At 62.6% G+C, this 56,829-nt stretch carries 37 protein-coding genes and 3 pseudogenes; 28 read left to right on the top strand and 12 right to left on the bottom strand.

Going from position 1 to position 56,829, the window contains the following annotated elements; translation table 11 throughout:
* The 15 genes from VIZ63_RS02080 to VIZ63_RS02010 form a co-directional block, all read left to right on the top strand.
* On the top strand, positions 1 to 1,227 hold a 1,227-nt coding region (locus VIZ63_RS02080), incomplete at its 5' end, for an MFS family transporter (protein ID WP_331607827.1).
* 545 nt (positions 1,228 to 1,772) lie between these two features.
* A complete protein-coding gene (locus VIZ63_RS02075) occupies positions 1,773 to 3,587 on the top strand; it encodes a sensor histidine kinase (RefSeq protein ID WP_331607825.1) in 1,815 nt (604 codons plus the stop codon).
* Positions 3,584 to 4,963, top strand: a complete 1,380-nt coding sequence (locus tag VIZ63_RS02070) for a sigma-54 dependent transcriptional regulator (protein ID WP_331607824.1) — start codon at positions 3,584 to 3,586, stop codon at positions 4,961 to 4,963. The genes VIZ63_RS02075 and VIZ63_RS02070 overlap by 4 nt, the downstream gene beginning before the upstream one ends.
* A 259-nt stretch (positions 4,964 to 5,222) precedes the next feature.
* Positions 5,223 to 6,971: a DUF1588 domain-containing protein gene (locus VIZ63_RS02065; protein WP_331607823.1), complete on the top strand. Its 1,749-nt coding sequence runs from the start codon at positions 5,223 to 5,225 to the stop codon at positions 6,969 to 6,971.
* 20 nt (positions 6,972 to 6,991) lie between these two features.
* Entirely contained in the window at positions 6,992 to 8,326 is a 1,335-nt protein-coding gene (locus VIZ63_RS02060) for a DUF1552 domain-containing protein (RefSeq protein WP_331607822.1), read from the top strand.
* Between the two features lie 47 nt (positions 8,327 to 8,373).
* Positions 8,374 to 9,729 carry a hypothetical protein gene (locus VIZ63_RS02055; protein ID WP_331607821.1) on the top strand — a complete coding sequence of 452 codons (1,356 nt, stop codon included), beginning with the start codon at positions 8,374 to 8,376 and terminating at the stop codon, positions 9,727 to 9,729.
* A gap of 57 nt (positions 9,730 to 9,786) precedes the next feature.
* Positions 9,787 to 10,899, top strand: coding sequence for a hypothetical protein (locus VIZ63_RS02050; RefSeq protein ID WP_331607819.1), 1,113 nt, complete (start codon positions 9,787 to 9,789; stop codon positions 10,897 to 10,899).
* Between the two features lie 42 nt (positions 10,900 to 10,941).
* Complete coding sequence (locus VIZ63_RS02045) at positions 10,942 to 11,391, top strand: cytochrome c (RefSeq protein ID WP_331607818.1); 450 nt, start codon at positions 10,942 to 10,944, stop codon at positions 11,389 to 11,391.
* Between the two features lie 20 nt (positions 11,392 to 11,411).
* The gene (locus VIZ63_RS02040) at positions 11,412 to 11,840 is read left to right on the top strand and encodes a cytochrome c (RefSeq protein ID WP_331607817.1); all 429 of its coding nucleotides are present in this window, start codon (positions 11,412 to 11,414) and stop codon (positions 11,838 to 11,840) included.
* A gap of 416 nt (positions 11,841 to 12,256) precedes the next feature.
* The gene (locus VIZ63_RS02035; RefSeq protein WP_331607816.1) at positions 12,257 to 13,546 is read left to right on the top strand and encodes a cytochrome c; all 1,290 of its coding nucleotides are present in this window, start codon (positions 12,257 to 12,259) and stop codon (positions 13,544 to 13,546) included.
* 325 nt (positions 13,547 to 13,871) lie between these two features.
* Complete coding sequence (locus VIZ63_RS02030; protein ID WP_331607815.1) at positions 13,872 to 16,754, top strand: TonB-dependent receptor plug domain-containing protein; 2,883 nt, start codon at positions 13,872 to 13,874, stop codon at positions 16,752 to 16,754.
* A 197-nt stretch (positions 16,755 to 16,951) separates the two neighbouring features.
* Positions 16,952 to 19,867: a TonB-dependent receptor plug domain-containing protein gene (locus VIZ63_RS02025; RefSeq protein ID WP_331607814.1), complete on the top strand. Its 2,916-nt coding sequence runs from the start codon at positions 16,952 to 16,954 to the stop codon at positions 19,865 to 19,867.
* A 189-nt stretch (positions 19,868 to 20,056) separates the two neighbouring features.
* Positions 20,057 to 22,990 carry a TonB-dependent receptor plug domain-containing protein gene (locus VIZ63_RS02020; RefSeq protein WP_331607813.1) on the top strand — a complete coding sequence of 978 codons (2,934 nt, stop codon included), beginning with the start codon at positions 20,057 to 20,059 and terminating at the stop codon, positions 22,988 to 22,990.
* Between the two features lie 115 nt (positions 22,991 to 23,105).
* Positions 23,106 to 23,972 carry a creatininase family protein gene (locus tag VIZ63_RS02015; RefSeq protein WP_331607812.1) on the top strand — a complete coding sequence of 289 codons (867 nt, stop codon included), beginning with the start codon at positions 23,106 to 23,108 and terminating at the stop codon, positions 23,970 to 23,972.
* Positions 23,973 to 24,171: 199 nt separating this feature from the next.
* The gene (locus VIZ63_RS02010) at positions 24,172 to 25,272 is read left to right on the top strand and encodes a peptidyl-alpha-hydroxyglycine alpha-amidating lyase family protein (RefSeq protein ID WP_331607811.1); all 1,101 of its coding nucleotides are present in this window, start codon (positions 24,172 to 24,174) and stop codon (positions 25,270 to 25,272) included.
* Positions 25,273 to 25,430: 158 nt separating this feature from the next.
* Here the strand turns inward: VIZ63_RS02010 and VIZ63_RS02005 are convergent.
* The 7 genes and pseudogenes from VIZ63_RS02005 to VIZ63_RS01975 form a co-directional block, all read right to left on the bottom strand.
* Positions 25,431 to 25,913 (bottom strand): annotated as a pseudogene (locus tag VIZ63_RS02005) (AMP-binding enzyme); the annotation flags it as partial.
* Between the two features lie 40 nt (positions 25,914 to 25,953).
* Entirely contained in the window at positions 25,954 to 26,121 is a 168-nt protein-coding gene (locus tag VIZ63_RS02000; protein WP_331607809.1) for a hypothetical protein, read from the bottom strand.
* Positions 26,122 to 26,174: 53 nt separating this feature from the next.
* Positions 26,175 to 27,749: an efflux transporter outer membrane subunit gene (locus VIZ63_RS01995; RefSeq protein ID WP_331607808.1), complete on the bottom strand. Its 1,575-nt coding sequence runs from the start codon at positions 27,747 to 27,749 to the stop codon at positions 26,175 to 26,177.
* Entirely contained in the window at positions 27,746 to 30,922 is a 3,177-nt protein-coding gene (locus VIZ63_RS01990) for an efflux RND transporter permease subunit (protein ID WP_331607807.1), read from the bottom strand. Before VIZ63_RS01990 ends, VIZ63_RS01995 begins: the two co-directional genes overlap by 4 nt.
* 13 nt (positions 30,923 to 30,935) lie before the next feature.
* Entirely contained in the window at positions 30,936 to 32,102 is a 1,167-nt protein-coding gene (locus VIZ63_RS01985; RefSeq protein ID WP_331607806.1) for an efflux RND transporter periplasmic adaptor subunit, read from the bottom strand.
* Positions 32,103 to 32,488: 386 nt separating this feature from the next.
* Positions 32,489 to 33,307, bottom strand: a complete 819-nt coding sequence (locus VIZ63_RS01980) for a ZIP family metal transporter (RefSeq protein WP_331607805.1) — start codon at positions 33,305 to 33,307, stop codon at positions 32,489 to 32,491.
* Positions 33,308 to 33,423: 116 nt separating this feature from the next.
* A pseudogene (locus VIZ63_RS01975) lies at positions 33,424 to 33,665 on the bottom strand (copper-transporting ATPase); the annotation flags it as partial.
* A gap of 255 nt (positions 33,666 to 33,920) precedes the next feature.
* Between VIZ63_RS01975 and VIZ63_RS01970 the strand changes: the two are divergent.
* From VIZ63_RS01970 to VIZ63_RS01950, 5 genes are all read left to right on the top strand, one after another.
* Positions 33,921 to 34,697 carry a pentapeptide repeat-containing protein gene (locus VIZ63_RS01970; protein ID WP_331607804.1) on the top strand — a complete coding sequence of 259 codons (777 nt, stop codon included), beginning with the start codon at positions 33,921 to 33,923 and terminating at the stop codon, positions 34,695 to 34,697.
* 192 nt (positions 34,698 to 34,889) lie between these two features.
* The gene (locus tag VIZ63_RS01965; RefSeq protein WP_331607803.1) at positions 34,890 to 35,972 is read left to right on the top strand and encodes an HlyD family efflux transporter periplasmic adaptor subunit; all 1,083 of its coding nucleotides are present in this window, start codon (positions 34,890 to 34,892) and stop codon (positions 35,970 to 35,972) included.
* On the top strand, positions 35,969 to 37,120 hold the full coding sequence (gene devC / locus VIZ63_RS01960) for an ABC transporter permease DevC (RefSeq protein ID WP_331607802.1): 1,152 nt from the start codon (positions 35,969 to 35,971) through the stop codon (positions 37,118 to 37,120). The genes VIZ63_RS01965 and devC overlap by 4 nt, the downstream gene beginning before the upstream one ends.
* Positions 37,120 to 37,851, top strand: a complete 732-nt coding sequence (locus tag VIZ63_RS01955; RefSeq protein ID WP_331607801.1) for an ABC transporter ATP-binding protein — start codon at positions 37,120 to 37,122, stop codon at positions 37,849 to 37,851. The genes devC and VIZ63_RS01955 overlap by 1 nt, the downstream gene beginning before the upstream one ends.
* Positions 37,851 to 38,486, top strand: a complete 636-nt coding sequence (locus VIZ63_RS01950) for a sterol desaturase family protein (protein WP_331607800.1) — start codon at positions 37,851 to 37,853, stop codon at positions 38,484 to 38,486. The genes VIZ63_RS01955 and VIZ63_RS01950 overlap by 1 nt, the downstream gene beginning before the upstream one ends.
* Before the next feature lie 3 nt (positions 38,487 to 38,489).
* Here VIZ63_RS01950 and VIZ63_RS01945 read toward each other — a convergent pair whose 3' ends face one another.
* Positions 38,490 to 41,186: a tetratricopeptide repeat protein gene (locus tag VIZ63_RS01945; RefSeq protein ID WP_331607799.1), complete on the bottom strand. Its 2,697-nt coding sequence runs from the start codon at positions 41,184 to 41,186 to the stop codon at positions 38,490 to 38,492.
* A gap of 50 nt (positions 41,187 to 41,236) precedes the next feature.
* Here VIZ63_RS01945 and VIZ63_RS01940 point away from each other — a divergent pair, with 50 nt between their 5' ends.
* From VIZ63_RS01940 to VIZ63_RS01925, 4 genes are all read left to right on the top strand, one after another.
* On the top strand, positions 41,237 to 42,058 hold the full coding sequence (locus VIZ63_RS01940) for a hypothetical protein (protein ID WP_331607798.1): 822 nt from the start codon (positions 41,237 to 41,239) through the stop codon (positions 42,056 to 42,058).
* A 77-nt stretch (positions 42,059 to 42,135) separates the two neighbouring features.
* Positions 42,136 to 43,815: a PQQ-binding-like beta-propeller repeat protein gene (locus VIZ63_RS01935; protein ID WP_331607797.1), complete on the top strand. Its 1,680-nt coding sequence runs from the start codon at positions 42,136 to 42,138 to the stop codon at positions 43,813 to 43,815.
* A 75-nt stretch (positions 43,816 to 43,890) separates the two neighbouring features.
* On the top strand, positions 43,891 to 46,413 hold the full coding sequence (locus VIZ63_RS01930; RefSeq protein WP_331607796.1) for a TonB-dependent receptor: 2,523 nt from the start codon (positions 43,891 to 43,893) through the stop codon (positions 46,411 to 46,413).
* A 222-nt stretch (positions 46,414 to 46,635) separates the two neighbouring features.
* A complete protein-coding gene (locus tag VIZ63_RS01925; RefSeq protein WP_331607795.1) occupies positions 46,636 to 46,785 on the top strand; it encodes a hypothetical protein in 150 nt (49 codons plus the stop codon).
* A gap of 78 nt (positions 46,786 to 46,863) precedes the next feature.
* Here the strand turns inward: VIZ63_RS01925 and VIZ63_RS01920 are convergent, their stop codons facing one another.
* The 3 genes from VIZ63_RS01920 to VIZ63_RS01910 form a co-directional block, all read right to left on the bottom strand.
* Positions 46,864 to 49,191, bottom strand: coding sequence for a TonB-dependent receptor (locus VIZ63_RS01920; RefSeq protein ID WP_331607794.1), 2,328 nt, complete (start codon positions 49,189 to 49,191; stop codon positions 46,864 to 46,866).
* Positions 49,192 to 49,273: 82 nt separating this feature from the next.
* Positions 49,274 to 49,561 carry a PqqD family peptide modification chaperone gene (locus tag VIZ63_RS01915; RefSeq protein ID WP_331607793.1) on the bottom strand — a complete coding sequence of 96 codons (288 nt, stop codon included), beginning with the start codon at positions 49,559 to 49,561 and terminating at the stop codon, positions 49,274 to 49,276.
* A gap of 203 nt (positions 49,562 to 49,764) precedes the next feature.
* On the bottom strand, positions 49,765 to 51,759 hold the full coding sequence (locus VIZ63_RS01910) for a sigma-54-dependent Fis family transcriptional regulator (protein WP_331607792.1): 1,995 nt from the start codon (positions 51,757 to 51,759) through the stop codon (positions 49,765 to 49,767).
* 225 nt (positions 51,760 to 51,984) lie between these two features.
* Between VIZ63_RS01910 and VIZ63_RS01905 the strand changes: the two genes are divergently transcribed.
* Together VIZ63_RS01905 and VIZ63_RS01900 are read left to right on the top strand one after the other, a co-directional pair.
* On the top strand, positions 51,985 to 53,211 hold the full coding sequence (locus VIZ63_RS01905) for a porin (protein WP_331607791.1): 1,227 nt from the start codon (positions 51,985 to 51,987) through the stop codon (positions 53,209 to 53,211).
* Positions 53,212 to 53,214: 3 nt separating this feature from the next.
* Complete coding sequence (locus tag VIZ63_RS01900; RefSeq protein ID WP_331607790.1) at positions 53,215 to 54,276, top strand: beta-propeller fold lactonase family protein; 1,062 nt, start codon at positions 53,215 to 53,217, stop codon at positions 54,274 to 54,276.
* On the opposite strand, the gene VIZ63_RS01895 is transcribed toward VIZ63_RS01900, so the two are convergent.
* Positions 54,248 to 54,628 carry a hypothetical protein gene (locus tag VIZ63_RS01895; RefSeq protein WP_349261101.1) on the bottom strand — a complete coding sequence of 127 codons (381 nt, stop codon included), beginning with the start codon at positions 54,626 to 54,628 and terminating at the stop codon, positions 54,248 to 54,250. The two genes, VIZ63_RS01900 and VIZ63_RS01895, sit on opposite strands and share 29 nt — an antisense overlap.
* A gap of 64 nt (positions 54,629 to 54,692) precedes the next feature.
* On the opposite strand from VIZ63_RS01895, the gene VIZ63_RS01890 reads away from it, so the two are divergent.
* Both VIZ63_RS01890 and VIZ63_RS01885 read left to right on the top strand, forming a co-directional pair.
* Entirely contained in the window at positions 54,693 to 56,534 is a 1,842-nt protein-coding gene (locus tag VIZ63_RS01890) for a methanol/ethanol family PQQ-dependent dehydrogenase (RefSeq protein ID WP_331607788.1), read from the top strand.
* A 90-nt stretch (positions 56,535 to 56,624) separates the two neighbouring features.
* Positions 56,625 to 56,829: pseudogene (locus tag VIZ63_RS01885) on the top strand (methanol dehydrogenase); the annotation flags it as partial.

Raw genomic sequence — 56,829 nt, 5'->3', positions numbered from 1 at the left:
TCCTCCGGCAACCTGGTGGAGTGGTTCGACTTCTACGTGTACGCGTTCTGCGCGATTTACTTCGCGCCGTCGTTCTTTCCGCAGGCGGATCCCACGGCGCAGCTGCTTAGTTCCGCGGGTGTGTTCGCGGCCGGATTCCTGATGCGCCCGATCGGTGGCTGGCTGTTTGGCCGCATGGCCGATCGCGGCGGCCGCAAATTCGCGATGATGATCCAGGTGTCACTGATGTGCGCCGGATCGCTGATGATTGCGTGTCTGCCGACCTACGCGACGATTGGTGCCTGGGCGCCGGCGCTGCTACTGCTGGCGCGGCTGCTTCAGGGGCTGTCGGTCGGCGGTGAATACGGCACGGTCGCGACCTACATGAGTGAGGTCGCGCTCAAGGGGCAGCGCGGCTTCTTCTCGTCATTCCAGTACGTCACGCTGATCGGCGGCCAGCTGCTCGCCGTGCTCGTCGTCGTCGTGTTGCAGCAATTGCTCGATGAGGGCGAACTGAGGGCCTGGGGCTGGCGTATTCCGTTCGCGATCGGCGCCGTCGCCGCGGTGGTCGCACTCATGCTGCGTCGCAAGCTGCATGAAACCACGACCACAGAGACGCGCAACAGCAAGGGTGCCGGCAGCGTGACCGAGCTGTTTCGCAATCACAAGGCCGCGTTCTTCACCGTGCTCGGTTACACCGCAGGCGGTTCGTTGATTTTCTACACGTTCACGACTTACATGCAGAAGTACCTGGTCAACTCGGCCGGCATGTCCATCAAGACCGCGAGCAATGTGATGACCGGCTGCCTCTTCGTGTACATGTGCATGCAGCCAGTGTTCGGCGCGCTGTCGGACCGGATCGGGCGTCGCCGCAACATGCTGCTGTTCGGCGCGCTCGGCACACTCTGCACGCTGCCGATCCTGACCGCATTGCAAAGCGTCTCGAGCCCGGCGGTAGCGTTCGCGCTGATCATCCTGGCGCTGGCGATCGTCAGTTTCTACACCTCCATCAGCGGAATCGTAAAAGCCGAGATGTTCCCTACGGAGGTACGCGCCCTCGGCGTCGGGCTCGCATACGCGGTGGGCAATGCCCTGTTCGGCGGCTCGGCCGAGTACGTTGCGCTCGGACTGAAATCGCTTGGGCATGAGACGGCCTTTTTCTGGTATGTGACCGGCATGATGGCCATCGCATTCCTCGTCAGTCTGCGCCTGCCGCGTGAAGGCACTTACCTGCACCACGATCATTGAAATGACATTCGCATCATGACGATCGACCGCAAGTGGCTGGCAGACGGCGCAGGGTCGACTTGAAGCGTTCTGCCCGATTGCCGCCGCGTGGATGATTGTGTCAGGCTACACAGCAATAAATGCGGTGGTGAAACACCTCAACAAATGCGGTGGTGAAAGCTTGAACTCTTCACCACCCGGGTCCGTACAACTGGGGGCGGACTTTCTTGTGCAATCACGGGTCGATATTCGGTGGCGCTTGCGAGCCCATTGCGCTGTGATTCAGATCAATCGGCCGCGAGCACTGGTTCTGTTACTGCCTGACCGACTGTATCGCAACTTCGCTCGTGGTCTGCCTGTTCAGGCGCGACACCAAGAGGGCATCTGCCATGAACCGGCATGACTGACACCGACGCACCTGCGAATCACTCTGCACATTGCCAATAGGGACCGGCGCAAGCATCACATTGGACAAGCAACTAGCCGCGGAAATCCGCACGCCCTCGATGATGAAGTCCGCGGCCAAGACTGTGCAGTCCTTTTGCGTTAGCCGCGCAGCGGTGGGCATGGCCATCGCTGCGATGATCGCCGGATCCGGATGGCTTGCCTACGAGCTTGCGCTGCAGTCAGGCTTCGCCAGCTTGCAGCGTACGGCGAACGATCGGTTGTCGCTGCTGCAGCTCACGCTCGACTCCACGATCGAGCGATTCCGCTACTTGCCTACCGTGCTCGCCCAGGCGACGCCGATCCTGGGCATCTATGAGAAGCCCGATTCGCCACATGCGCGGCAGGCGGCGAACCAGTACCTGAAATCGTTGAACGATGCGGCCGGCTCATCCGACATCTATGTGCTCGATCACAGCGGTGTGGCGCTGGCGGCGAGCAACTATCTCGACAGCACCAATTTCATCGGCAAGAACTATGCGTTCCGGCCGTACTTCACTGAAGCGCTCAACAGCGTCGAAGGCCGGTATTACGCGGTCGGTGCGACCACGGGAAAGCCTGGCTATTTTCTCTGGCATTCGGCCAATGAGAGCGCCGGTACGGGAGCTGGCGTCGCCGTAGTGAAAGTGGATCTGTACCCGTTGCAGAGCGAATGGAAGAGCACCGGTGCGCTGGTGACCATGCTCGATCCCAACGGCGTGATCTTCCTGACGAGCCGTCCGGACTGGCAGTACCGTCCCATCTCGCCGCTGTCGGAATCCCAGTTGCGGGTGCTGCGCGATACGCGTCAGTACGGTCGCGACATCGACGACCTCAATCCGCTGTTCGACGGCGAGCGGACCGATCATGGCATGAAGGTCGTGCGCATCAGGGAGCCGAAGGAGGGCGCCAGCCATGACTACGTCGTCTTCAGCCGGCCATTGCCGAAGCATGGCTGGACGCTGGTGGTCATGTTTCCGCTGCGCTCCGTGCAGCAGCAGGCTGCAGTGGTTGCTGCTGCCGTGATGCTGGCGGTGCTTGCCGCCCTGTTGATCTACCTCGTCACGCATCAGCGCCGGCAGATCGTGCGCGCGAAACTCAACGCGCATCACATCCTGGAACAGCGGGTGACCGAACGCACGGCTGAGCTGGCTGCGACGAATTCGCTCCTGTCGGCGCAGATCGATGAACGAACCAGGACCGAGCGGGACCTGCGTCGCACGCAGGACAACCTGATGCACGCGACCAAGATGGCGAGCCTCGGGCAGGCACTGGCGGGCGTAGCCCACGAGATCAACCAGTCGCTCGCCGCGATGACGACCTACATGGCCGGTGCGCGCGTGCTGCTCGACAGAAACGACAAGGAGTCGGCCCTGACGAATCTGAAGCTCGTCTCCGCGATCGTCACCCGCATGGGTGCGTTGACCCAGCATCTCAAGACGTTCGCCCGCAAGGATACTGCGTCCAGGCAGGCGACGGACCTTACCGCTGCGATTCGCTACGCACTCAGTCTGGTCGGCTATCGCGTTGGAGAGCAGGACGTGACCTTGCAGGTCTCGATTCCCGAACAGCCGGTCTACGTGATCGGCAACGCCGTTCGCCTGGAACAGGTCATCGTCAACCTGATCTCCAATGCGCTCGATGCAATGCACGAGCGGCCGCAGCGGCAGCTGACGATCGACCTGGAGCACGGCGAAGGCTGCGTGAGTCTCAAGGTCTGCGATACCGGTCGGGGCATTGCCCGCGAACACCTCAGCAGTGTGTTCGATCCTTTCTACACCACCAAGGACGTCGGCCAGGGTCTGGGCCTCGGGCTGTCGATCTCTTACGGAATCATTCAGGACATGGGCGGCGAAATAGTTCTCGAGAGCGCCCTGGATCAGGGCACGACGTTCCGTATCGTTCTGCCGCTCGCCGAAACTCTGGTCCCTCAAACTGCGGTTGCAATCCAGACATGAATCCCACAGTCCTCGTTGTCGATGATGAAGAACAGGTACGCCACTCGATCGCGCAATGGCTCGAGCTGGGTGGTCTCGCGGTCGAGACGGCTGCGGATGTGGACGCCGCCCTGGCTGCGATCCGGCGCAGGGCTCCCAAGGTCGTTCTGACGGACCTGAGGATGCCGCGCAAATCAGGCATGGACCTGATGCGCGAACTGCAGCGTTTCGATCCCGACATTCCCGTCGTTCTGCTCACCGCGCATGGCGACGTGCCGCTCGCGGTCGCCGCGATGCGCGAGGGAGCCTACGATTTTCTGCAGAAGCCGTATGTGCCGGAACACCTGTCGGCAGTCGTTGCGCGAGCGATCGAGCAACGCCGTTTGAAACAGGAACTGCAGCTGCTGTCCGAACGCGTTGCAGCCCACGAGGGATTGCAGGCTCACATCGTCGGCGCGTCGGCTGCGATCGCCGGGGTTCGCGACATGGTGGCGGAACTGTGCCTGCACGATCCCAACGTGATCATTACGGGGCAGACCGGCACGGGCAAGGAGGTGGTCGCCCGCGCGCTTCACGATTTCGGACCGCGGGCGAAGTCGCCCTTCGTGGCAATCAATTGCGCGGCCGTGCCCGACGAGTTGTTCGAAAGCGAACTGTTCGGCCACGAAGCGGGCGCGTTCACCGGGGCGCGCACCGTGCGGGTCGGGAAGTTCGAGTTCGCACATGGCGGCACGCTGCTGCTCGATGAGATCGAGAGCATGCCGCTGCCGTTGCAGGCGAAGCTGTTGCGAGTCCTGCAGGAAAGGGTGGTCGAGCGCGTCGGTTCCAACAAGAGCGTGGCGGTCAACGTGCGGGTCATTGCCGCTACGAAATACGATCTCGAGGAGCAGGGGCGGCTCGGCCGGTTCCGTCCCGATCTCTACTATCGTCTGGCGGGAGCCGAAATTCCGCTGCCCCCGCTCAAGGATCGCGACGGCGACATTCTGCTGTTGTTCGAGCATTTCGCGACGTGCGCGGCTTCGATAGCAGGACAGCGGCATCGGGCGTTGTCGTCATCTGATGTCGAAGCATTGCTCACTCACAGCTGGCCCGGCAACGTGCGGGAATTGAAAAGCGTCGCCGAGCGCTACGCGCTGGGATTGAAGGCGATGGGTCGGACGGTGCCGGAGATCCTGGGCAAGGGGACGCAGAGCCCAACGCTCCCCGGCTCGGCGCTGGCGGATCGGGTTGCAGCCTACGAGCGGCAATTGATCGAGACGGCTCTGAAGGACCATGCCGGTTCGATCAGCTCCGTTATCGAGGTGCTCGGGATTCCGCGGCGCACGTTGAACGAGAAGATGGTGAAGTACGGACTGATCAGGCCCGGGCGCGACGCTGGCGCGCAGGGCCACACCTGATCGGCAGCTTTCGGCCGATGGCGAATTTGCGAATCGGCGATTTTCCGCTGATCGGTGCCGCCGGCGCGCTGCGAGCGCTCGATACGGACCAAAAAAAAATCAGTGCGACAAGGTGTTACGCCACGCGCAGCGTTCAAGGGCAAAGTGGCACGTGGATTGCTTTATCTGACCGTAAAAGCGACGGCAGGTCGTAAGTAAGTGCATCGGAGAGCGAGGGCAGCTGGCTGTTCAAGCTCGTGTGTTGGAGAAGGGGGATTACATGCGTCTGTTGTTGAGTGAACCGCGTCCGCCGACTGGCCCCGTGCCCGCGCGCCTGCTTGGATCTGCAGCAGGATTGCTGGCCACCATCGCGCTGGCGAGTTATCCCGGAGCATCATATGCCGCGCATGGCGCAGCGATATCTGCGACGACTCAGGAAATCCAGGAGCCGCAGGACACGGGGTCCTTAAGGCGACTGCGGTTGCTCACCGAGGAGCAGTACCTCAACACCGTCCGTTATGTGTTCGGGCCTGACGTCGCGCCTGAACCTCACTTCCCTCCGGCGCAGCGTCGTGACGGCCTGGTCTCGCTCGGGGCGTCGATTACCGGAGTGACCACTACGCAGCTCGAGCTTTATCAGAAGGCTGCGCAGTCGATTGCCAACAGGGTGGTCGATCCCAAGTATCGAGCGTTTCTCATCACCTGCAAGCCGGCGAAAGAGACAGCGGCCGACAAGGCTTGCGCGAGTCAGTTCCTGAAGGAGAAAGGACGGCTGTTGAGCCGCCGCCCGTTGACTCGGGAAGAACTGGACGCGTTCGTGGTCCAGGCAAACAAGTCCGCCGATCAGCTCAAGGATTTCTACGCGGGCATCGGCGTTGCGCTCGAAGCCTTGCTGGTCAGCCCGAACGTGTTGTTCGTTGCCGAGGCGACGGAAGCGGATCCTGCGCGTCCTGGTCGCCAGCGTCTCGACGCTTTTTCGCTCGCCACACGCCTGTCGCTGTTCCTGTGGAATGCCGTGCCCGACGACAGTGTGCTGAAGGCCGCCGAGAGCGGCGAGATCCACACGCCCAAGGGCCGGGCGCGCGTGGTCGAGATGATGCTTGCAAGTCGTCGCCTCGACTCGGGTGTGCGCGCCTTCTTTGACGACATGTTCGAATTCGACAGCTTCAACTCGCTCGCCAAGGATCCGGCGACCTATCCGAAGTTCACGGGCCAGGTGTCGCAGGATGCGCGCGAACAGACCTTGCGCACCGTCGTCGAACATCTCATCGTCAAGCAGGCCGACTACCGCGATCTGTTTACGACGAGAGAGACGTTCATCTCGCCAGCGCTCGCCGTCGTCTACGGAGAGCCGGCACCTGCCGGGTGGACGCCCTACACCGCGGCACCCGACAGCCCGCGCGCCGGGCTGTTGAGCCAGATCAGCTTTCTGGCGCTGCATTCACATCCCACGCGCTCTTCTCCGACGTTGCGCGGCAAGGCGCTGCGCGAGGTCCTGCTGTGCCAGCGCGTGCCACCGCCGCCGCCCAATGTGAATTTCGGCGAAGTCGAAAATCCGAACTCACCGTTCAAGACCCAGCGTGAGCGCGTCGCCTTCCATTTGTCGAACCCGGTGTGCGCCGGCTGCCACAAGATCACCGATCCGATGGGGCTGGCGCTCGAGAACTTCGACAGCAGCGGTCGCTACCGCGAAGACGAGAGAGGCGCAAAGATCGACGCAAGCGGCACGCTCGACGGTAAATCGTTCACGGGCGCAGCGAGCCTCGGCGCGGTACTGCGTGATCACCCCGCGCTGCCGACGTGTCTGGTGCGGCGTGTTTACAGCTACGCTTCCGGCGGTGCGGTTCTTGCGGAGGACAAGAATACGTTCGATTTCTTCAACGCGCGGTTTGCCGAGGCGGGCTATCGCCTGCCGAACCTGCTGCGGACCATTGCGCTCAGCAATGCATTTTCGGAAATCGTTGAGCCGAAGTCGCAGGTGCCTGCTGCGCAGACAGCCGGCGTGTCGCCAGCCAGCACTACGAACTAGCGAGTAAGGGGGAAAGAACAATGACGACATTCACACGCCGCCGTGTCCTTCGCGGATTATTGCAAGGCGGGGCCGTCACGGTCGGTCTGCCGCTCCTCAACTGTTTCCTGAACAACAACGGCAGCGCCTACGCCGACGGGACGCCACTGCCAGTTCGCTACGGCACCTGGCTGTGGGGGCTGGGCATGAGCAAGTCGGTGTTCGTCCCGAAAAAAATGGGCGCGGGCTACGATCTTCCCGAGGAGCTTGCCGCACTCAAGAACGTGCGCGATCAGATCAATCTCTACACCAATCTCACGGCTTATCGTGATGGTGCATTCTTCTGCCACTTTACCGGCTGGATGGTGTTCCGCTCGGGCACCTCGCCCACGGTCGGCAACCAGGCGCCATCGGAGACGCTCGATTCGATCGTGGCCAATCAGATCGGCCGCACCACGCGCTTCAAACACCTGACTGCAACCGCGACCGGCGACGTGCGTACTGTCGTGTCCTACGAGAATGCCAACACACCCAACGCACCGGAGTTCTCGCCGCTGAACTTCTACAAGCGCCTGTTCGGGCCGGATTTCCAGGATCCGAACGCTCCCGCCTTTGCGCCGAGCCCACTCGTCATGGCGCGCAAGAGCGCGCTGTCGGCGGTCACCGATCAGATCAAGGGGCTCGAGCGGAAGGTGGGTGTCGAGGATCGGCAGCGGCTCGATCAGTACTTCACGGGATTGCGTCATCTCGAACAGCAGTTCGATCAACAGTTGACCAAGCCCGAGCCACGCGCGGCCTGTGTGCCGCCGAAAGCGTCGAAGGACGATCCGGCGCTGGGCAACGAAGCAGGGCTCGTCGCCGAGCGGCACAAGATCATGACCGATCTGCTGGTCATGGCCGTCGCCTGCGACCAGACACGCGTATTCAACATGGCCTATTCGGCTGCCCAGGCCAACACGACCAAACCCGGTTACGAGAAGCCGCACCATACGACGACGCATGAGGAGCCGACGGATGACCTGCTTGGCTATCAGCCGAATGCATCGTGGTTTCTGCGCCGGTCCATGGAATCGTGGGCCTACTTCGTCGAGGCTTTCAATAGCGTGAAGGAGGGCGACGGTACGTTGCTCGACAATTGTCTGATCATGGCCAACACCGACGTGGCCAATGCGCGCATCCACTCGCTCGAAGAGATGCCGGCGTTTACTGCAGGCAAGGCCGGTGGCCGGATCAAGACCGGGTTGCACCTGGACTGCAAGGGTGCGCAGGGAACCCAACTCGGCTTTACCACAATGAAAGTCATGGGCCTGGACATCCCTTCGTGGGGAACCAAGAGCAACCAGACCAGCAAGGTCATCAGCGAGATCCTGGTTTGATCCGCTGCGGCGGATCCGATCGGCAGCGGCTGTGTGAAGGGGGATTGATGCGACAGATTGTAGGACTGATGGGTGTCCTGGCGGCCGCGTTGGTGGTGTCACCGACGCTGGCCAGGAACAAACCGCTGACCGAGGACTACGTGCGCGAACCGATGCCGCCTGGCTTCAAGGTGGTCATCGCAGAGTTCGAAGGCCCGGTGTTCGTCGATGCAAAAGGCCGGACGCTCTATGACTGGCCCAGATCCGGTTTGCGCAACGGCGACGCTGGCGAGCAAAAGGGCAAGCCTACTTGCGACGATCAGAAGTACACCGTAAACGCTGGCCTGATGAGCCCGTACCCGGGCGGACTGGAGCTGCCGGAAGTCGAGACCCGACCCAGCTGCACGGATGTCTGGCCGCCGGTCTTGGCCAAGCCCAACGCGAAGCCCGTCGGCAAGTGGACGATCGTCGAGCGTCCCGACGGCCGCAAACAGTGGGCATACGATGGCTATGCCCTCTACACGTCGGTCCTCGATCGTGGTCCAGGCGACGTTTTCGGCGGGAGCAATATCAGGGGCACCTCCGAGTCAGGTGCGCAGCGCGGACCAGTCGGGCCTCCACCCAATATCCCACCGCAGTTCGCGGTGCGTACGATCGCAACCGGTCGGCTGCTGACCATTGGTGCGACCGGGCGCGCGATCTATTACTCGGACCAGGATTCACCGGGCAAGTCCAACTGCGATCGTGACTGCCTGAACAAGTGGATTCCCGTGCTTGCGCCCGAGACCGTCCGTCCGCAGGGCGACTGGTCCATCATCGAGAGTTCGCCCGGCGTGAAGCAGTGGGCTTTCCGCAAGATGCCGGTTTATACACGCGCGCTCGACACGCGAGGCGCGAGCCTCGAGGGCAGCGATGTGCCCGGCTGGCACAACGTCTACACGCAGAAGGCGCCACCGGCACCGGTGGGTTTCACCGTGAATGACACGCACACCGGCCAGGTGCTCGGTGACGCGAAGGGCATGACCATCTACGTCTACAACTGCAATGACGATGCGGTCGACCAGTTGGCCTGCAACCATCCCGACACACCACAGGCGTATCGGTTTGCCATCTGTGGTCGCGGCGACCCAGAGCTGTGCCTGAAAAATTTCCCCTACGTGATCGCACCGAAGGGGACCAGGAGCAACAGCCACATCTGGAGCACGATGAACATCGATCCGCAGACAGGCAAGAAGACAGCCGCGGGCGCGCCGGGTGCATTGCATGTGTGGGCGTATCGCGATCGACCGGTCTACAGCTGTGCGCGTGACAGGAAGCCTGGGGACATCGAGTGCGACACCTGGGGTGAGTTCAATGGTGCGCGCAACGGCTACAAGGCGTTCTGGTTGCGCGATGACTTTGGCGGCAATGCCGGCTCGCGCTGAGCCTGGCAGAAATGCCGGTCAATGACGCAATCAGTAATCAAGAACAGGGGAGTGTCCATGCAGTCTTATCGACCGATGAAACTTGCCTTTGCAGGTCTGCTGGGTTCCGCGCTCGGCGTAGTCACTGCTCAGGCTGCGGATAGCCCGCTACGCGACCAGACCATCGGTTTCGTTCTGACCACCAAGGCCGTAGCGATCTGGCAATCGCCGGACGGTAAGGTGGAGTGTCCGAATGGAGTCAACGATGGTCCGCGCGAGCAGTTCAAGACGCTGTATCCCGAGGAGGCCGGCGTTCGCTACAAATTCCTGGAGACGCAGCTCGAGCGCGAGGGGCAGATCTGGAACCCCACGACCGAGCCCGAGCCCAAGCTGTCCTTCAAGGAAGCGCAAGGCACCACTGCGATCGGGTTGAACCTCGATGGAAAAATCGGCCCCCACGATTTCACGAGCCCCGATGGCGAACAGGGGATCGACAATCAGATGTACCGGGTGCTCGGCTGTGTCGACAATTACCGTGGTCCGGATGGGTCCTACCGGCACTTCATCCAGGACTACATGCGGAAGTTCAACTACAACCGCTTCCTGATCGAGCTCACCAATGTCGACGACCTTACCAATGACGACGAGGTCGATGTCACGCTCTATCGCGGCAAGGATCCGCTGATGGTGGATGCGACCGGCGGATTCGTTTCTGGCAGCACGCAGCGTGTCGACTTCCGCTGGGGCAAGAGCTTCATCTATCACCTGCGCGGCAAGATCAAGGATGGTGTCCTCACCACTGAGCCACACGATGTGACGTTCCCGGAGTCACAGGCTCGTGGCGTACCTTATCTGTCCGTGCGTGGTTGGCGCGTCAAGCTCAAGCTGGCGCCGGAAGGTGCCGAAGGCCTGATGGCGGGCTACACCGACATCGAGCGTTATTACAATTCGCTCGGCCAGAACTGGTCGACCCACCATCGCAGCTACGGCGCGGAGCCGATGACTTCCGAATACCGCGCCATGCGCAAGAACGCGGACGGTTATCCGGACCCGGCGACCGGAGAGAACACCGCGATATCCATGGCCTGGGAAGTCAAGTTTGTGCAATCGTTCATCCTGCATGAAGAGCAGGCCAAACAGGTCATCTCCAGCGCGCCGGCTGACAAAGCGCCGACCGAGGCTGGCGAATAGCCAGCCGCACGATCAAATGACGAGACTCAGAAGAGGGGAGAAATGAATATACGCACCGCGCTGCCCAGGCTTGCCTGGGCAGGAATTGCGTTTGCTGGGACGTTGTTGCCCATCAGCGCTTTTGCAGATGACCAGGACGTCCGGGACTATCGCTCCCACGTGATGAAGACCATGGGAGAGCAGATGGCTCTTCTCAGCAAGATCACCAAGGGCAAAGCGCCTGCGGGTGATGTGGTTGCGCAAGCTGAAGTGCTCAGCATCAGCGCCGGCATGCTCAAGGTCGCCTTCACTCCGAAGGTCCTGGGTGGTGAATCAAAGCCCGAGGTCTGGGACAAGTGGGAGGACTTCTCGAAGCGTCTCGACGACCTCGTCGTCGCAACGGCAGATCTTGCCAAGGCCGCCAGGCAAGGTGGAGTGGCGGCGGTAACGCCGAAACTGGGCGGTCTGTCCTGCAAGGGCTGCCATGACACTTACCGGGTGCCAAAGAAATGAGGCCAGTACCAATGATACGAGTGATCAAAGCAGTCGCTCTCGTCGCGACCCTGCTGCTGCCACTGGCGGGCCAGGCGGATGACAAAGATGTTCTGGAATACCGCCAGCGCATCATGAAGTCGTTGCAGGAGCAGACGGCCGCTTTCGGCCAGATTCTCTCCGGGGCCGGCCCCACCGAAAATACCCTTGCTCATATGGAGACATTGGCATTGTCGGCATCCGTCGCACTGAAGGCATTCGAGGCCAAGGTCCCGGGCGGCGAGGCCAAGCCTGAGATCTGGAGCAACTGGCCGGACTTCGCCAAGCGGATGCAGGAGTTCGCCGACAAGACTGCCGGCATGGCCAGGATCGGGCGGGAACAGGGAGTCGACGCAGCGGTCATGGAAGTGCTGGACGCGCTGCCCTGCAAGGCTTGTCACGATCTCTATCGGGACGAGAAGAAGAAATAACGATGGCGTTGCCGGGTCGTTTCCAATCGGCCTTGCTGCGTCATCTGAAGATCAGTGTTCAGGGGTTATTGAAATGACGATACGAATGACACGACGCGGACTGTTGCGGTCCGGGTTGCAGGTGACGTTGGCTGGCGCGGTGGTGTCGGTCACGACGACGGCAGGCGCGCAAGGTGCGAAGTCCTGTCTCGATGGGAAGATGGATGCAGGGTTGGCGACCGCCCTGAATTTCAAGGAGCATTCGACCACGCCGAATCAAACCTGCGGAAACTGCGGGTTGTTCGACGGCGATGGTTCAGCCTGTGCGCACTGTCAGATATTCAGCTGCAACGTCGGTCCCACCGGGCATTGCGATTCGTGGTCTCCAAAGGGCTGACTGAATCAGGGAATACATCGACGACTGCATCAACCTGACCATGCGACGTTTGCGTAAGCCCCGGTACTGGGTCCCGGGAATCCTGGGTGTGGTCGTCCTCGCGGGCGTCTTTGCCAGCCAGTCACCGGGAACAGGTGAGTCCGCCACAGCGCGACCGATGACGCACGCCGCGGATACGGTCAACGATATCGATGCGCTCGTTGAGCGTGGACGCTACGTGGCGCTGGCGGGAAATTGCGCCAGTTGCCATACGCGTCGAGGCGGCGCCGCCTATGCAGGCGGCGTGGCCTTCGAGTCTCCGGTAGGCACCATCTATTCCTCCAACATCACGTCCAGCATCGACCGTGGCATCGGCAACTGGACGGCGCAGGACCTGCGCCGTGCTCTGCATGAAGGCATAGCAGCCAAGGGATATCGCCTGTTTCCCGCGTTTCCGTACACGTCCTTTACGCAGATGACCGATGAGGATGTGGATGCGCTGTACGCTTACCTGCGCACTGTAGCGGCCGATGACTATCAGCCGCCGGCCAACGATTTTGTGTTTACGCAGCGTTGGGCCATGGCTCTCTGGAATCGTTTTTTCTTCCAGCCCGCGCGCTTCGAACCCGATCCGAAACAGACCCCCGAATGGAATCGAGGCGCCTATCTGGTGGAGGCGCTGGGTCACTGCGGCGCTTGTCATACGCCCCGCAACCGCTTCATGGCAGAGGACCCGCTCAGGGCCTTTCAGGGCGGCACGCTGCGCGAATATGTCACGGCTGACAAAGTGCGCGATTGGGCTGCGGTGAATCTGACGTCATCGTCCGCAGGCCTGAAGGCCTGGTCGGTGGATGATCTGACGAGGTATCTGCACAAGGGCTTCAGCTTGCGCGGGGGAGCCTGGGGGCCCATGAATGAGGTAGTAGGCAACAGCACTTCCAGGCTGACGCAGGAGGATGCCCGTGCCATGGCAACGTATATCAAGAGTTTCCCGGAAGGCGGGGAGACGTCGATATCAGTGACTGCAGAGCAAGCTGCGCTGGGACAAGCCATCTACGACGATCGCTGCGAAAAATGCCACGGCGCTTCGGGGCGAGGTGGAATGTTCTCCGGCCCACCGCTGGCAGGCAGCGCCATCGTGCAGTCTGTCGATCCCGATTCGCTCATCAATGCGATTCTCTATGGAGCCACACCACCCGATGGCATGAAGCTGGGGGCGTGGGAAACCATGAAGCCGTTAGCCGATGTCCTGAGTGATTCCGACATTGCCAACGTGGCGAACTATGTCCGCGGCTCCTGGGGCAACAGTGCCCCACCAGTGGATGCCGCTCGAGTGGCCAAGCAGCGTTGAGCTGATCGTTAACGCGTAAGCCACTTTCCGCCGATGGAGATTCTGCGGATCGGCAAGATTCTGCCGATCGTCGTGCGCATTTCCCCCTCCGTAAGCGTGAGTCTCCGAATATTCCCATGGTCCCGACTTCGGCGGCTGACCTTCACGTGCGTGGCATGGCGATTGCAATCTCACTGGCCGGGCACGGACGAACGGTACTCAGCCCGGCAAGGCTGCAGAAAATGGGACAGGTGGGCCGTGGTTTGTAGTCTCAATAAATAATCAATTACGTACGCGCAGGCTGCATGTCGGGCCGTCGCGCGCAACTAACGAGGGGGGAACTCTGATGACTCTATCCAATAAGGCTCGTCGCCGCGCCAAAGCTCGTGCGCTGTCGACGGTCAGTGCTACTGCTCTGGCGGCTATTGCGGTGACTGGCACGCATGCGCAAGAAGTTGATTCTTCAACGCTCGGTGAAGTCGTCGTGACCGGTTCGCGCATCTTGCGTGACGGCTACGAAGCACCGACTCCCGTCTCGGTGCTGGGCGCGGACGAACTCAACGCATTGAACACGGTGAATATCGCCGATGCAGTGAATGTCCTGCCGGCGTTCTCCGGCTCGGCGAGCCCGCGTTCGGCGAACGGCAACCTCTCGACCGGTGCGACCGGTGTGAGCCAGCTCAACCTGCGCAGCATGGGTACGAATCGCACGCTGGTTCTGCTGGACGGCCGTCGCTACATCAACGCGGCCCTCACCTCGGGCAACAGCGCCCCGGACATCAACTCCTTCCCGAACGCGCTGATCGAGCGCGTCGACGTCGTGACCGGCGGTGCCTCGGCGGCTTACGGTTCGGACGCTCTGTCGGGCGTGGTCAACTTTGTGCTCGACAAGGACTTCACCGGCCTCAAGGGCGAAGTCCAGAGCGGCATGACCAAGTACAGCGACGACAAGAGCATCAGCGGTCAGCTGAGCTACGGTACGCCGTTCGCGGACGGCCGCGGCCACCTGATCATGTCGGGCGAGTACACGCACAGCGATGGCATCGAAGGCACCAACGATCGTCCATGGGCCCGACTGCCTGCCGCCGTGATTCTCAATCCGGCGTACGCCGTGGGTAACGGTCAGCCGCGGTACACCGTCGCTCGCAATGTCGGTCTTTCCGCCGGTACACCGGGCGGCATCATTACGAGTGGGGTGCTCCGAGGAACCTATTTCGAGCAGGGCGGCGAGATCCGTACGGGCTACGACTTCGGCACCAACGTCGGCAACAACTTCCAGCAGGGTGGCGACTGGGAGTACTCCCGTATCGAAGATGGCGTCGATATCGCGGGCAGTGTCAAACGCAAGGTGGGCTACCTCCGCACCAGCTATGAGCTGACCGACAACGTCTCAGCGTATGTCGAAGGGCAATATTCGGACACCAATACGTCGAACGTCGCCAATCCAAATCGCCGCCTGGGCAACAACACGATCCGTATCGACAACGCCTTCCTGCCGCAGTCGCTGCGTGATGCGATGACGACTGCCGGCCAGACGTCGTTCGTCATGGGCACGACCAACGCGGATATGGGGCGGTTCATAGGCGATTACAGTCGTTCCCTGTACCGGGTCGCCGGCGGCCTCGATGGCGAGTTCGGCGCCTTTGGCACGGACTGGACCTGGGACACCTACGTCCAGCACAGCGAGACCAAGCTCCAGCCGCGCACTTCCCACAACGGCATCACGCCCAACTACCTGAGGGCGATCGATTCCGTCATGGTCAACAACACGCCGACCTGCCGCGTGAATGCCGACGCCGATCTGTCGAACGACGACCCAGCCTGCGTGCCCTACAACCTGTTCGGTATTGGTGTGAACAGCCAGCAGGCTCTCGATTACGTCATGGGCGTGGCCGCCCGTGATGAAACGCTCCAGCAGAGCGTGGCCGCGGTCAACCTGAGCGGCGAGCCGTTCAGTTCGTGGGCCGGTCCGGTTTCAGTAGCGGCGGGTGCAGAGCATCGCATTGAAAAGGTGTCAGGTTGGGCAAGCGCCCGTGACGAGGCGACCGAATTCTTCGCAGGCAACTACAAGGCGAGCCACGGCAAATTCCACGTCACGGAAGGCTACGTTGAAACCGTCGTGCCGCTGGCGCGCAATCTGAGCGTCGCAGAAGAGCTCGACCTGAACGCCGCCGTGCGTGCGACGGACTACTCGACCTCCGGCTATGTCACGACCTGGAAGGGCGGTTTGACGTGGCGGCCGATCGAAGATCTGCGCTTCCGCTTCACGCGCTCACGCGACATTCGTGCGCCCAACCTGGGTGAGTTGTTCACGGCCGGCCAGACGGGTTCGGGCACGGTGCTGCAGGATCCATTCCCTGGCGGTCAGGTCAATCCCAATGGCTACTCGCTGACCCAGGGCAACCCGAACCTGAAACCCGAAGAAGCGGACACCACCGGGTTCGGCGTAGTGATGGCGCCGCGATTCCTGCCTGGCTTCCAGATGGCGATCGACTACTACAGCATCGACGTCACCGGTTCGGTGCAGGCCCCGGGTGCCCAGAAGGTGATCGACCTCTGCTTCCAGGGCAATGCGACGCTCTGCAACTCGATTATCCGTGGCGATGACGGTCGAATCTTCATGGTGGTCACGCAGCCGCAGAACCTCATCGGGCAGGAAGCCAGCGGCATCGACGTGGAAGCCAGCTACCGCTTCCCGATGGCCAGTCTCGTGGGCTCCTTGAGTGGTGACATGGTGATCCGCGCCATGGCCAGCCGTGTGTTGACGCTCGAGACCCAGGATACCGACGGCACCGTTTACGACGGCGCCGGCGTGGTCGGCGGTTGGGGTGGCATTTCGCCTTTCGCAGGCCTGAATTCGCCGGAGCTGCGCGGCTTCCTGTCGGTCGGGTACAAGGGCGAGGCGGTTTCGGTGACCACGATCGTTCGCTACACCGGTCCGGGCGTGTACGCCAATGGCTTTATCGAGTGCACCACGGATTGCCCCGAGTCGACGCGGGAGGCTCCGACCATCGCGGACAACGATATCGCCGGCATCACGACGATCGATCTGTCCGGTTCCTACAAGTTCGACAGCTTCGAACTGTTCGGAACGATCGAGAACGTGACCAACACGCAGCCGCCGACGATTGGCGGTTCGCTCGCCGGCTCTCACTGGTCGGGTCAGGGCAATTCCGATTACGACCGGGTCGGTCGTCAGTATCGCGTCGGTGCACGATTCAAGTTCTAAGCGAACAAGCATCGTGATGCGCAGGAGGGCGAAGTCGGATATCCGGCTTCGCCTTCCGGTCACGGAAAAAGATCCACGTTGAATGAGCGCCATGGGCGTTCACATCCCACCTCAATACTGCGTATGTGAAATATCGATGAGGCATGGCGAGCCGCACTGTCCGGCAGCCGCGCCGAACTGACGAGGGGAAACTCTGAATGGCTCTATCCAGAAAGGCTCGCCGCCGCGCGCAAGCCTGGGCGATGTCGACGGTCAGTATCACGGCGCTTGCAGCCGTTGCCGTCACCACACAAGCACAGGACTCGGGTTCGTCGACGCTCGGCGAGGTGGTGGTGACCGGTTCGCGCATCACGCGCGACGGTTATGAAGCGCCAACTCCCGTCTCGGTGCTCGGCGCAGATGAACTCAATGCATTGAACACGGTGAACGTCGCCGACGCAGTGAACGTCCTGCCGGCGTTCTCAGGCTCGGAGACCCCGCGTTCGAATAATGGCAATCTCTCGACCGGCGCCACGGGCGTGAGCCAGCTCAATCTGCGCAGCATGGGCACGAACCGCACGCTGGTCCTCCTCGATGGTCGTCGCTACATCAACGCGGCCCTCACTTCGGGCAACAGCGCCCCGGACATCAACTCCTTCCCGAACGCGCTGATCGAGCGCGTCGACGTCGTGACCGGCGGCGCTTCGGCGGCTTACGGCTCAGACGCTCTGTCGGGCGTGGTCAACTTTGTGCTCGACAAGGACTTCACCGGCCTCAAGGGCGAAGTCCAGAGCGGCATGACCAAGTACAGCGACGACAAGAGCATCAGCGGTCAGCTGAGCTACGGCACGCCATTCGCGGACGGCCGCGGACATCTGATTGTGTCGGGCGAGTACACGCGCAGCGATGGCATCGAAGGCACCAACGATCGTCCATGGGCCCGACTGCCTGCCGCCGTGATTCTCAATCCGGCGTACGCCGTGGGTAATGGTCAGCCGCGGTACGTCGTGCGTCGTGATCTCGGTCTTTCCGCCGGTACGCCGGGCGGCATCATTACCAGCGGGGCGCTTCGAGGAACCTATTTCGATCAGGGTGGGGAGATCCGTACGGGCTACGACTTCGGCACCAACGTCGGCAACAACTTCCAGCAGGGTGGCGATTGGCGGTACTCCCGCATCGAAGACGGCATCGATATCGCGGGCAGCGTCAAGCGCAGTGTCGGGTACCTTCGTACGAGTTACGAGCTGACCGACAACGTCTCCGCCTATGTCGACGCGCAATACTCGGCAACGGGTACGACCAATTTTGCCAGTTCCAACCGCCGGCTCGGCAACAACACCGTCAGGATCGACAATGCCTTCCTGCCACAGGCGGTACGTGAGGAACTGCAGGCGGCCGGCGAAACGACGTTCAGAATGGGCAGCACGAATGCCGACATGGGACGGTTCTACGGCGATTACAGTCGTTCCCTGTACCGGGTCGCCGGCGGCCTCGACGGCAGTTTCGGCGCGCTTGGCACGGACTGGGCATGGGACGCCTACGTCCAGCACAGCGAAACCGATCTCGAGCCGCGGACGTACAACAACGGCATCACGCCGAACTATCTGAACGCGATCGATTCCGTCATGGTCAACAACACGCCGACCTGCCGCGTGAACGCTGACGCCGATCCGTCCAATGACGACGCAGCCTGCGTGCCTTACAACCTGTTCGGTATCGGTGTGAACGACCAGGCAGCGCTCGACTATGTCGTGGGCGTTTCCTACCGTCATGAAGTGCTGAAACAGAGTGTCGCTGCCTTCAACGTGAGCGGTGAGCCGTTCAGTTCGTGGGCCGGTCCGGTATCGCTGGCGGCAGGCGCCGAACATCGCATCGAGAAGGTGTCGGGCTGGGCCAGCGAACGTGACGAGCGCACGGAGTTCTTCGCCGGCAACTACAAAGCGAGCCAGGGCGAATTTCACGTCACCGAAGGCTATCTCGAAACCGTGGTGCCGCTGGCCCGCGATCTGAAAGTGGCGCAGGAGCTCGACCTGAACGCCGCGGTGCGAGCGACCGACTACTCGACCTCCGGTTACGTCACGACCTGGAAGGGCGGGTTGACGTGGCGGCCGCTGGACGATCTGCGCTTCCGCTTCACGCGCTCACGCGACATTCGTGCGCCCAACCTGGGCGAGTTATTCACCGCCGGCCAGACCGGTTCGGGCGTCGTGTTTCAGGATCCATTCCGCGCCACCAACGGCGTTCCTGATTTCATTCCAAACGGTTTCTCTCTCACCCAGGGCAATCCGGATCTCAAACCCGAAGAAGCGGACACCACCGGGTTCGGTGTAGTGATGGCGCCGCGTTTCCTGCCTGGCTTTCAGATGGCGATCGACTACTACAACATCGAGGTCGAAGGGTCGGTGCAGGCGCCAGGAACGCAGAAGGTGATCGACCTGTGCTTCCAGGGAAATGCGGTCCTCTGCAATGCCCTTATCCGTGACCCGGTGGCTGCGGGAGATCCGTTCACCGTGGGCAAGCTCTTCATGGTGGTCACGCAGCCGCAAAATCTGATCGGGCAAAGAGCCAGCGGCATCGATATCGAAGCGAGCTACCGCTTCCCGCTGGCCGGCGTGGTCGATTCATGGGGCGGGGACATGACGATCCGCGCCATGGCCAGCCGCGTGTTGACGCTCGACACCACGGACACCGATGGCACGACCTACGATGGCGCTGGTGTGGTCGGCAGTTGGGGTGGCATCTCGCCCTTCAGTGGTCTGGATGCGCCGAAGCTGCGCGGCTTCCTCTCGGTCGGGTACAGAGGCGATGCGATCACGCTGACCGCGATGGTCCATTACACCGGTCCGGGTGTGTACGCCAATGGCTTCATCGAGTGCACCACGGATTGCCCCGTGTCGACGCAAGCCGCTCCGACCATCGAGGACAACGATATCGCCGGCATGACGACGATCGATCTGTCGGGCGCCTACAAGTTCGCCAGCTTCGAGCTGTTTGGGACGATCGAAAACCTCACGAACCACCAGCCGCCGATGATTGGCGGTGGACTCACTGGGGCCTACTGGCGGGGTCAGAGCAATGAAGGCTACGACCGCATCGGTCGTCAGTTTCGCATTGGTGCGCGATTCAAGTTCTGAACGAACCGGATCGTGATGTTCCGAAGAGCGAAGTCGGGTCTGCCTACTTCGCCCTTCCACAACGACAAGCGATGGGTCTCAACGTGGCGCCACTGACATTCACACTCCCGCTCAGTCCCTGGTGTGCGACTGCTGCATGCGCCAGCCGCGCGGTGGTGCAGTCGCGCTGAACTCAGGAGAGGTACTCGGATGGCTTTATCCAGCAAGGCTCGCCGTCGGGCGAATGCATGTGCGCGGTCGGTGGCGGGTTTCACGGCGCTCGCCAGCGTTGCTGTTACGGGCGCTCAGGCGCAGGCAACCGATGCTTCGACGCTCGGTGAAGTCGTCGTGACCGGTTCGCGAATCACGCGGGATGGCTACGAAGCGCCGACGCCGGTCTCGGTACTGGGCGCAGACGAACTCAACGCATTGAACGTGGTGAATATCGCTGACGCAGTGAATGTACTGCCGGCGTTCTCGGGCTCGGCGACCCCGCGTTCACAGAACCAGCTTCTCTCGAGCGGCGCGACGGGCGTAAGCCAGCTCAACCTGCGCAGCATGGGTACGAACCGCACCTTGGTCCTGCTGGACGGCCATCGCTACATCAACGCGGCGGCCACCTACGCCAACAGCGCACCGGACATCAACTCCTTCCCCAACGCGCTGATCTCGCGCGTTGACGTCGTGACTGGCGGCGCCTCGGCGGCTTATGGTTCGGACGCCCTGTCCGGCGTCGTCAACTTCGTGCTCGACCGTGACTTCACCGGCCTCAAGGGCTCGGTCCAGAGCGGCATGACCAAATACGAAGACGACAAAAGCATCAGCGGTCAGCTGAGCTACGGCACTCCGTTTGCGGACGGCCGCGGTCATCTTCTTCTGTCGGGCGAGCACACGCGCAGCGACGGCATCGAGGGTACTGAAGGACGACCATGGGCCCGATTGCCCGCGGCCGTCGTCACCAATCCTGCGTACGGGACGGGCGCTGGTCAGAGTACGAGTGTGCCGCGTTACATGGTTCGTCGCGAACTCGGTCTTGCTGCCGGTACGCCGGGCGGCATCATCACGAGCGGGGCGCTCGCAGGAACGTATTTCGGGCCGAACGGCACTGTGCTGTCTGGCTACGACTTCGGCACCAACGTGGGTAACAACTTTCAAGAGGGCGGCGATTGGCAGTACTCACGCATCGAAGACGGCGTCGACATTGCCGGCATGGTCGAACGCAGCATCGGGTACATCCGCACCAGCTATGACCTGACCGACAACGTCACGGCGTATGTCGACGCGCAGTATTCGGCGACCCGTACCACGAATACCGCCAGTCCAAACCGCCGCCTGGGCAACAACACCCTCAGGATCGACAACGCGTTCCTTCCCGAATCGGTGCGTGAGGCACTGCAGGCAGCCGGCGAGACGACATTCCGGATGGGCAGCACGCACGCCGACATGGGACGCTTCTATGGGAACTATCGCCGTTCCCTGTACCGTGTATCTGGCGGGCTGGATGGTAATTTCGATGCCCTCGGCACGGCATGGAAATGGGACAGCTATGTCCAGCATAGTGAAGTAGACCTTCAGCCGCGGACCTCGAACAACGCGATCCGTCCGAACTACCTGAAAGCAATCGACTCCGTTGTGGTCAACGGCGCTCCGGTCTGTCGCGTGAACGCGGACGCAGACGCGTCCAATGACGACGCAGCCTGCGTGCCGTACAACCTGTTCGGTATCGGTGTGAACGACCAGCGGGCGCTCGATTACGTGACGGGCGTCTCCTACCGTCATGAAACGCTGCAGCAGAGCGTCGCGGCACTCAACGTAGGCGGTGAGCCATTCAGTTCATGGGCAGGTCCAGTGTCGCTGGCGGCGGGAGCCGAACACCGCATCGAAAAATTATCGGGATCGTCCACCGCGCACGACGAGGCCACCGATTTTTTCGCTGGCAACTACAAGGCCAGTCAAGGCAGGTTCAGCGTCACCGAAGGCTATGTCGAAACCGTCGTACCGCTGGCCCGCGACCTCAAAGGGGCTCAAGAGATCGATCTGAACGCCGCTGTGCGTGCGACTGACTACTCGACCTCGGGCTACGTCACAACATGGAAAGGCGGTTTGACGTGGCGGCCAATCGACGATCTGCGCTTTCGTTTCACACGCTCACGCGACATTCGCGCGCCCAACCTTGCCGAGTTGTTCACGGCGGGCCAGGCGGCCTCTGGCTCCGTGTTTCAGGATCCATTCCGCGCCACCAACGGTGTGCCTGAGCTGCGAAACGCCTTCGCCATCAACAAGGGCAATCCGGATCTTGCGCCTGAAGAAGCCGACACCACCGGCTTTGGCGTCGTGATGGCGCCACGGTTCCTGCCAGGCTTTCAGGCAGCGATCGACTACTACAGCATCGATGTCAGCGGTGCGGTGCAATCGCCGGGCGGGCAGGAAGTGCTGGACCTCTGCTACCAAGGCAACGCCGTCCTCTGCAACTCGATCACCCGTGACCCGTTAGCCGCAGGCGATCCGTTTGCACTCGGTCAGATCTTCACGGTGATCACGCAGCCACAAAACCTCATCGGACAAACGACCAGCGGCATCGATGTCGAGGCCAGCTACCGTTTCCCGCTGGCCGGTATCGTTGGCCCCCGGGGTGGCGACGTGACCATCCGCGCCATGGCCAGCCGTGTGTTGACGCTCGAGACCACGGATACCGATGGTACGACCTACGATGGCGTTGGCGTCGTCGGCGGTTGGGGCGGTATTTCGCCCTTCGCTGGCCTGACTTCGCCGAAGCTCCGCGGCTTTTTCTCGGTCATGTACAAGGGCGATGCCATCACGCTGACTGCGATGGCCCGCTACACCGGTCCTGGCGTGTACGCCAATGGATTTATCGAGTGCACCGCGGATTGTCCCGTGTCGACGACGGCGGCTCCGACCATCGAGAACAATCAGATCGCCTCCAGCACAACGATCGATCTGTCAGGCTCATACGAGTTCGGCAGCCCGAGTGTCGAGGTGTTCGGGACAATCGAAAACCTGATGGACAAGCAGCCGCCGATGATCGGCGGCAGTCTCACCTCGGCCCACTATGGCGGTCAGGGGAACGCGGACTACGACCGGATCGGCCGTCAGTTTCGCATCGGTGCGCGATTCAAGTTCTGAACGAACAGACGTTGCAATGTGCAACGAGCGAAGCCGGAGACGAAGGTCCTGGCTTGGTACCATCGACGTTTGAGCCCACATTCAGCTCGAGTAGTTATCAGGAGTGCAAACAGGTATGCGTTATTTCGTTGTGACAGGCGTTGCGCTTGCGTTATTGGCGACGGCCACGCTGACTCCGCACTCGGCGTACGCCGCCGACCCGGGATCCGCGGGTGTCGTCGAGTTCGAGATGATGACCTGGCCCGAGGTCAAGGACGCGCTCGCGGCAGGAAAGACCACGGCCCTCATCTATACCGGCGGTGTCGAACAAAGGGGGCCTCAGAATATCAACGGCGGCCATAACATCATGGGTCGCGCGATCGTCAAGGAAATTGCACTGCGTCTGGGCAATGCAATCGCAATGCCTGTCCTGCCTTTGACTCCAAACAACGCCAGCGCGGATCTTCCCGGGACCATTGGCTTGACGAGTGATCTGTTGGAGAAAGTCCTGCAGCGAATGGTCGAGCAGTCGATCACCACAGGATTCAGGAACGTTGTGGTGATGGGAGACCATGGTGGTGGTCAGGGCGCTGGAGACTCGAATGTCTACCGCAAGGTGGCAACCGAGATGGATGCCCGGTACAGCGCTTCGGGCGTGCATGTCTTCTACTGTGATCAGGTGTATGCGCCAGCGAACGCTGCCACGGAAGACAAGCTGGCCGCACAGGGCTATCCCAGAGCCATGCACGGTGGCATACACGACACCTCGATCATGATGTACCTGGATCACGATGGCACGTATGTGCGCAAGTCGTTGCTGCCGACGGCGGTGGGTATTCCGGTCGGCGCTGATGGTAAACCGCAGCCTGCCGCGGACTCGCCGAAGAACGGTATCGTTGGCGATGCCCGGCGTGCGAGTGCTGCGATTGGCAAACAAGCCTTCGAAACGAAAGTCGACTTTGCCGTCAAACAGATTCAGGCATTCATTCCGACAAAGAAATGACTTCATCCGGTGCTGCATTTGCTACAGCCGACCAGGTGACGACTTCGCTCTTGTGGCCGCAGGTACCGCCCCTGAATCAGCAGCAATGAGCAAAAGATCCTGATGTAACCATTCACCGGCGTTCACAACCCGAAGTCGCGATGGCGGCGGTGAGGGGCCATCGACGGTGAATGCTCAACGACCCATTGGAAGAAATCCCATGAAAAAGAATTACAGCTCTTACGGCATCTCTCTGGCCGCGCTCTGCATCGCTGTCGCCGCGCCGGCCGCGGCGCAGGAAAAGGGCGGCCTGGACCTGACCGGCCCGTATGACGTGGTGGCCGGCTGGTTCAAACCGGGCATCGAGGGCTGGAATCAGCGCGTCGTTTCCGTGAATGCCGAAGACCCGAACCGCGTCTTCATCGGCGCCGTCGACCGGAACGACACCCGCGAAGGTCATCCGCTGCTCAGCGCCGATGGCAAGGTGATGAAGGAGAAGACCAGGGTTGTCCGCGACAACAACTTCTTCGACAAGGGCGACGTCAACAACATCATGGTTCTCAATGCCAACGGTGAGGTCATCGAGAACTGGTCGCAGTGGAACAGCGAAATTTCGATCGCGCACCACATCATCATCGATCCGTACGATCCCGCGCGCGCAGTGTGGGTGGTCGACCGTTTCAATCACCGCATCCTGAAGTTCAGCAACGACGGCAAGCAGTTGTTGCTCAAAATCGGTGAGAAAGGCGTTCCGGGGAATGACGAAAGCCACTTCCACGATCCCGCCAGCCTTGCCTTCCTGCCGGACGGCTCGTTCTACGTCGCCGACGGCTACACCAACTCGCGCGTCGTGAAGTTCGACAGGAACGGCAAGTATCTGATGTCGTGGGGTTCAAAGGGCTCGGGCCCAGGGCAGTTCAGTCTCGTCCACTCCGTGGCTGTCGACGCCGACCGCGTCTATGTGGCCGATCGCAACAACGATCGTATCCAGATCTTCGACCACAACGGCAAGTTCCTTGACCAGTGGCTGGGCACCGCGCGCGTGACCCGTGTCATCACGACGGACGATAAGCGTGTGTGTGTGTCAGCGACGAAGTATGGCCGCTATGCCTGCTATGACCTCAACGGCAAGCTGGTGTCCCAGTGGGGCACGCTGGGTGACGAGCCGGGTGTCAGCGACAACGCGCACCAGATCGACGTCGATAACGAAGGCAACTTCTATGTCGCCGACGCCAACAACAACCGCGTACAGAAGTTCGTGCCGAAGAAGAACGCAAGCAAGGCACAGCTCATCGGCAGGGAATTCGTGCTGAAGAAGTAAACGCGGCGGCGATTTCAAGACAACCGGCGGAGGCGACCAGCCTCCGTCTCTCCCGGGCGATTTCTGAGCCTGTCGCTGTGTTTCGCGCGCTGCACCGTTCATCGAGGCTGTCGAAATCGAACGGATCCACGATTTCATGAACGCAGGTCGAAACCGCTTCAGGCAGTGGCATCGACCGTGAGACCCAACTCCACGATCATTGCTTCGCGCATCGCGAACTTCTGAACCTTGCCGGTGACCGTCGTCGGAAAGGTCTCCACGAACTTCACATACCGTGGAATCTTGTAGTGCGCGATCTGTCCGCGGCAGAAGTCGCGGATTGCGTCGGCACTGACCTCCTGATCCGCCCGGGTGATGATCCATACGCACAGTTCTTCGCCGAACTTCGAATCGGCAACGCCAATCACCTGCACATCGAGGATCGCGGGGTGGCCGTACAGGAACTCCTCGATCTCGCGCGGATAGACGTTCTCGCCGCCCCGGATGATCATGTCCTTGCTCCTGCCGACGATGTTGCAGTAGCCGTCGTCGTCGAGAGTGGCGAGATCGCCTGTGTGCATCCAGCCATCGTCGTCGAGTGCCTCGCCGGTCCGTACGGGAGCGTCCCAGTAACCGCGCATCACGGAATAGCCGCGTGTGCAGGGAATCGAGCCTGAACCGGGAGAATTCAGGATGACCCAGCTACTCGATCGCTCTGAGAATGTAATGAACGATCACCGCAATCATGGCCATCACACCGCCCCACATGACGAACGGCCCCCAGTCGCGGTCGCGGTTCGTGAAGCCGATCATCAGGCATAGCAGGCCGACGAAGGTGATGACGATGCTGGTGCGGGAGAGGGCATCCACGGGAGCTGCGCTGCTTCAGTGTGTCGATACATGAAGCCAGGGTGCGGGCGGCCTCATGGACTGCGCTCGTTCCAGCCGCCGCCCAGAACCTGGTACAGCACGACGCGGTTGTTCTCCTCCGCAAGACGCGTCGAGATCAGACCCTGCAGAGCGGAGTAGAGCGTGCGTTGCGCGTCGAGTTGCACGAGGTAGCTGTCACGGCCCGCTTCATAACGGGCGCGCGAGAGCCGCTCGGCGCTGGTCGCCGCGTCCACGAGTGCTTCCTGCGCATGCCGCTGTGCTGACAGGGTCGCCGTGAGCGCGAGTGCATCCGCGACTTCCCGGAAGCCCCCCTGGATCGCACGCTCGTACTGCGCGAGCGCGATGTCGCGTTCCGCGTGTGCGCCGTCGAGGTTCGCGCGCAGGCGGCCGCCCTGAAAGATGGGCAGGTTGATCGACGGGGTGAAGTTCCAGGTATCCGAGTCGCCCTTGAACAGATCGGAGAGATCGGTGCTCGCAGTGCCGATGGCGCCGGTGAGGCTGATGGAAGGGAAGAACGATGCGCGCGCGGCGCCGATGTTGGCGTTGGCGGCGCGCAGCACGTGCTCGGCCTGCCGCACATCGGGTCGGCGCAGCAGCACTTCCGAGGGCAACCCCGCAGGCAGTGCCGACGAGGCCGTGACTGAGTCGTCGAAGGTTTCCGGCAGGAGCGTCGCGTCCACCGGCGCGCCGATCAGCAGATTCAGGGCATTGGTGTCCTGCGCGACCGTGCCGGAGAAAAATGCCACGTCGGAGCGTGCCGCCTCGACCTCGACGCGGGCCTGATGGACATCGAGGCCCGAGACGGCGCCGAACTGGTGACGTCTGTCGGTCAGTGCGTAGGAGTCTTCATATGTTTTCAACGTCGCCAGGGACACGCGCAGCAACTCCTGGTCGGCGGCGAGGGTCAGGTACGCGTTGGCGACCGTAGCGATCAGACTCAGCTGCGCACTGCGACGCACTTCCTCCTGCGCGAGATACCGCTGCAGCGCCGCCTCGCTGAGATTGCGGACGCGGCCGAACAGATCGAGCTCGAATCCGGCGATACCGAGATCGACGCTGTAGAGCTCGGTCACCAGGCCTGCGCCAGCGCCCGGCCCGGCGGGATTGAGTCTGGCGCTGCCGCCCGATCGCTGCAGCGTGCCCGTTGCATTGACCCAGGGAACACGGCTGGCGCGCTGGATGCGGTACTGCGCGCGTACGCTTTCGACATTGAGCACGGCCACGCGCAGATCACGGTTGTTCTCGAGCGCACGCGCGATCAATTCCTCGAGGCGCTGGTCGACGAAAAAATCCCGCCAGCCGATGTCCGCCGCGGCACCCTCGGCCGGTGCAGTGCTCGAAGCCGGTACGACTGGCGCGAGCGTCGTCGGCGGCAGCGGCCACTCGACGGGAATGGCGGGTTCGGCCTCAGGCAGCTTCGGCTCGAGGATGCCGCAACCGGAGATGCAGCTCAGGGCGCACGCCAGCGATGTGGTGAGCAGTGGCCGTGGCGCTCTTGTTGGCAACCAGTCGGCGCGGGGCGCCTGGCTCTGGGCGCTGGCCAGAGGATGCCCTTCCTTCCGGTCCTGCCAGCCGGCCAGCGCCCAGAGCGCAGCAGCCTTGATCATCGATCTGCGCTCCCGCTGCCCGTTGGTTCCGTCGCCGGCTCGACGCGGACGGGTTGACCGGCGGGTTGCTGCTGCTTGGGGGTGAAGACGCGTTCCACCACGACGAAGAACAACGGGATGAAGAACAGGCCGAGGAACGATCCCACGACCATGCCGCCCAGCACGCCGGTGCCGATGGCACGCTGTGCGCCGGCGCCCGCACCGGTCGCTATCGCCAGCGGCAGCACGCCCAGTCCGAAGGCGAGCGACGTCATCAGGATCGGTCGCAGTCGCATTCGTACCGCGGTCATCGTCGCGTCGATCAGGTCCATGCCCGACTCGAAGTTGGATTTGGCGAATTCGACGATCAGGATCGCGTTCTTGCTCGACAGGCCGACCGTCGTGAGCATCGCCACCTGAAAATACACATCGCGCTCCATGCCGCGGATCAGGTTGGCGAGCACGGCACCGAGAATGCCGAGCGGCACGACCAGCAGCACGGCGGAGGGCACGGTCCAGCTTTCATACAGAGCGGCGAGGCACAGGAACACGATCAGCAGCGACAGCGTGTACAGGAGCGGGGTTTGCGCGCCGGCTGCACGCTCCTGATAGGACGTGCCGGTCCACTCGATGCCGATGCCCTGCGGCAACGTACTCACCAGTTTCTCGATCTCGCGCATGGCAACGCCCGAGCTCACACCGGCCGCGCCTTCGCCGTTGATCTGCACTGCCGGTACACCGTTGTAGCGTTCCAGTCGCGGCGAGCCGTAGTCCCAGGTGGCGTTGCCGAAGGCGCTGAACATGACCATCTCGCCCTGTTCGTTGCGCACTGACCAGCGCAGGAAGTCCTCCGGCTTCATGCGGAACTCCGCATCGGCCTGCATGTACACGCGCTTGACCCGGCCGCGATCGATGAAGTCATCGATGTACTGGCTGCCCCACGCCGGCCCGAGCACGGCGTTGATGCTCGCCGTCGTCAGGCCCAGTGCGTAGGCTCTCTCATCGTCGATGTCGATGCGCAGCTGCGGCGTGTCCTCCTGCCCATTGGGCCGCACATTGGTCAGCAGCGGATTGGTTGCCGCGGCGCCCAGCAGCTGGTTGCGGGCGTTCATCAGCGCCTGGTGGCCGAGTGCGGCGTTGTCCTTCAGATAGAAGACGAAGCCCGCGGAGACGCCCAGCTCCGTCACCGCTGGCGGCGAGAACGCGAAGATCAACGCGTCCCGGATCTGGCTGAAGCTCGCCATGGCCCGTTGCACGATAGCATCGACGCCAAGCGTCGCCGACGTACGCTCGCTCCAGTCCTTCAGAGTGACGAACGCCAGGGCATTGTTCTGACCGGAACCGCCGAAGCTGAAGCCCTGCACGGCGAACAGGTAGTTGACTGCATCTTTCTCGTCCTCGAGGAAATGCTTCTCCACCTGCCTGACCACGTCGAGCGTGCGTTCCTGCGTTGCGCCGACCGGTGTCAGGATCTGCGTGAACAGCACGCCCTGGTCTTCTTCCGGCAGGAACGCCGACGGCAGGCGGATGAACAGCAGGATCATGAGCGCGCTCATCGCGACGAAGATCGCCATGTAGCGTTTCGGGCGCGTGAGAATGCCTTGCACCGCGCCCTGGTACTTGCGGCTGCCGCGATCGAAGGAACGATTGAACCAGCCAAAAAACCCCTTCCGCGGCACCTGATGATCCTTGTCGATCGGCTTGAGGAGCGTGGCGCACAGGGCAGGGGTCAGGATGATCGCGACGATCACCGACAGCGTCATCGCCGCCACGATCGTGGCGGAGAACTGCCGGTAGATGACACCCGTTGCTCCGCCCAGGAAGGCCATCGGTACGAACACCGCCGAGAGCACCAGTGCAATGCCGATCAGCGCGCCGGTGATCTGGTCCATCGACTTGCGAGTCGCCTCCACTGGCGACAGTCCTTCCTCGCTCATGACGCGCTCGACGTTCTCGACCACGACGATCGCATCGTCGACCAGCAGGCCAATCGCCAGCACCATCGCGAACATCGTCAGCATGTTGATCGAGAAGCCCAATGCGGCGAGCACTGCGAAGGTACCGAGCAGCACCACGGGCACGGCGATGGTCGGGATCAGCGTCGCGCGGAAATTCTGCAGGAACAGGTACATCACCAGGAACACCAGCACGATCGCTTCGATGAGCGTGTGGATCACGCCGGTGATCGACACTTTCACGAAAGGAGTGGTGTCGAATGGCACGACGGATTTGAGGCCCTTGGGAAACACGGAGCTGAGTTCCTCGATCAGCGCTTTCACTCCCGCGGCAGTCGACAGCGCGTTGCCGCCGGTCGCCATGGATATCGCGATACCTGCCGACGGTTGGCCGTTGAAGGTGCTGACGACGCTGTAGTTTTCGGAACCGAGTTCGACGCGGGCGACATCGCCGAGCTTCAGCACCGAGCCGTCCGTATGGCTGCGCACGACGATGTCGCGGAACTGCTGCGGCGTGCTCAGGCGACCGCGCGTATTGATCACGGCGTTGAGGTCCTGGCCCTTGACCGCCGGCGCGCCGCCGAGCTGGCCGAGGGCGACCTGCTGATTCTGACCCTGGATGGCAGTGACGAGATCGACGGTCGTCAGGCCATAGGTGTCGAGCTTGTTCGGATCGAGCCAGATCCGCATCGCGTACTGGGAGCCAAACAATTGCGTGGAGCCGACACCCGCGACGCGGGACAGCGGGTCGATGATGTTGGCGGCGATATAGTCGGCGATGTCGACCCGGCTCATGCTGCCGTCCTCGGACACGAAGCTGACCACCATCAGAAAGCCTTCGCCCGTCTTGGTTACGCTGATGCCCTGCTGCTGCACTGCCCCCGGCAGTAGCGGTGTCGCCAGCTGCAGCTTGTTCTGCACCTGAACCTGGGCGATGTCCGCGTTCGTGCCGTTGGCGAACGTCAGGGTGATCGACGAGCGACCGTTGGACTCGCTGGTCGCCGACATATAAAGGAGTCCATCCAGGCCCTTCATGTTCTGCTCGATGATCTGCGTCACCGAGTCCTCGACCACCTGCGCCGAGGCGCCGGGATACGTCGAGCTGACCGACACCGTCGGCGGCGCGATGGTGGGATAGCGGGAGATCGGCAATTGCGTGATCGCCAGCGCGCCGGCCAGCATGATGATGATCGCAATGACCCAGGCGAAGATCGGCCGGTCGATGAAGAAGCGCGCCATGGTCGCTGCGGCTTCAGTTCGCAGCCGACGCAGAAGTTGCGGGTTGGGCGGTCGTGCGCCGCTGTATCTCGTCGGCCTGCACCACGACACCCGGCCGGATCTTCTGCAAACCTTCGACGATCACCCGGTCGCCTTCCTTCAGGCCGCTTTCGACCAGCCACTGGTCGCCGACGGTCTGGCTGACGACCACCGGGCGCTGCTCGACCTTGTCGTCGGCACCGACGACCATCGCGCTGGTATGGCCTGCAGGGTCGCGGGCGACACCCCGTTGCGGCACGAGCAGCGAGTGCTCGCGAACACCGCCGATGAGAGTGGCGAGCACGTACATCCCGGGCAGCAGCAGGTGATCGGGATTCGGAGCCTGGACTCGCAGCGCGAAGCTGCCCGTCGTCGGATCGACGCTGACTTCGGAGAAGGCGAGCTTGCCATCGTGTTTGTAACGCACGCCCGTCTCCAGAATGATAGCCACCGGTGCGTCCGATGCTCGCTGCGTCGTCCCCGAGGCCCATTCCTGACGCAACTGCAACAGTTCGCTGCTCGTGGCATTCACATCGATATAGATCGGATCGAGCTGCTGCACGGTGGCCAGCGATTGGGCCTGATTGGCGGTGACGAGCGCGCCTGCGGTGACCGACGATTTGCCGATGCGGCCGCTGATGGGTGAAGTGATGCGGGCATATCCCAGCGTCACGCCGCTGCTCTCCACGGCGGCCCTCGCGCCTGAGATGTCGGCTTCCGCCTGACGAAGCGCAGCCGTTGCATCTTCGAAGTCCTGTGTGCTGATCGCATCGATCTTGACGAGCTCCGCGGCGCGCTTGTAGCTGAGCCGCGCAGTCACGAGGGTCGCTTCGACGCGCGCCAGCGACGCCTTCGCGCTCTCGTAGGCCGCGCGGTAGGTGGCATCCTCGAGCTGATAGAGCGGCTGCCCGGCCTTGACGAGGCTGCCTTCCGTGAACAATCGACTCCTCACGATGCCGCTTACCTGCGGTCGGACTTCGGCGACCAGGAATGCTGACGTGCGTCCCGGCAGTTCGCGACTCAGGGAGACGCTCTGCGCTTTCAAGGTGATGACACTGACGGGGATGGCAGCACTCGCAGGCGGTGGTGCATCGCCTGCGCCGCAGGCCGTCAGCAGCAGCGCCAGGAGACTGGTAGCACCATGAACGGTTCGAGCAGGCATCGAGACCTCGGCGCTGGACAGTAATAGGAGCCGAGCCGCGTGTTTGGTCGAGAAATCACGGCATCATCGATTTTGCCAAGGGGATGATACGGGCTCACTTCGGGGCGTCATACGCGATTTCCCGTACCGCAGGCGCGGCAGGTTCGCTGGGGCTGCGTCTGACTGACTTCATTCAGCCCGATGGCACTGACTGAAAAGCATCGCAGCAACCGTCCGAATCCCGGAAATGAATCTCCACGCGGAACACAGGGAGCACAGGGCAGGCAAGAGTGCATTTTTCAGCATTCTCTTTCCCCGTGCTCCCCGTGCTCCCCGTGTCCCCCGTGGAGATCTGCATCTCTGAAAAGCCACTCAGGCTGTGAGCGAGGGATCGCGCAATCCTGTTCCTACGTCAACAACACATCCAGAAACAGCATCAAGGCCACGCCGATCAACAGGGAGAACGTCGCGAGAGTCTTGTATTCGCCCTTGTGGGTTTCCGGAATGATTTCGTCGCTGATGATGAACAGCATCGCACCGGCGGCAATGCCGAGAATGACCGGAATCGCAGGTTCGGCCAGCCACACTACGGCCGCGCCGATCGCGCCGCCGATCGGCTCCACGAGGCCGGTCAGGCTTGCGACTGCAAACGCGGCAGGTTTCGAATAGCCGATCGCAAGCAACGACACGGCAACAGCGAGCCCTTCGGGAATGTTCTGGATGCCGATACCCAGACCGAGCGAGATGCCGTTCGCCACGTCTTCGCCTGCGAAGCCGACGCCGACTGCCATGCCTTCCGGAAAGTTGTGCAGCGTGATCGCGATGACGAACAGCCATAGTCGACTGACGTGGCTGTTCGCAGGTCCCTCGCGTCCCTGCTCGAAATGCTCGTGCGGTGAGGACCGATGAATACCGAACAGCATGGCTGCACCGAGAAACATCCCGACAAGCACGATGGTCACGCCGCTGCCGCTGTGTACAGCATGCGCCTCGGCGTGATCTATCGCAGGTTCGAGCAGCGAAAAAAATGTCGCGGCCAGCATGACGCCTGCGGCGCCACTGATCATCCCGACGAGCGTCCGCTGCGATGGCCGCCGTATGAGGAAGATCGCCAATGCGCCCAGGCTCGTGCCCAGTCCCGCGAGCAGACTCGCAAACGCGCCATACCAGAAGACCTGAGGATCGCCTGGAAGCAGCGATGCGAGCTGATACAGAGTGTCTTGCACTGGGGAATGCAATTCAGGTCTCGGCGGTGAATGGTGCCGACTGTCGTTGGTCGGGAGGGCGTTGGCAAGGAGGGAATGAGCGATGGCGGCCGACGCGGGTCGGCCCGCCATGTCACGGTGTTGCCGAGCGCCAGTCGCTGCCCGTCGACGACACCGCGAACGCCGATCCCGGACGCAGAATCGAAATCTGCACGTTCGAAAGTGCGAGGCCTTGCTGGCGCGCCGCTGTCACGATGGCAGCCGCCAGCGGGTGCTCACTGCCCTGATCGAGGCTTGCGGCGAGGCCCAGTACTTCGCTTTCTTCGAGACCCGCGACGGCGACGGCCGTAGCGAATGCCGGTTTGCCTTCAGTCAGCGTCCACCAGAATCGTCGCTGAAAATCCTTCAGGCTTGAATGGTTCTTCGCCGCCGGGCAGTTCCCTGTGAATCTGAGGCAGATCGGCCATCGGATACTCCGCATGTCGTTCGTCTGAAGGGTACTGCGATGATAACCCCGCGGATGTAGCGAACTGGTGCGGGCCGCTTCCAAACCAGCTGCTGGCGGTGTGTCCGTTAGCGCTTGAGCGATGCACCGATCCCCGACCATCTGGTCAGTACCTTACGGACTCGTGCCATGCGTCACGCTTATGCTTCGGGCGCTGCTTCGATGGCCGTCGTCGCGAACAGTCTGTGGTTGATTCCGCTCATGCTCGTGGCGAGCGGCAACATCCTCGCGCAGCCTGCGAGCCGTCAACAGGTCGTCCAACGCCTCGAAGCCGGTTCAAAGGATTTTTCCAACCTCGAAGCTCCTGGCGCCGATCTATCGGGCCTCGACTTCACTGGTGCCAGTCTCTTCGGCGCCAACCTGAAAGGTGCGAACCTCTCTGCAGCGCGCCTGGTGCGGTGCAATCTCAACTCAGCGATTCTGCGCGACGCCGTGCTCGTCGATGCCGATCTGCGCGAAGCGCAGGTGTTCTCCACGGTGATGGCGAACGCCGATCTGAGCAGGGCGGACCTGCGAGGTGCGCGTCTCATGGGCAACTTCGAGAGGGCCATCCTGCAAGGCGCGAAACTGGACAGCGTGAAGGGTGGGTCCGACATGCGTAATCAGCCCATGGGGCTGATCAGGCTGGTGCTCGTCGGCGCGAAGCTCAAAGGCGCAAGTCTTCGCGGCGCGGACCTCTCGAGGGCCGACTTGAGTCACGCAGATTTTCGCGATGCGGATCTCACCGATGTGAATCTCACGCGCGCGAAACTCGACGGCGCGGATTTCTCCGGCGCGACGCTCACTCATGCAGTGCTTGCGGAGGCTGAGATCAACAACACGACCTTCGCCGGCGCCATCGCCATGGACAGCGTGCACGGTCTCGACAGCGCGAAGGGACGAGAGTCGGCGATCTTCGACCGCTGATTTCAGCCCCGGCCGCCGAGATGGCCAACCGTCCCAGGGGCTCTGCTCGACACCTGGCTTTTTTTTAACGATTTCCGTGAGTCACCTTGCGTCCCCGTCCCTCTAGGGGGTGGAGGGGACCACTATGCGATCTCAGTGGGGAGCGACACCGGCGTTGATTGGGCCCAGCCGCCAACGTCGAGGCGGGCAGCGATGAGACTCGTAGCGGACTCAGCGCTGTACCGCCGCGTACGTGTCTGGCTGTGCGTCATGCTCGTGCTGGTCTTGATGGTTCCGGCGGTGCTGCGCATGATCGAGCGGGCGGAAGCGACCGCAAAGGCGGGCGTCGATGCCGGCCAGCTCGCGCAAAGCCGGTCAATCACTGCGCCCGGACGCATTCAACCCCGCGATGGCATCGTGACTATCGCAGCACCGGCTGCCGCATTCGGTATCGCCATCGTCGGCGAACTGCGCGTACGTGAAGGTGAACGGGTCGAGCGCGATCAGGTGCTGGCTATCCTTCAAGGGCGCGATGTGATCGAGGCGGATGTTGCGGCGAGCGAACGGCGCGTCGATGTGGCACACGCGAAACTGATCGCATTGCAGTCGGGCGGCAAGCGCGAGGATATCCAGGCGCTGCAAGCCGAGCTGCAAAGCGAGGAGGCGAGCCTGGCGCAGCTGGCAGCCGACACGCGCCGTGCCGGCCAGCTGCATTCAGAGCACGTCTTGTCGGTTGCGGCGCTCGAGGCGCAGCAGGTGCGCTGGTCCGTTGCCGCCCGCGTACTGGAAGCGAAACGGGCGCGGCTCAAGGGATTGTCGAGTGTCCGACCTGCCGACGTCGCGGTGGCGGAAGCGGAGTTATCCGCCGCGAAGGCCGACGTCGACGCGGCCCGCGCGAAGCTCGCGAACCAATATGTGCGCGCACCCAGCACCGGACGAATCCTGCGCATTCACGCGTATCCGGGCCAGGCCATCGCAGCAGAGGGTCTGCTCTCATTTGGCCAGACCGACGAGATGTTCGTCGATGCCGAAGTCATGGAGCAGGACATCGCGCGGGCTCGCATCGGTCAGACTGCCCGTGTCACCGGTGACTCGCTCGAGATTCCTGTCACGGGCACGGTCGAGCGCATTGGATTCCTGGTCGGCGCTCGCGAAGTCTTCGAGATCGACCCGACTGCCTTCGCCGACTCGCGCATCGTGCATGTCCTGATCCGTGTGAGCGGTCCGGCTGCCATCGAACGCTTCATCAATGCGCGCGTGACGGTCGAGATCGGGACCGACGAGCATGAGTCATGAGTGCCTGCGTGCCGCTGGCGTTCCTGCAGCTCAAGCATCATCCGCGGCGGTTGCTTATCGCTGTGGCCGGTATCGCAATGTCAGCGCTCGGCATCCTGTGTCAGATGGGATTCGAGGATTCGTTGTTTCGCAGCGCCACGCGCCTGTTCCAGGAACTCGACGCGGATCTGGTGCTGATCAGTCCGCAGTATCAATTCATGGTTCTGCCGGCCGCTTTCACCGAGCGTCGCCTGTATCAATCGCTGTCGGTCGCGGGCGTTAAGTCGATCGCTTCGCTACGGATCGGGGTTGCGCCCTTCAGGAATCCCGTCACGCACGTCGATCGCAACGTGTACATCGTCGGCGTGCCGAAGAATGCGCGCGTGTTCGCGACCCCCGACTGGCAACGTGGCATCGGCGCCCTCGAGCAGCCGGATGAGGTGTTGTTCGATGCGCGTTCACGACCGGAGTTCGGACCGGTCGCAGCGCTGTTTCGCGAGGGCGGGTTGCGCAGCGAAATTGCCCGTCGTTCGGTTCGCATCGTCGGCTTGTTCGAGATGGGCGCCTCGTTTAGCGCCGATGGCACGGCCATCACGACCGAGGAGGGCTTTGCGCGATTGTTTCCGTCGCGCGCCTCGGGGCTCATCGATATCGGGCTCATTCACCTCGAGCCGGGCGCAAGAGCAGAAGCCGTGCTCGAAGATCTGCGGGCGGTGTTGCCAGACGACGTTCTGGTGATGACGCATGATGAGCTGAACCGGCGCGAGCAAGCCTACTGGCGCGGCACGACGCCGGCAGGTTTTATTTTCAAGACGGTTCTGATTGTCAGCCTCATCGTCGGATGCGTGAGCGTCTATCAGATCCTGTCCTCCGATGTCGCCGAGAACCTGCGTCAGTACTCGACGCTCAAGGCGATCGGCTATGCCGACGGCTATTTCGTGCGACTGACTTTTGAAAAAGCCTGGTTACTGACCTCGATGGCCTATCCCATCGGCTTTCTGCTGGCCGGGATCGTGTACCTGAGTGCGACCTATCTGACGCTCGTGCCGCTTGTCATGACGACTATGCGCGTGCTCGGCGTGTACGCGCTGCTCCTCGCGGCTGCATTCATCGCCGGCTTCGTCGCGATGAACCGCCTGCGCCGATCGGATCCGACGGAGCTGTTCTGATGAGCGCGGTCATCTCGGCTCGGGGCCTTACGTATGCGTATTCACCGGCAACGACGGGCACGGTGCTGAGCGCGCTCGATCTGGAGCTGGCGCCGGGTGAGATCGTGGTCGTGACCGGCGCGTCGGGTGCAGGCAAGACGACTTTGCTCACGCTGTGCGGCGCGCTTCGATCCGTTCAGCAGGGCGACCTGCGCGTGCTCGGACGGGATCTGCGGCAACTCGGGGGCGATGCACAGCGGGAGCTTCGCAGCTCCATCGGCTTCGTCTTCCAGTCGCACCACCTGATCGATGCATTGAGCGCCGGCCAGAATGTCGTCATGTCGCTGATGGATCGAGTGTCCGTTGCCGAGGCGATGGCGCGAGCAGAAACAGCATTGACCGCGCTCGGCCTGGCGGCCCGAATCGATGCCTTGCCCAGTGCGCTCTCCGGTGGCGAAAAGCAGCGCGTCGCCGTGGCGCGCGCCCTGGTCCGTGAGCCGCACCTGCTGCTGGCGGACGAGCCAACGGCCTCGCTCGACGATGACTCCGCGGACATCGTGAAGGACGCGATCTCGCTGGCCGCGAAGCGCCGCTCCTGTGCCGCACTTGTCGTGACCCACGACGCCCGCCTGCTCGACATCGCTGATCGCGTGCTGCGATTGGTCAATGGCGGGCTCGTCGATCTGCGTCCGCGCAGCGGACGATCGAATCTGAAGTGGATGAGTTCGATCGCCGGGGTCGAGGCGCCGTAATGCTGCCCATGAATGAAGTGCCGCCTACGCAAACGTCCGCGCTCGCGTCGAGCCGGGGCATTGTCGATTCGCTGCGTCACATGTTTCGCGTGATTGCGGCAAGCCGCGTCAACTATTGGCTGGCTTACGCCACGGACTTCGCGTGTGCCGCCGCCTTCGGTTACCTGGGAATGCGCGCGGGCGGCGCGTGGTATGTGGCGTTCGCGGGGCTGTCGAGCGGCGCCTTCGCGTTCAGCTTCGTCGAGTACGTGCTGCACCGCTGGGCGTTTCATTCGGGCTCGCTGCTGTCTGGCGAATTGCATGCATCGCATCACCATCACCCAAGGCAGCCATCCGCGCTGCCCTTCTGGTCGAGCGCCGTGTCGGCGCCCGCGTTCTTCTGGCTGCTGACGCAGTTCATGAGCGCGCACGTCGCGCACTTTGCTCTCTGCGGATTCTTTGCGGCCTACCTGAGCTACGGGGTGCTGCATCACCTGCAGCACAGCATCCGGATCAAGGACATCCCGTTTCGGTGGTTGCGCAGGAAGTGGGCAGCGCATGCCGTTCATCATGGGCGCGCCGATGTGAACTTCGGAGTGATGACATCGTTGTGGGACCGGGTCTTCGGTACGTATCGCGCCGTTGCGCAACGCTGATCCTCACTTTTCGCTTTGCTGGAGCGCCGCCGCCTTCTCGGGCTTACCCCAGGCCATATAAAGTTTGACGAGCGCGTCAGTGGCTGCTTGAGTCTCTGCATGAGCGGTGCCGAGTTGGCTGGCGCGTACCTCGTACGAGCGGGTGAGCAGCGGCGCCGCTTCGCTGTACTGGGATCGCTCGAGCAGCAGGGTACCCAGCTCGAAACGGGTCTTGGCAAGCGAGAGGTGATCTTTGCCGAGCTTCGCGACACGAATGGCCAATGCCTGTCGCAGCAATTCTTCGGCGCGCTCGGGCCGCGCGCGCAGGCGCATCAACTGGGCGTAGTTTGCCAGCGTGGCGGAGTAGTCGGGATGATCGGCGCCGTAAGCTTTCGCATATCGCGGCAACACCGCTTCGAATCGCGCTTCGGCGCGATCCAGGCGACCCGCATGCATTTCATGCGCCGCAAGATTGGCCATCGTTCGCACCGTGATCGCCGCATCGTCGCCGGCTTTGGCCCGGCGCGCCGCGAGTACGAGCTCGAGCAGTGGAATCGACTCATCGAAGCGTGAGAGTCGTGCGAGCGCATTCGCGACGTTCTCGCGCACCGATGAAGTTTCAGGATTGTCCGCTCCGACCACGCGCTCGTACACGCTCAGTGCTTTCTGGTAGTACGCAAGCGCTTCCTCCCTGCGCTGCAGCTGCCAGTTCGTTGCGCCGATATTGTTCGCCGCCTGTGCAGTGCGCAGATCGCCATCGCCGAAGCGCTTCGCATAGATGTCGAAGGCGCGCTGTCCGTATTGCAGCGCGCCTTCAAGGTCGCCCTTGCCGTTGGTCAGGATAGCCGAGAGCGTGAGCGATACCTCCGCGACTTCATCACTCTGCGTGCCGAAGATCTGCTCGCGCCAAGCAAGCGCTTCCAGCGCGGTGCGCTCGGCTTCGTGGTACTCGCCTTGCAGGGACAGAATGAGCGCCAGCTGATTGAGGCTGGTGGCTACTTCGGGGCTGTGCTCGCCGAAGAGCGTGCGCCGCGTAGCGAGCGCCTCGTGCGCCGACGCTGCCGCCCCGGCATAGTCGCTGCGATGCTGCAGGACCAGCGCCAGATCAGACAGGCTCGTGGCGACATCTGGATGCATCGGTCCGAGGTGAGTGCGCCGCGTAGCGAGCGCCGCGCGAATCAATCGCTCGCTGGCATCGAGCTGGCCCAGGTTTGCGTAGGTCCGGCCGATCGTGTCCTTTACCGCCGCGGCCACGAGTGGCCGATCCTTGAACTCGGTATCGGCCTGGTTTGCGGCGTTGGCGAGGACGTCCCGGATCGAGATGTCCTTGCCGGTCTGCCACGGATCGGCGGAGCCGAGCGTCTTCTGCAGGAACGCATTGATCGAAGTCGCCTTCGCCGCTTCTGTGGTGGCGCGGTCACGTTCTTTCACGATGCGCTGTCCCTGTACCAGCGTCACGACCACGAACGCGACGACCAGGCAGCCCAGCACCGCAGCGAATGCCGTACCGATCCGATGCCGGCGCACGAATTTGCCGGCCCGATAGGCGTTTGTCGGCGGGCCGGCCAGGACAGGCTCGTGGTCGAGATAGCGCTGAGTATCGCGCGCGAGGTCGGCCGGCGAGGTGTAGCGTCGCGAGCGATCCTTTTCCAGCGCCTTCATGACGATCCAGTCGAGGTCACCCCGCAATTGACGCCGCAGCGAGCCTGCATCCATGCCGCGGGCCTTCGCAATGAGCGAACCGCGATCGCCGAGCTTGCTGAGCCGCGCACTGGGACGCGTGGGCTCCGCGCCGCGAATGCTGTTGCGCAGCTCGACGATGGCGCCGGGTTCGTTGCCGGTGGCGTCGAACGGGATGACGCCGATCAACAGCTCGTAGAGCAGCACACCCAGCGAATAGACATCGCTGCGGGTATCGACGTCCATGCCGCTCAGGCTCATCTGTTCGGGACTGGCATACGCCGGCGTGCCGAGCACAGTGCCAATCTCGGTCAACGTGCGGTCATCGGGCGCGGGCGCAATGAGCTTGGCGAGACCGAAGTCGATGACCTTCGGCAGGGCACGCCCGTCGTGCATGGTCACGAGCACATTGGAAGGTTTGATGTCACGGTGAATGACGCCTTTCTGATGCGCGTGCTGGACGGCGTTGCACACCTGCTGGAACAACGCCAGGCGTTCGCGAACGCCGAGACCGGCCTGATCGGAATAGGCCGTGATCCGCGATCCGGTCACGTACTCCATGACGAAGTACGGACGTCCTGCGTCGGTGATGCCGGCGTCGAAGATCTGCGCGATGCCAGGGTGCTGCATCAACGCGAGCATCTGCCGCTCGGCCGCGAAGCGCGTGATGATCTGGCGCGTATCCATGCCGGGCTTCAGCAGCTTCAAGGCGACGGTTCGTCGCAACGGGGTGTGTTGCTCGGCTTCCCACACCTCGCCCATGCCGCCCTCGCCGAGTCGGCGCACGAAACGATACGCGCCGATCTGCTGGCCCGGCGCAGTCAGGGCCGCGTGAGAATCGAGGGGCCCGAATCCGGACGACGCAGCTGTCGATCCGGGAACCGATGAGCGCGACGCCGCGAGATGCCCGACGGTCGCGAGGCACGTTTCGCATACCGAGACGTGTGATTGCACGGGCAGGGCACTGGCCGCATCCAATTCGCCGAACGCGAATGCCGCGATCACGTCCGCGGGCGGACAGAGAGGGGTGGCGCCGGTCATTGTTCTTTGATCCCGCTCCGGTATGCGAGCCGCATGATAGCCTACGGCTCATGCTGCCCGCTCCGATCTCTGCGGAACGCGCCTATGAAATCGGGCGCGACACTTATCCCCGAATCGACCTGTCGCGCGACACTTTCATTATGTTCGCTCACGCGCGTGCCGAGACGTGGAAGGGTAATCCCGACCGCGCCGCGGACATGTTTCTTGCGTGTGCTTGCGTCGAGCGAATTCCGGCCGCCGTTGCTGAATTCCTCGCAGCGTTCGGCGAGCGCATTCCGCAGTATCTCGGCAAGCTGGCGCGCAATGCCGATCTCGTCGCGGAGGTTCGGCAGATCCTCGTGACGCGATGTGTGATCGGCGATGCGAACAAAGCGCCAGCCCTGATGGCCTACAGCGCGACGGGCTCGCTCGAAGGGTGGCTGCGCGCCACCGCGGTCCGGGAAGCGCTCTCCATGCATCGTGAGGGTGATCGTCATGCCAGTGACGCCGATGCGGCCCTGGAGGCACAGATTTCCTGGGTCGATCATGAAATCTCGCTGTTCAAACAGATCTATCGCGAGCCGGTGAGCCACGCGTTTGCCACCGCGTGCGCTGCGCTCGATGCCGAGGATCGGGCGCTGTTGCGGCTGCACTATGTCGATGGCGTGACGACGGCGAAGCTGGCGACGATGTTCGGGATCTCGCGAGCCACGTTGATCCGGCGCCTTGCGGCGAGTCGGGCGTTGCTCGTGGAACGCGTCAAGGCCGCCCTTAAGGTTGCCTCCGGCGTCGCGGATCAGGATGTCGACAGCGTTCTGCGACTCGTGAGAAGCCAGATCGATCTGCGACTGTCTGTCGTCCTCAAGAATGTCGACGAGTCGGCCGCGTCATAGACTGAGGATCAAATAACCGCCGAAAGCCTGAGTCATTTCGGCAGCTCGCTCCTCTAGGAGAAAAGGGGGGAGTTGCCATGACCACACGTTCAATCGCCGTGCCGCGCCTCGTTCGATCAGCCCTGCTCGGTATCGGTGCCCTGATCGTCGCCAGCGCCACGGTTGCGCATGACGACCGCGGTACCTGGACGAGCGGCGGTTACGACGCTCAGAACACCCGCTACAACCACAGCGAGAGAACGCTCGGTGTCGGTAACGTCGGCCGTCTCGTGGCCAAATGGCGACTGCCGACCGAAGGCGACGTCTCGGCAAACCCCGCCGTCGACGCCACGACCGTCTACGTACCAGACTTCGCCGGAAATCTGTTCGCGGTGGATCGCGAATCGGGCAAGGTGAGGTGGAAGGTCAACGTCGGCGACCTCACGGGCATTCCCGGGAATCACGCACGAGCAACTCCCGCCATCACCGGCAACTTGCTCATTGTCGGCGATCAGGCCGGCAAGGTGATGTCCCCGGACGGCTGGGTGCTGGGCGTCAACAAGGTCACGGGAAAACTCGTCTGGAAAACGCGAGTCCCCGGCGGCGGTTTCCCGATCATCACGCAGGCGGCGGTCGTGTATGGCAACCTCGCCTACGTCGGCGTCGCCTCCTATGAGGAGGCGCTCGTACGCTTCGGTTTCCCGCTCACGTTTCGCGGCAGCGTGCTGGCTCTGGATGTGCGCACCGGCAAGGTGCGGTGGCAAACGTACATGGCGCCTCCTGGCTACACGGGCGCCGCGGTGTGGGGCAGCACGCCCGCTATCGATCGGTCCCGCAATGCGTTGTATGTCGCCACCGGCAACAACTACGCCGTGCCCGTCAATGCCACCCGCTGCATAAAGACGGCGAGAACATCCAAGTCGCGCGCTGCGTGCATCGAGGACGCGAACTACTTCGACGCCATCGTTTCGCTCGATCTCACGACGGGTGCGGTCAACTGGGCCTTCAAGGCGCTGCCGGAAGATGCGTGGAATCTTTCCTGCGGCATCTACTTCATCCCCGGCATGGAGCTGGAAATGCCCGGCTGCCCGGACGACGAAGGCCCGGACTACGATTTCGCTCAAGCGCCGTCGCTGTTCAAGGTGAAGGGTGAGAAGGGCAAGTCGCGCGATCTCGTCGGCGCGGGCCAGAAGAGCGGCGTGTATTGGGCGCTCGATGCGTCGACGGGCAAGGTGGTGTGGCAGACCCAAGCGGCGCCGGGCGGGCTGGCGGGCGGCTTGCAATGGGGATCGGCGACCGACGGCAAGCGCGTCTATGTCGCGAGCTCGAACAGCGAGTTCAGGGAATGGATACTGAAGGACGGCACGAGCGGCGGCTATCGCGGCGGCTGGAGCGCGCTCGATGCAGCGAGCGGAAAAATCCTGTGGCAGACACCGAATCCGGCGTTCGAACGCGCCATGGGCCCGGTCAGCGGCGCGAACGGCGTCATCTACGGTTGTTCGATGGACGAGCAAGGTCACATGGTCGCGATGAATGCGGCGACCGGCGCAATCCTGTGGGACTTCGCCAGCGGCGCGAATTGCAACGGCGGCGCGACGATCGTGGACGGGTTGGTTTTCTGGGGCACAGGCTATGACGCGTTCGCAGCGTCCGGCGGCAATGCCGCGCAGGCGCTGTATGCGTTTGCTTTGCCGAAGCGCGTCGGCCATGAGCGAAGGGAACATGGCCGACGCGGGCATGAGCGACGTGGACATGGACGAAGCGATCCGGGGCGGTAGGGCAATCGCAAGGAAGATACCCGGGCGTTGCCGACCACGGGGACGGTCGGCAACCGGCCTACGGGAGGGAAGAAAATGTCTGTCGTCTCATCGGGTTTTCCTGCGGGCGTGTGGGCTGCCGTTCTCGCGATTCCTGCAGTACTTTCAACGGCACGTGCCGACGATGGAGACGCGTCGCGCGATACCGTGCTCTCCACTGTGATCGTCGTCGGCGTGGCGCCCTTGCCGGGAGGGGAGGTCGATCGCAACCAGATCCCCGCGCCGGTGCAGACGGCGACGGCACGGGACATCGATCGAAGCCACGCGCTCGATCTGACGGCGTTCATGAATCGAACGTTGGGCAGTGTCTACGTCAACGACATCCAGAACAATTCACTGCAGCCGGATGTGAACTATCGCGGCTACACGGCATCGCCTCTGCTGGGCACACCGCAAGGCATGTCGGTGTACTCCGATGGTGTGCGCCTGAATCAGCCGTTCGGCGATGTGGTGAGCTGGGACCTGATTCCGCGTGCGGCGATCGAGACGATGGCGCTGATGCCGGGCGCCAATCCCGTGTTCGGACTGAACGCGCTGGGTGGTGCACTGGCGCTGCGTACGAAGGACGGCTTCTCATATCCGGGCTATGCGCTCGCACTCAACTACGGCTCTGACGCGCGTCGGCAGGCGGAACTGGAAATCGGTGGGCACGCTGACAGCGGCCTTCACTGGTACGGCACGGCGAATCAGTTGAAAGATGACGGCTGGCGCGACGATTCGCCGACCGAGGCCAGCCAGGTGTTTGGCAAGGTGGGTTGGCGCACGGCTGCATCGGCTGTCGCGCTGAGCGCGGCCTATGCCGACACCGATCTCAACGGCAACGGTCTGCAGGAGCAGCGGCTCCTGGCTCGCGACTACGCGTCTGTTTATACGAAGCCGGACAACACACGGAACGAGGCCTACTTGTTCAACCTCGTCGCGACTCATCGGGTTGGCGACACCGTCGTGCTCTCGGCCAACGCCCACTACCGACGCATCGAGACGCACACCTTCAACGGGGACATCAACGAAGAGTCGCTCGGCGAGTCGCTCTATCAGCCGAATGCAGCCGAGCAGTTGGCGTTGACCGCCGCGGGGTACACGGGTTTTCCGACCAGCGGCGAGACGCAGGCGAATGTGCCGTTTCCGAGCTGGCGCTGTATCGCGAACATCCTTCTGAACGATGAGCCCAATGAGAAGTGCAATGGCCTCATCAACCAGACGCATTTGCGCCAGCACGACGGCGGACTGTCGGCGCAGGCCAGCTTCAGTTCGCCGCTCGGTGGCAAAGCCAATCAGCTCGTCGTCGGAGCAGCGCAGCTCAACAGTCATGCGCTGTTCAACCAGTCATCACGTTTTGGCTTTTCGACACCGGACCGTGGGATCGGCACGGCCGATGGCGAGGGCGCTTTCGCGGATGGACGTCAGGAGTCCGAGGACGCTTACGATGCCCGCGTCGACCTGACAGGCGATTCCAGAACGCGCAGTGTCTACTTCAGCGATACGTTGCAGCTCGCCCGCAAGGTGCAGCTGACGCTTGCAGGTCGCTACGACCACACCACGATCGAGAGTGTGGATGGAATCACACCCGCGGACGAACCGGGCACCTTGACCGCGAGTCATCGTTTCAACCGCTTCAATCCGTCGCTGGGAATCATCGTGAGTCCGAGCGCAACGCTGGGGGCGTACGTGGGCCTCGCGCAAGGCAGCCGTGCTCCCTCGGCGATAGAGCTTGGCTGCGCCGACCCGGAGAACCCGTGCCGGTTACCCAATGCGATGGCGGGCGATCCACCGCTCCAGCAAGTGGTCACGCAGACGTTCGAGGCGGGGATGCGTGGCGGGTTCGGGGCCGACATCACCTGGAACATCGGCGTGTTTCGTGCCGACAATCGCGACGACATCATGTTTGTCGCGGCCGAGTCCACCGGGTTCGGTTATTTCAAGAACTTCGGCAAGACAAGACGACAGGGAGCAGAGCTTGGCATCTTGAGCCGCCTGGGTCCGGTGAGCGCCGGAGCAAACTACACATTGCTCGATGCGACGTATCGTAGCGGGGAAGAAGTCGTCGGCGCGGGCAATAGCAGCAACGAAGAAGGCGCTGGCTTCGAAGGGACGATCGATGTCGAGCCAGGCGATCGCATTCCCCTGACTCCGCGGCATCTCTTCAAGGCGTTTGCCGAATGGCGGATCGCACCGCAGCTTTCCACCACCGTCGACCTGATGAGCGTGTCCAGTGCCTATGCGCGCGGCAATGACAACAACGAGCACCAGAGCGATGGCGTGTTCTATCTCGGACCCGGCAAGACGAGCGGCTACACCGTCGTCAACCTGGGTGTGGAATATCGCCCCATCCCGACGTTGAAAGTGTTTGCACAAGTGAACAACGTCTTCGACCAGGAGTACCACACCGGCGCGCAGCTGGGTGCGACGGGATTCGATGCAGCCGGAAACTTCGTCGCACGGCCATTCGAAGGTCCGATCGTCGATGGGGAACGTCCATTGCTCGGCTCGACATTCTTTGCACCAGGTGCACCGCGCTTGTACTGGTTCGGCGTTCGGTATTCGTTCAGGGATCGCTGACTTTCGAGTAGCGCGCCAGCGGAACGTCCCGCCCGGTTCAGGGTCTTCTGCTGTGTCCACCTTGGGAGTTCAAGGTATCGGTATGCAGCATCGCAGCAGCGGTGCTTTTTTCTCCAGCGCGATGGTTGCGCAGGCGCAGCAACCACCGGACGCACCTGGAGAAACATCTACGGGCGCAGGTGCGCGGTCGTCTTCGATGCGAAGAGCCGACCCGAGTTCGTCGTGATCGCCAGCGAAGGAAAATCTGTTGCGGTGCCTTATTCATTCGGCCGCATGCTCGATGAGGTCAGCCGATCAGCCGACAAGATCGTCATGCAGCCCGCAAAGTTGCAGGCAGCGCCGAAGGTGAAGCAGGGCGAGTGGCTGAAATGAAAGAGGCGGGCAACTGGAAGGGCGAGTCGACCCGCTACTGGAATCGGAGCTAGCCGATGAGAGCGATCAGTGTCCGATCTACCACTTGATCCGGGCACCGATCCACGCGCCGAACGGCGGACCGACACCCAGAAAGCGCGGATCGGTGAATTCCGGGAACACTTCCTGTGGTTGCCCCAGCAGACCGAACGTCTCGTAGTTCGTATCGAATGCGTTCTCGATGCGCGCGAAGACGGTCACGTTGTCAGTGACGTGCCAGTCGCCACGCAGATTGAGGATGGCGTAGCCGTCGGTCTTGCCGAGTAGATTCGCTTCATCGCCGCGCAGGTACACGCCTGAACGCACGACCACATCCGCCCCCAGATCGACGCGATCGCTCCACGAGAAGTCGACGCCGAGATTGGCCTGGTGCTGCGGAATTCCCGGAATATGGGAGCCGGCAGACAGCCGCAGTTTCCCTTCGCCGGCGATTGCAGGCGACTCAGGGTCGGTCTCGAACACGGGATGGCTGGGACTGTTGACGATGAAATCGTCTTCGAACGTGGCGGCGATATAGCTGTACTCGAAGAACCAGCCAAAGTGCTTGAGCCGCTGCGACAGGCTCAGCTCGATGCCGGTGCGCAGCGTGTCGCCGACGTTGTCGAAGAAGCCGACGTTCGCCTGCGGTCCACCGGTGGTCTGGAACAGGATGTCGTCGTGATTGACGGTGTAGAAACCGCCGACATGCCAGCGCAGCGCCTGGTTGCCCTCGCTGTTCTCGCTACGCAAGCCGATCTCGATACTCTTCGCCACGACCTGTTCGAGCGGCGGATCGGCAAGGAATGCGTTGGGCAGGCTGCAGGGCGCATCCTCGCTCGCGCAGGCGAGCTCGACTGGCGACGGAGCGCGTGTCGATTCGCCATAGCTGCCGTAGAGGGTCATTGCCGGAGCCAGTCGCAACGTCACGCCGAAGGCAGGATTGAAACGACTGAAGTCATGGGTGCCGTCGAGCTCTGGATCCTCGCCGCTGCGATCGGACAGCTCGATGCGTGTGTCGTCGTATCGTCCCGACAGCGTCACTGCAACGCGGTCTGACAGGCTCAGCGTATCGATGAAATAGACGCTCGCGCTGGTCAGATCGCTGTGCATTGCGGTGGCGAAGTCCCGCGCGAAGATGCCCGTTCGCGTCGTGGCGCGATCCTCCAGCAGGCTCGCCACTTCGATAGTTGAATCGAACGTCGTTCTGCCGTTGACGTAGGCGAGACCCACCGTGAGATTGTTCTGGCCGCCGAACAGCGTCGATTGCAGGCCCGCTTGCATCGAGCCGCCATGGATTTCCTGCTCGCGCCGGCCGATGTTGTTGATCGCATTCAGCTCGCTGCCGTCGAGGTCGGCAGGGACGGGTTCGCCAACGGTGTCGAGGACCAGATCGATATCGTCGTCGTCTTCCGCAGAACACTCGCCGTCGCCATTGACGTCGTCGAAATCCTCCCCGACGAGGAACTCGCCGTCTCGGAACCCGCATTCCTCGAACACCGTGCCATCGCCATTGAACGTGTCAGTGACGAGGCGCCGATAGAACACGTTGCCGCTCAGCTTCAACGAGCTGGAAATACTGCGAGAGCCTTCCAGGATCAGCTGGCGGTGCTCGTTCCGGGTCACGTCAGGATGCGTGAACACGGCGGCGCGGTCGCTCGCGAGCAGCTCGATCGGTGCGGCGCCGTTGCCACGCAGCTCCGTATTTGCATAGGCGGCGCTCAGGTCCATCGTCCAGTCGGATTCATGCAGGCCCACGGCACCGTACAAACGCAGCGCTTCGGACTGCGAATCGACACGCCAGCCATCTTCCTGGAAGTAGTCGGCGTCGCCATAGAAACCCCAACGCCCGTCGTTGCCACCGGCCTGTATCGACGTGCCCAGACGACCCATGGATCCGCCGTAGGCCTCGGCCTGCGTGTCCTCGTAGGTGAAGCCGTTCTTCATCTGCAGCGACAGTGCGCCGCCGAGCGTGTTCAGTCCGAATACCGGTTGCGCTCCGGCCAGCATCTGTACCGCATCGATCGCCGACATCGGGATCAGGTCCCAGTTGATCGCATCGCCGAAGGGCTCGTTGATGCGTACGCCGTTCTGGTAGACGGACAACCCTTGCGGCAATCCCAGCAGTGGCGACGCCGTGAAGCCGCGGAAGTTGAAGTCGGGCTGCAGCGGATTGTTCTGCGCGTGATTGATGCTGACGCTGCTGAACTGCCGGTTCAGGAAGTCGGTCAGGTCCAGCGCTTGCGAGCGTTGCAGTTGTTTGACGGACGCACGCTGCACATTGGCGGGAACCAGCGCGGGGTCCACGGCCGTCTCGTACGGCGCAACCACCACGACTTCCTCGAGGGTAGGCCGATCCGCAGCCGACGAGATCGTGGCTGCGAGACTCAAACAGCCACAACAGGCGGCAGCGGCCGTCGTTGTACGAACATGCATCATGAGTACCGCACTGCACCCCATGGATTGCCCGTCGTCATGTCTCATCGATCCAGCCGCGCGCCCGGGCAACATCGAGGAACTCGATGATCTCGTCCGCACGCGCCTGCTCGTTGGATCGCCGCACGACCTCCGCGACCAGGCCGGCGCGGTCATGCGAGCCATCGCATAGCCGCAGGATGGAGGCCGCGATCCGATTCAGCTGTACCTTGTCGTCGGGACATACCAGAACGAGCACGTCGCTCCCTTCGCCGCCGTCGAGGTGTACCCCCGGTGCGAGCCGTACGGTCACTCGCGACGCACCGCCTCGCTTCTTGCTCCTCATGGCCTGTTCGACGGGTCACCTGGACCGGGAGAAATAAGCAGGTTGCGTGCCAGAGACCGTGACCCAATGGAACCCAGGGCTGCTGGGCGCTGGGTTCTGGGCTGCTGGCCAGAAGTAGAAGTGAGCAGCGGTTCTGCTCCGATTCTGACCAGCAGCCCAGCCCCAGCAGCCCTCGAGCCAGCCACCGCTCGCTCAACTACGTGTCACCGGCCCTCGTCCAGCTCCTGACGAGAGGCCGATAGTGGAATACCAAAGCGTTTGCAGCGGCGATAGAGCGTATTGCGACTGACCCCGAGCCGCTCGGCGGTGCGCGACATGTTGCCGCCGCATTCGCGCATCTCATGCAGCAGTTCGTCTTTTCCAGCTCGCATCGGTCTACCGGGTGCGGGAGTCGGCATTGCCTCGGGAGCCGCAACCTCGCGAACCTCGCTCGGCAGGTCGCGGAGTCGCACGACGCCGCCGTCGCAGATCGCGAGCGCGGTGCGGATCACGTTGCGCAATTCGCGCACATTGCCGGGCCATCGATACGCGAGCAGTTGCCGGAACGCGTCCATCTCGATGGCCGCAGGCCGCTCGTCGTTGGTCTCTGCGGCAAGGAACTCCCGGATCAGGCGTTCCTTGTCGGTACGCATCGAAAGCGGTGGCAGCTCGAGCGTGATGCCGTTCAGGCGATAGTAGAGGTCCTCGCGAAACTCGCCTCGCGCAATCATCGCGCGCAGGTTCTGGTGCGACGCACAGATGACCCGCAGATCGACCTTCACGGGCGTCTCAGTGCCGAGCGGCAGGACTTCCTGCTCTTCGAGGACCCGCAGCAGCCGGGTCTGCAGCGCCAGCGGCATGTCGCCGATCTCATCGAGGAACAAGGTTCCGCCAGAGGATTGCAGGATCTTGCCTCGCATCCCTTCCTTGCGTGCCCCGGTGAACGCGCCCGAGCGATAACCGAACAGTTCGCTTTCGATGAGCGACTCGGGGATGGCCGCGCAGTTCAGTGCGACGAACGGCTGAGTGGCCCTGTTGCTGGCGGCGTGCAGGGCACGGGCGAACATCTCTTTGCCGGCGCCCGTGGGGCCCTGGATCATGACTGGAACACGCGATATCGCGATGCGGTGTGCGCTGCGCACATTGCGCAGCATCTGCGGATCCTGGCCTGCCAGCTCTTCGAGCGTCAGTTGGGTCTTGCGGGTCGACGGGGGCGCCAGCTGCAGCACACGTTCAACCCTTGCCGGTGTGCTCACCTGCGACGCGCGCGTGACAGCGCCGTGATCCACGCTCGCGAAGAATCGCCTTCCGAGTTGCGTATCGCGCACCGGCCTGAGGGCCGCCGGATCGTGACGTACAGGATCGACCAGCTCGGGAGCGCTGACATCGAAGATCTCGTCGATCCGCCGGCCGATCAGATCGGCCCGGTTCGAGATCCGCAGCAGTCGCAGGGCGACCTCATCGACCGCGATGATGGTGGCGTCGTGCGCCAGAGCGATGGCGCCGTCGTGCTGCAGGTTCACGAACTCCGGACGCGCATGGAAGCGAAATACCGACGATTGCTGGAAGTGACGCAGGAACAGGCACTTCTCGATCAACCGGGCGGACAGGTTCAGCAGCGCCATCGTGTGCGTGAGTCCGACGCGCGTCTGTTGTGTGTTCAACGTCGATGCGTCAAGGACGGCCACGAGCGATCCTGCGGGATCGCGGATCGGGAAGCCCGAGCAGCTCAGGCCGATGTGGCAGGTCCGGAAATGCTCGTTGCGGTGCACGAGGACGGGACGATTCTCGGCGATGCAGGTGCCGATCCCATTCGTTCCTTCCCTGGGCTCGCTCCAGTCGGCGCCGATCATCAGCCCTGCGTCAAGAAACGTATCGATCAGCGAACCATCCGTGCGCTCGTACAGAATCAGACCGCTCGCGTCGGTAAGGACCATCGCGTAGCCGGATTCCGCGATGCACTCGTACAGCCAGTCGATTTCTGCCGACGCAATCTCGACCAGGTCCGCGTACTGCGCCTGCCGCTGCGCCAGCGTGTGCGAATCGATGACCGTGGGTGTGTAGTCGCGGGCTGGATCCAGCGAATAGTCCAGTGCACAGCGGCGCCATGAGCCCGCGATGACGGCGTTCAGGTCGAACTCGTGACCATGCGCCCTGGCGCGATGGCCATTCAGAAACTCGAGTACGTCCGTTACGTGCTGCGATCCAGTCGAGTTCATGGGGGCTCCACCAGCAGCGGTGTGCGCGTGCGCGTCGATGCGCTTCGATTGACTGTATCACTGTGTCAACTGTGTCGTAACGGTGTCACATACGGATGCTCCAGTGGGACACTTCCGCGGATCCAAGCGGGTTCGGAGGTTGTCGCTCGTAACAGGAATCGTCACTGGCATAGCCCTTGCTTGGCCCCTGTGCAGCACGCGACTGGTGGTCATGGGGGTAGTGTCATGCCGACCTCAGAACAGCGGCGATATGCGTACGCATTGCTGATGACCTTGGCGGTGAGTTCGTCAGCTTCGGCGGTGGAGCTCACGGCAGGCGACTGGAAGTTCACAGCGAACGGCAACGTGAACGTCCATTACATCGCCTCGCAGTGCGAAGAGGAGACCACACCAGGCATCACGGGCGGTCTCGCCTGCCGTGGTGCGGCGGGTGAGGACAAGAGCTCTTCGATCAGTAATGGACTGTTGCCGGCGGCGATCGCGTTCGGCGCTTCGACGACGCAGAATGGCTACGACCTGGCCGTGACCTTCGGCTTCTATCCAGGCATCAGCACCAATGACGGCAGTCCGAATCTGCAGCAGGGCGCCGAGCTGCTCAATACCGGATTGGGAACGACGGGACTCGACATTCGCCAGGTATTCCTGACGTTCGGCAACGAGCGGATGGGCACGTTCCTGATGGGTCGCAACATCGGCCTGTTCCAGGCCGACGCGATCCTGAATGACATGACGCTGCCGGGGGTGGGCGCGGGCAACGGCAACTACGCGACGCCGTCGAATACGTCGCTGGGGTCGATCGGTCTGGGCTACATCTACACGGACTGGCTCGCGCAGATCGATTACACGACGCCCGACCTGGGCGGCTTCAAGCTGTCGATCGGCATCTTCGATCCACTCGAGCCCATCGTGCAGGATCCGACTCTACCGGCGCCGCCGGAAAAAGAGCCGGGAGTGCACGGCAAGATCTCTTACACGCGTGGCGCGATCTACCTGTCGGCATCGGCCATCGCGCAGAAGCACAATGGCAACACGGATGCGCAGGATTTCGACAGCTTCGGCTTCGACGTCGGCGGCAAGGTCACTCTCGGCGACCTGGAGGTCCTCGGGTGGTATTACCAGGGCAAGGGTGTCGGCACGACCGCGCTGTTTCTCTTCAGCGATGATCGCAACGGCCATGAGCGCGACAGCGACGGATTCCTCGCGCAGGTCACGTACAAGTTCAACGATCTGAAGCTCGGAGTGAACTATGGCGAGAGCAACCTGGATCTCGCCGATGGGGAATTGCCCTCCGATCTGGTCAAAACCAACAAGAAGTACACGGCGGGCGCTTATTACTCGTTGACGAAAAACCTGACGCTACTGGCCGAATTCACGGACACCAAGGCGGAGGCGCACGATGGAACCGAGAACGACAGCAGCAACTTCAACATCGGTGCCTACCTGTCGTTCTGAACCATGAGGTTGATCCCCGCTCTCGTTACAGCCTGCCTCGCATGCATCATCGGTGCTATCGCGCCGGCGGTGCATGCGCAGCATGCGTACGTCTCGAACGAGGACGGCCACAGCGTGACGGTCATCGATACGCAGCACGACGAGGTCGTCAACACCATCCAGATCGGCAAGCGGCCACGCGGCATGAAGCTCGACCGCGAAGGCGCCCGGCTCTATGTCGCGGTTAGCGGGCTGGCGAAGTGTCCGCCGTCGGTCCCTGACGAAGAATGCGCGAAGCTCGAGCGGGATCTGAGCGCGGACGGCATCGCTGTCCTCGACACTGCGACGCACCAGATCCTCAAAGTGCTGCAGGCCGGCTCGGATCCCGAGCAGTTCGCCATCGACGCCGATGGGAAGCGCCTGTTCGTCGCAAATGAGGATACGGCGACCGTTTCGGTGATCGCTACGCGGGACGGTGCGCTTATCGCCCGCATTCCTGTCGGCCGCGAACCCGAAGGCATCGTCATGTCGCCGGACGGCCACTGGGTGCTCGTCACGAACGAATCCGACAGCACGGTGTCGTTCATCGACACGGGCACGCTCAAGGTCGTGAAAACCGTGTCGGTAGGCAAGCGACCGCGCGATATCGCGTTCACTCCGGACGGTGGTACCGCGTATGTCTCGGGAGAGCTGGACGCATCGCTGTACCGGCTGTCTCTTCAGACTGCAAAGCCCGAACGCGTTCTGCAGCTGGGAAAGGACGCGCGGCCGATGGCCGTGGTGCTCGACTCGCCCAGGAACCGCCTCTATCTCAGTACGGGCCGGGGCGGGACGGTCGCGGTCGTCGCGGTTCCGGAAATGAAACTGATCGGCGAGGTGCCGGTGGGGACCCGGCCCTGGGGCATCGCTTTGTCCCAGGACGGCCGCAAGCTGTACACGGCCAACGGCCCGTCGAACGATGTCAGCGTGGTGGATACCACGACGCTGCGCGTGATCAGGAAGATCCCCGTCGGGAACTCTCCCTGGGGCGTGGTCCTGGCGCCCTGGCCACCGGCAGCTACTTCTTCTTCACGCCACAAGCCATGAATGCCTGCGCCTCCACCTCGCGATAGAGCTTGCCCATCTTCCTGGCCTGCTCGGAATCACGAAACAGTGCGCCGCCTTCACCGGGCAGGTTCGAGTACCTCGCGAACGTGGAGGACTCGACGAATTCGTCGTAGCTCAGGCGTTCGGCGATCCGGTCGATCGCGCAGGAGCACTGATACAGGCTCGACAGCGTGTCGCCGCTTGTTGCGATGCACTCATTCACGAACTCGACGCGAGCCTGAGTCGGGTAATCGTGCACAGGTGGATCGCCCAGTACGGGCGTGACGAACGTGCACAGCAGACTGGTCGCGAGGAGGACGCTACGTGATCGTTTGTGGCACAGGCGTTGCATTGTCAAACGTAGCCTCGTCAGAACCATCATCGAACACCGTCGAACACCGTCGGGGGGCCTGAACATGAGACCTGAGTATCGCTCCATTCTGGTTGGCGTTGCGACTGCGACTACCGCAATCGCGTTGGGGTCGGCCACAGCATCCGATCTCGATCAGTTGATGGCGAAGTCGTCGAACTGGGCCTCCCAGACCGGCGACTATGCAAATCATCGTTACAGCGACCTCAAGCAGATCAACGCCGGCAACGTCGGTCAGCTCCAGGTGGCATGGACGATGTCGACCGGCGTGTTGCGCGGTCACGAAGGATCGCCGCTGGTGATCGGTGACATGATGTACGTGCACACGCCGTTCCCGAACAACGTGTATGCAGTGCACCTGAAGGACCAGTCGTTCAAGTGGAAGTACGAGCCGAAGCAGAACGCGGACGTCGTCCCGGTGATGTGCTGCGACACCGTCAATCGCGGCCTGGCCTACGCTGACGGCAAGATCTTCCTGCAACAGGCGGATACGACCCTGGTGGCGCTCGACGCCAATACCGGCAAGGTGGTCTGGACCGCAAAGAACGGCGATCCGAAGATCGGCGAGACCAACACGAATGCGCCGCACATCTTCAAGGACAAGGTCATCACCGGCATCTCCGGCGGCGAGTTCGGCGTTCGCGGCCGCCTGATCGCCTATGACCTGAAGTCCGGCAGGAAAGTGTGGACGGCATGGAGCACGGGACCCGACAAGGACCTGCTGGTCGACCCGGCGAAGACCATGACATGGACGAATGGCAAGCTCGCGCCGATCGGCGCCGACTCCTCGATCAAGACCTGGAAAGGCGATCAATGGAAGATTGGCGGCGGCACGACCTGGGGCTGGTATTCCTACGACCCGAAACTGAATCTCGTGTACTACGGCACGGGCAATCCGGGCACATGGAATCCAGCGCAGCGGCCCGGCGACAACAAGTGGTCGATGACGCTCTTCGCGCGCGACCTCGATACGGGCATGGCCAGGTGGGCCTACCAGATGACGCCACACGATGAATGGGACTTCGACGGCGTCAACGAGAACCTGCTGATCGACATCGACTTCAAGGGCAAGAAAACACCCGTGCTCGTGCACTTCGACCGCAACGGCTTCGGCTATACGCTGAATCGCGAAACCGGCGAGCTGCTCGTCGCCGAGAAGTACGACCCGAAAGTGAACTGGGCCACCAAGGTGGACATGAAGACCGGCCGCCCGATGGTCGACAAGAAGTATTCACCGGGCACCACGGGTCCCGACGTGAACGTGAAAGACATCTGCCCCGCGGCGCTCGGCTCGAAGGATCAGCAACCGGCGAGCTACGACCGCAAGTCCGGCCTGATTTTCGTACCGACCAATCACGTCTGCATGACCTACGAGCCATTTCAGGTCGAATACACGGCGGGTCAGCCGTTCGTAGGCGCGACCCTGACGATGTTCCCGGCGCCGGGCAGTCACGGCGGTATGGGCAACTTCATCGCGTGGGATGCGGCGCAGGGCAAGATCATGTGGTCGAAGCCCGAGCGCTTCTCCGTGTGGTCGGGTGCGCTCACCACTGCGGGTGACATCGCTTTCTACGGCACGCTCGAAGGCTACATCAAAGCCGTCAGCACCAAGGACGGCAAGGAGCTGTGGAAGTTCAAGACCCCGTCCGGAATCATCGGCAACGTGTTCACGTACGAGTACGGCGGCAAGCAATACGTCGGCACCTATTCGGGTATCGGCGGCTGGGCTGGCATCGGCATGGCGGCGGGTCTCACGGAATCGACGGAAGGCCTGGGCGCGGTGGGCGGCTACAAGGATCTTGCCAAGTACACGACGCTTGGCGGCGCGGTGTTTATCTTTGCGCTGCCCGATAGCGGTTCGCAGCGCAGTGCGGACGCGAGTCGTTGAAGTGAAGGCGAGTGCGAGGAAGGGCTGAGCGCGGGAAGGGCGGCATGCAGTGCAGGGTCGGCCTGCATGCCGCCCGGACTGGAGGAGCGAATGCGACGATTCATAGCGGGACGATTCATGGCGGCGATTGGTCTTGCGGTGTGCGTGCTCGTCGTTCGGGTCTACGCACTGGCCGACGACGAAGCACCGGCCGGCAAAGCACCGGCCGACGACACACCGCTCTACCAGGTGAAGGATGGCAACAAAGTCGACCCGAAGACGCTGAACGGCTGGAAAACGTGGCGGGCGCTGGCCT

Source organism: Povalibacter sp., assembly GCF_036520495.1.
Lineage (GTDB): Bacteria > Pseudomonadota > Gammaproteobacteria > Steroidobacterales > Steroidobacteraceae > Steroidobacter.
This window is presented reverse-complemented; position numbering and strand designations above follow the sequence as displayed.

Bases quoted from the DNA above. Each gene is read 5' to 3' on its own strand.
- VIZ63_RS02060 (WP_331607822.1), top strand. From the start codon at position 6,992: ATGACGACATTCACACGCCGCCGTGTCCTTCGCGGATTATTGCAAGGC.
- VIZ63_RS01995 (WP_331607808.1), bottom strand. From the start codon at position 27,749: ATGATCAAGGCTGCTGCGCTCTGGGCGCTGGCCGGCTGGCAGGACCGG.
- VIZ63_RS02045 (WP_331607818.1), top strand. From the start codon at position 10,942: ATGAATATACGCACCGCGCTGCCCAGGCTTGCCTGGGCAGGAATTGCG.
- VIZ63_RS01985 (WP_331607806.1), bottom strand. From the start codon at position 32,102: ATGCCTGCTCGAACCGTTCATGGTGCTACCAGTCTCCTGGCGCTGCTG.
- VIZ63_RS01895 (WP_349261101.1), bottom strand. From the start codon at position 54,628: ATGCAACGCCTGTGCCACAAACGATCACGTAGCGTCCTCCTCGCGACC.
- VIZ63_RS01890 (WP_331607788.1), top strand. From the start codon at position 54,693: ATGAGACCTGAGTATCGCTCCATTCTGGTTGGCGTTGCGACTGCGACT.
- VIZ63_RS01915 (WP_331607793.1), bottom strand. From the start codon at position 49,561: ATGAGGAGCAAGAAGCGAGGCGGTGCGTCGCGAGTGACCGTACGGCTC.
- VIZ63_RS02020 (WP_331607813.1), top strand. From the start codon at position 20,057: ATGGCTTTATCCAGCAAGGCTCGCCGTCGGGCGAATGCATGTGCGCGG.
- VIZ63_RS02025 (WP_331607814.1), top strand. From the start codon at position 16,952: ATGGCTCTATCCAGAAAGGCTCGCCGCCGCGCGCAAGCCTGGGCGATG.
- VIZ63_RS01910 (WP_331607792.1), bottom strand. From the start codon at position 51,759: ATGAACTCGACTGGATCGCAGCACGTAACGGACGTACTCGAGTTTCTG.
- VIZ63_RS02075 (WP_331607825.1), top strand. From the start codon at position 1,773: ATGGCCATCGCTGCGATGATCGCCGGATCCGGATGGCTTGCCTACGAG.
- VIZ63_RS01905 (WP_331607791.1), top strand. From the start codon at position 51,985: ATGCCGACCTCAGAACAGCGGCGATATGCGTACGCATTGCTGATGACC.
- VIZ63_RS02035 (WP_331607816.1), top strand. From the start codon at position 12,257: ATGCGACGTTTGCGTAAGCCCCGGTACTGGGTCCCGGGAATCCTGGGT.
- VIZ63_RS02055 (WP_331607821.1), top strand. From the start codon at position 8,374: ATGCGACAGATTGTAGGACTGATGGGTGTCCTGGCGGCCGCGTTGGTG.
- VIZ63_RS01945 (WP_331607799.1), bottom strand. From the start codon at position 41,186: ATGACCGGCGCCACCCCTCTCTGTCCGCCCGCGGACGTGATCGCGGCA.
- VIZ63_RS02065 (WP_331607823.1), top strand. From the start codon at position 5,223: ATGCGTCTGTTGTTGAGTGAACCGCGTCCGCCGACTGGCCCCGTGCCC.
- VIZ63_RS01990 (WP_331607807.1), bottom strand. From the start codon at position 30,922: ATGGCGCGCTTCTTCATCGACCGGCCGATCTTCGCCTGGGTCATTGCG.
- VIZ63_RS01950 (WP_331607800.1), top strand. From the start codon at position 37,851: ATGCTGCCCATGAATGAAGTGCCGCCTACGCAAACGTCCGCGCTCGCG.
- VIZ63_RS01930 (WP_331607796.1), top strand. From the start codon at position 43,891: ATGTCTGTCGTCTCATCGGGTTTTCCTGCGGGCGTGTGGGCTGCCGTT.
- VIZ63_RS02030 (WP_331607815.1), top strand. From the start codon at position 13,872: ATGACTCTATCCAATAAGGCTCGTCGCCGCGCCAAAGCTCGTGCGCTG.
- devC (WP_331607802.1), top strand. From the start codon at position 35,969: ATGAGTGCCTGCGTGCCGCTGGCGTTCCTGCAGCTCAAGCATCATCCG.
- VIZ63_RS01940 (WP_331607798.1), top strand. From the start codon at position 41,237: ATGCTGCCCGCTCCGATCTCTGCGGAACGCGCCTATGAAATCGGGCGC.
- VIZ63_RS02070 (WP_331607824.1), top strand. From the start codon at position 3,584: ATGAATCCCACAGTCCTCGTTGTCGATGATGAAGAACAGGTACGCCAC.
- VIZ63_RS01955 (WP_331607801.1), top strand. From the start codon at position 37,120: ATGAGCGCGGTCATCTCGGCTCGGGGCCTTACGTATGCGTATTCACCG.
- VIZ63_RS01970 (WP_331607804.1), top strand. From the start codon at position 33,921: ATGCGTCACGCTTATGCTTCGGGCGCTGCTTCGATGGCCGTCGTCGCG.
- VIZ63_RS02015 (WP_331607812.1), top strand. From the start codon at position 23,106: ATGCGTTATTTCGTTGTGACAGGCGTTGCGCTTGCGTTATTGGCGACG.
- VIZ63_RS01900 (WP_331607790.1), top strand. From the start codon at position 53,215: ATGAGGTTGATCCCCGCTCTCGTTACAGCCTGCCTCGCATGCATCATC.
- VIZ63_RS01965 (WP_331607803.1), top strand. From the start codon at position 34,890: ATGAGACTCGTAGCGGACTCAGCGCTGTACCGCCGCGTACGTGTCTGG.
- VIZ63_RS01935 (WP_331607797.1), top strand. From the start codon at position 42,136: ATGACCACACGTTCAATCGCCGTGCCGCGCCTCGTTCGATCAGCCCTG.
- VIZ63_RS02010 (WP_331607811.1), top strand. From the start codon at position 24,172: ATGAAAAAGAATTACAGCTCTTACGGCATCTCTCTGGCCGCGCTCTGC.
- VIZ63_RS02050 (WP_331607819.1), top strand. From the start codon at position 9,787: ATGCAGTCTTATCGACCGATGAAACTTGCCTTTGCAGGTCTGCTGGGT.